Consider the following 43,912-nt stretch of genomic DNA (forward strand, 5'->3'; position numbering starts at 1 on the left):
GTGTGCAAGTGACGGTTCCTTCACCTCGTTTTTGCTCCGACGCATAGCGGTTGTAATGTTCTTACGGGTGGCGTGTCCGAGCGGCCTCAGGAGCCCGCCTCGAAAGCGTGTGTGGGGGTAACTCCACCGTGGGTTCAAATCCCACCGCCACCGCCAGAGATGCGGAAGACCCCCTCCGGGATCAGCGACGAAGTCGCCCCGGAGGGGGTCTTCCGCATCTCAGAATGAGCACGGGGGATTTGGGAGGAGGCAGGCGGCAGCGAGCGAAGCGAGCTCCCGCCCCGCCGACGGAGTCCCACCGCCACATGACGCACACGTGACACGCACTTGACCCACCCTCGACGCGTCGCTGACGCCACACCGGCCGCACCTGCGACCCACCACCTGCCGTACTCAAGACGACGCACCGCCAGCGTCATCGACCGGAGTTGCGACGCAATATTCTTGCGGCTGCAGCAGCTCCACCACACTTGATCACATGTCCAGCTACGATGGCAGCGCTGAACAACCAGGCAGCACGCAACCCACACCTGTGGGGGAGCACACACTCCCACCGAACGGGTAAAATTCTCTACACGAAAGCGTGAACTCTTCACCCTCGCCCGCTTGCATCGTCCTAGTTATCGACCGTCAGTGCCAGGCGAAGCACGCCCGCAGAACAAAAAGAGCACAGACGGTGTATAAAGTGTTCAAGGAGCGAACGTGGGTTCCCTCCTGTGCAACATGGGTTTTCTGCAAACCCTGAACCTGCCTGAAGGAGCTCCGATGCCGTCGCCCGTCAGAGATCGCATGATCTCCGGTGCCCTCGACCTGCTCGCCCGCCGTGGCCTGCAGGCCACCTCGTTCGCAGAGGTGACGCAGGCGACGCAGACGCCGCGCGGCTCGATCTATCACCACTTCCCCGGCGGCAAGCAGGAACTCGTTCTCGCCGCCATCGACCTCAACGCCCAGCAGTGGCTCGACGTCATGGCGTCGGTCGAACGTCGTTCGCCTGAACAGGTCGTCAGCGAACTGCTCGGCCGCCTGCGCGCCTACCTCGACGAGACGAAGTTCGAGGCCGGCTCGGCCGTCGGCGCGGTCACCGTCGCTGCCGAGAACCCGACGCAGCTCGAACACTGCCGTGCAGCGTTCGACGCGTTCAAGGGTGGCCTCGCGAAGGCCCTGACCGACTGCAGCGTCACCACTGCCGCAGCGCGCGAGTACGCGAGCCTGCTCACGAGCTCGATGATCGGCATGACGATGACGGCCCGCGCAGCTCGCGGTTACGACGGTTTCGACGCGAGCGCCCGCCAGCTCGTCGACAGCGCGCGTCGCCTGCCGCGCAGCTGACCTGACGCCTCCTCGCCGGGATCACCCACCTGCGACGGCGCGACGACGTCGCGTCGTACCCACCGCGCGCTCGCGTCCACGACGATGGACCCATGACCTCGCACGAGCCTTTCGACGAGCACGCCTCCCGACCCGACGGCACCGATTCGCGGCTGAGTGGCGCCGCCGCAGAACCGGCAGGCCGGCGGGCGGGCAGGGGCAGCGTAGGCGACGAACGATCCGATCTGAACCTGTCCGTCACGGCCGTCGTGCTCGCCGGCGGCACGTCGCGGCGCTTCGGCGGCGCTCACGACGACAAGCTGGACGTATCGCTCGGCGCCCGCAGCGTGCTCGATTCGACGCTGGCCTCGCTCCCGACACCATGGCCCGTCATCGTCGTCGGTCCGCCGCGCGCGATCAGTCGCGAGCAGGTCACCTGGGTGCAGGAGGATCCGCCCCTGGGCGGCCCGGTCGCTGCCCTGGCGCGGGCGCTCGACGTCAGCACCGGCGAGTGGATCGCCCTCGTCGCCGGCGACACGCCCCGGGGCGGCCATGCCCTGCCCGCCCTCCTCGACGCGGCGTTGACGATGCGGGCGACCAGCACGTCCTGCCACGACGGAGCTGTCGCCGTCGTCGATGGCCGTCGTCAGCCGCTTCTCGCGGTGTATCGCGCCGATGCCCTGGCCGCGGCCTGCCGGGCGATCGGGAACCCTGCCGGCGCGTCGATGCGTGCGGTGCTTGCATCCCTCGCTCTCGCTGAGACCCCCGTCGACCCGGGCGACGCCCGCGACGTCGACACCGTCGACGATCTGGCGTTTCATCGTGCGCGGGGTGCGTCGTAGGGTCGAGGAATGAAGGCAATCACGCTGTCCGAATTCGGTGACGAGAACGTCATGACCCTCGCCGAGGTGCCCGATCTGCCCGCGCCCGAGGGCGACTCGGTACGCATCAAGGTCGCCGCTGCGGGCGTCAACCGCGCGGACCTGCTGCAGCGTCAGGGGCACTATCCGCCGCCTGCCGGAGAATCCGACGTCCTCGGCCTCGAGGTCTCCGGCACGATCGACGCGCTCGGGCCCGACGTCGTCGGCTGGCGCGTTGGTGACGAGGTGTGTGCGCTGCTCGCGGGCGGCGGCTACGCCGAGTACGTCGACGTCCGCGCCGGCCAGGTGCTGCCCGTGCCGCGCGGCGTCGATCTCGTGACGGCCGCCGCGTTGCCGGAGGTGGCCGCGACGGTGTGGTCGAACGTCGTCTTCACCGCTGACCTGCAGCCCGGTGATCTGCTGCTCGTGCACGGCGGCAGCAGCGGAATCGGCACGATGGCGATCCAGTTGGCGACGGCGCTCGGCGCGCGCGTCGCCGTCACCGCCGGTTCGGCCGAGAAGCTCGCCGCATGCAAGGCGCTCGGCGCACAGATCCTCATCAACTACCGCGAGGAGGACTTCGTCGACGCCGTCGCGGCCGAGGGTGGCGCCAACGTCATCCTCGACGTCATGGGCGCCAAGTACCTGAGCCGCAACATCGACGCTCTCGCGCCCAACGGCCGGCTCGTCATCATCGGCATGCAGGGCGGGACGAAGGCCGAGCTCGACCTCGCGAAACTGCTCGCCAAGCGCGCCCAGGTGACGGCGACGTCGCTGCGTTCGCGCCCGCTCGCGGAGAAGGCCGCGATCGTGCGCGAGGTGCGCGACACGGTGTGGCCGCTCATCGAATCGGGCGCCGTGCGGCCTATCGTCCACGCCACCTACCCGCTCGCGCAGGCAGCGGACGCACACCGCGAACTCGCTGCGTCGGGGCACATCGGCAAGGTGCTGCTGACGCTCTGAGCGCGGTGACGCTCTGCAACGGGGTAAGCGGAGTGACTGGGCGGCCGGGTGTGAGGTGCGCCGGACCGGCGCACCTCTGGGAGCTGCGATCTTGCATGGCAGGGTTGCGGGCCTCTACGCAGGACGTTCGGGGCTGCGATCCCGCATGGCAGGGTTTCAGCCCCGACCTGCGCATGCGGAACCCCGTGGGGCATGCGTCGACGCCTTCCTCCTCCCCTCGCTGACCTCCACACCCGACGCCCCGCCACCCGCCGATGCGCACCCCGACGCCCCATCGCCCGCCGGCCCCAAGCCTCGACGCGCTACGACGCCCCCGGCACATGCCGCGCGGCACGCCTCACCCGACACGCCCGACACACCCACCGGCGCGTCATTCCCCACAGCACCCACATACCCGGTATACACGTACATACCGGGTATGCATACTGCGTATGCGGTAAGGGAACGGGAGCGTGACGTGCGCCGTCGACACATCGTCGGCGGCGCACGTCAGGCCTCACGAGGGGAAATGAACGATGACGCAACCAGCCCTCGAGCTCGACGGCGTGAGCAAGGTGCACCCCTCACCCGCGGGTGACGTGCACGCGTTGAAGGACGTCAGCCTCGCGCTGTACCCGGGCGAACTCGTGGCCGTCATGGGCCCCAGCGGTTCGGGCAAGTCGACGCTGCTCAACATGGCAGGGGGCCTCGACGCGCCGACGAGCGGCGATGTGCGCATCGGCGGTGCGAGCATCGTCGGCGTCGGCCAGAAGGAGATGGCGAGTCTGCGCCGACGCAGCGTCGGGTTCGTCTTCCAGGACCTCAACCTCGTCCCGGCGCTGACGGCGGCCGAGAACGCCTCGCTCCCCCTCGAACTCGACGGCATGGGCCTGCGCGCCGCCCGCGCGGCCGGCCTCGAGGCGCTCGACGCCGTCGGCCTGGCCGACCTCGCCGACCGCTACCCCGAGGAGATGTCTGGCGGCCAACAGCAGCGCGTCGCGATCGCGCGCTCCCTCGTCGGCGAGCGCCGCGTCGTGCTCGCCGACGAACCGACGGGCGCGCTCGACTCAGTCACGGGTGAGGAGGTGCTCATGGTGCTGCGTCAGCGCTGCGACGCGGGCGCCGCCGTCCTGCTCGTCACGCATGACTCGCGGCACGCGTCGTGGGCCGACCGCATCGTCAACCTGCGTGACGGCGCCGTCGTCGGCATCGTGGGCGACGAACCCGCGCCGTTCGGGGAGAGCGCCGTCACTCGCTCGCACGGTGCGACGAGTGTGACAGCAGCAACGACGCAGGGCCGGGCATGATCACCGCGTCCGACCACCTGTCGCGGGTGCAGGAGCTCGCCGTCGTCAGCGTGCACACGTGGGCGCAGGGCTCGCCCCCGTCGCACGTGACGACGAAACCGGCCGAATCGCGGCTCGACGCGACGCACGGGCCGGTGCTCGAGGGCGTGTTCCTGTCGACGCCGGCGCTCGTCGTCCTGCTCGTCGGCATCATCGGCGTCGCGCTCGTCATGGCGATGCGGACGGCCGGCGCGACGCGTGCGTCGCGTCCGGTGATCTCGCACCCGGCCGCACCTGCGGGTCGTGGGTCGCGCAACTCATTGGTGTCTGACGCCTCGCGCGCAGGGGGTCGTTGAGATGGCCTCCCACCTTGCCGGATGGCGGCTTCCGCTGCGCCTCGCGTGGCGCGACATCATGCGTTACAAGGGCCGCTCGGCACTCGCTGCGCTGCTCATCCTGCTGCCCGTCATGGCACTGGCGACGATGCTCGCCTTCATCTCGACGTTCGATATCAGCCCTGACGAAGAACGCGCCCGCGCCATGGAAGGGCTCGGTGGCCTCGTCACGGTGTCCGCCGAGAAACCGGGCGCGCCGATGCCGGCGGCCGGACGCGCCATCACGACATCGAAGCCTCCGACGGCTGCGGAGGTGAGCGAACAGGCGGGCGTTGCCGCGCTCGAGGCCCACCAGGAAGGTTTCGTGTTCGCCGCCACGCAGGAGACGACTTCGGGTGGGTTCACCTCGACGTGGGGCACCGTCATGCTGACCGACCCCACCTCGCCCCTGCTCGCACGCAAGGCCACTCTCGTCTCGGGGCGCCTGCCGTCGAAGCCGGGTGAGGTCGCCGTCACCGAATACGGCAAGAAGATGGGGTTGCCGACCGGCGGGCCGATGCAGGCGCGTTCGGATTTCGGAAATCCGTCCGACAGCAAGACGGTGAACCTCACCGTCGTCGGCACCGTGACGACGCCGTTCGCGGACGTCGCCGCCGTCGGGCCGGTGCCGACGGGGTACAAGCCGAGCTCGTCACCGGGGTTCCTCCTCGACGACACGCGCACGTTCTCGGCCGCTGACGTCGAGCAGTGGCACCGATTCGGCCTCGACCTGACGACCCGCGACAACGTGTCCGCGCAGGCGAGCGCCTATGACGTGAATACGACGGGCGATTCGAGCATGGCCTTCGCCATCGCCGTCGCGACGATGGCCTTCGTCGCCGTGACGGCACTGCTCGCCGGCCCGGCGTTCGCGGCCGGCGCGACGCGTCAGCGTCGCAGCCTCGGGCTCGTCGCGGCGAACGGCGGCACCCGCGCCGTCCTGCGCCGCATCGTCCTGGCCAACGCGATGATCCTCGGTGCGCTGACCGCGCTCGTCAGTGCCGTCCTCGGCACCGCGCTCGGTGTCGTCGCCGCGAAGATCGCCTGCCGGCAGGTGACGACCCTCGATGCGCCCACCGACATCCGATTCAGCTGGATCGTCGGCCTCGTCGTCGTCTCGACGCTCGCCGCGCTCATCGCCGCGTGGGTGCCCGCGCGGGCTGCGGGTCGTACCAACCTTCTGCAGGCCCTGCGCGGGCAGGTGTCGGCGCGTGTCGTCAAGCGTCGACTGCCGACGATCGGCGTCATCGCCGTCGCGGCCGGCACGCTGTGCCTGTTCTTCGCGACGCAGCGAGGGGGCGACGGGTCGTCGATGAGTGAGGAGGGGCAGACCGCCCTTGCGTACATCGGCGTGCCGCTGTTCTTCGGCGGCGCGGTGCTCGCGGTGCCGTACGTGCTCATGGTGGCCGGCAAGCTCGCCGGTCACCTGCCCCTGACGCCGCGCCTCGCGGTGCGTGAGGTCAGCCGTCAGCGCACGCGGGCGACGGCGTCGATCGGCGCGGTGCTCGCCACCGTCGCCGTGTGCACGGGCGTCAGCGTCTACGGCGCGAGCGAGGACGCGTACCTCGCCAAGACGTACACCCCGTCGATGCCGATGGGTGAGGCGGCGTTCGTCTCGAGCTCTCCCGGCTCGCGGACCAGTGAGGCGGACGACAACACAGCCATCGCGGCGATCCGCAAGATCGTCCCCGGCGCCGCGGGTGCGTGGACAGTGGGCGCCGGAGACTTCATGCCCCGCTATCTCGCAGGGAAGTGCCCGGCGAAGGGCTCCGGTCAGGACGCCGCCGCCGCGGCCGTCAGCGTGCTCGGCGTCGACGACGCCGGCATGAAGCTCATGGGCCTCGATGCCGCGACGCGAGATGCTCTGAAGCGAGGTGAGTTCCTCCACGTCGGGCCATCGACGAACGACAGCCTGGGCGTGGCGGGATGGGGCCCCCAGTCGAGCGCCACGACGATCACCGACGGCAAGGTCACGCTGGCCGCGGTGCAGTGGAAGAACGCCGAGCTGCCGGAGGCGACCGTCGCATCCTGCTCGCCCCTGACGGTGCCGGCACGCCCCGTGTCGTTCGACGCCGCGTTCAATCTCGCAGGTTCGACGCCGAACTCGCTCATCGCGGCGCGCGAAACGCTCGCGAAGCACCACATGACGGCCCATCTCGCAGCGATCACCGTCGCGCCCGAGGGTGGGGTGAGCAAGAAGCTCGAAGGTCAGCTCAAGGCCGCCTCCCCGATCGACATGCCGTTGATGGTGGAGCGGGGCTACTCGAGCCCGATCCTCGTCATCCTCGGCATCATGACGGCGGCGCTCGCGTTCGTCGTCCTGCTCACGACGATCGTGTCGACGCTGCTCAACGACGCCGAATCGCAGGCCGATGCCGCGACGCTCGCGACCGTCGGGGCGCCCACGGGGATGCGGCGGCGCATCGTCGGCGCGCACGCGGCGGCGATCGGCGTCATCGGTGCGCTCATCGGCATCGCCGTCGGCATCGCGCCGGGGCTCATCCTGGCGCGGGCCTCGACGAACCACATGATGGACGAGCGGACGCACCAGCTCAGCGGCGGCACGTACGCGATCCCATGGTGGTCGCTCGCGATCATGCTCATCGCGGTGCCACTCGTCGCAGCGCTCGTGTCGATGCTGTTCGCACGCCGCAAGCCGGTGCTGACGAGGCGCGAGCGGTGAGCGTCATGCACGACTCGCGCCGGGTTCGGCGGGTTCGGCGGGTTCGGCGGGTGGGCGCGCCGCGTCGTACCGTTGAACGTTCATCGTTCACCGCGACGACGCGAAGGGGGCTGACGTGAGCGTTCGTAACGGCCTGCTCGCGCTGCTCGCGTCGCAGGAGATGTACGGCGCGCAGCTGCGCTCCGAGTTCGAGGCGCGCACGGGCGGGCAGTGGCCCCTCAACATCGGCCAGGTCTACACGACGCTCGGGCGCCTCGAGCGCGACGGCCTCGTCGAGGGCGCGGGCGCGGCCGACGACGAGGGCCGCATTCCGTATCGCCTCACCGAGACGGGGCGCGGTGAAGTGGATTCGTGGTGGGCCCAGGCCGTCCCGCGCGACGTGACGCCACGCAACGAACTCGCCATCAAGTTGGCGCTCGCCGTCACGATGCCAGGGGTCGACGTGCGTGCGCTCGTCTCGACGCAACGCACCGCGACGATGCGGCACCTACGCGAGCTCAACCGGTCGAAACCGCGCCGCACACCGGGCGCGCCGAGCGCTCCGACGCCCGACGAGCTCGTCCTCGAATCGCTCATCTTCGCCGACGAGGCCGAGCTGCGCTGGCTCGACTACGTCGAGGAGCGGCTGGCTCGCGGCTGACGTCGTGCGCGGTCCACATGGATCGCGAGGTGGGAGCGCCTGGCGCGGGGTTGACGTCGAGGTGCTTCGTCGCGCGCGCCTCAGTGCTGACGCGGTAGCTCGCGCCAGGTGCCGGTTCGCACCGCCTGTGCGAGGTCGCCCCGACGCGCTCGGGCGGCGCTGAACGTGGGGCACCGCTCCTCGTGAAGCACCCGGCCACGTCGACTCACACAGACGGCCCAGGGGCGACGAAACACGAAACGGGTCAATGCCAGCAGCGGAACCAGGAGCAACAGCAGAGCCAGCTCGCCGATGAGGTAGACCAGGACGACGATGAACGGGACGAGCACGATGGCGAAGATCACCGCCGAGATCAGGTCATCACCGCCGGGGGATGCACTGAGGAGCTGCCCGGCCCACCGGTGAGCCCGGGGGCTCCACGGCAGCCACCGGCAACGCACCGCATAGGCGCGCGGTTTCGTGCCCGCTGCCGCGGGTTCCTTGACTCTCATGTTCTGTCCCTGAATTCATGCACACGACGCCATGCCACTGCCGCGGCGACGAGCACCCGTGTACATGTGGAGGCGAAAGGCCCAGGTTTCCGGGGTTGTCGGTGGCCAGGTTCACAATAGAGGCATGCCCCGCCTCACGATGATGCTCGCGCCGCCGCAGGTGCGTCGCGCTGCCCGTCGTCGCGGGGTGACGAAGGCGCGCCTCGCGGACGAGCTGCAGACGTTCGTCGAGGTCAAGCCCGCGCCGGGGCGCTGGAAGACGGCGGCACACATCACGACGTGCGTGACGCTGACGGTGCTGGCGTTGTCGTTCGTCCTCGGCCCACAGCTCGGTCTGCTCGGGTTGACGGGCACGTTCTTGTGCACCGTCAGCGTCAAGCGGACGTGGCGTCACCGCGTCACCATCCTCGCGTGCATGACGCTCGCGTACGTCGCGGCGTTGACGATCGGGGTGAGCGTCGCAGGACATGCGGTGCTCACGACGGTCGCGCTGACGGCGATCGCCGGCGTCAGTGTGCTTCTGTACCACGCGCTCGTCGGCGACCCGCCTGGCCCTGTCTTTCTGACGATCGGCCCGGCCATCGGCACGTATCTGCCTACGGTCGGCGTGCCCGGCAGCCGGTTCCTGCTGGCAGCAGGCTGTGGCGCCGTGATGTCGAGCGTGCTGAGCCTCGCGCTGCAGTACCCGCAGCGTCACGAACCGGAGGATCAAGCCGTCGACGAGGCGCAGGAGGCGTGTGACGCGTACTTCGAGTCAGACCCGGACGGCGATTTCGTCGAGACGGGCCGCCTGCGGGACACGGCGTACGCGTCGATCTTCTCCGCGGCGTGGGCGTTGAGCGCGGCGACAGGCCGCCGTCACCCCGACCCGCACTGGCGCGAGCTGACGAAGCGCCTGCGCCGGTTGCACATCGAAGTCGTCCAGCGCACCGCCGCGACGCGACTGCCCGGGGCCGTGATCGCCGTCCCCGTCATGGCGCAGGCGCGCTACCTCGGACGCCCACCGCGGCGCTACCTGCTGCGCTGGGGGTTGTCGCGCTCGTCCTTGCCTGCGCTGATCGCGCGGCGCGCCGCGCTCGCGGTGCTGCTGACGTGCGTGCTCGCGTACGCGCTCGGCGTCACGCATCCGTACTGGGCGGTCATGACGACGGCGCTCCTCATCTCCCTCGGCGGCGACCGGCTGACCTTGACGCATCGAGCGGCGCACCGCTTCGTCGGCACCGTCATCGGTGTCGGGTTGTTCTTCCTCGTCAGCCTCACGCATCCCAGCGGGTGGTGGGTCATCGTCGTCGCGCTGACGTGCGTGTACCTGCTGCAGTGGACGGTCGTGCGCAACTACGCGCTCGGGTCGATGTTCATCACGCCGATGGCGCTGCTCGTGGCGTCGGCGGGCACGGCGCACAAGCCGATCGGTGAGTTGATGCTCGATCGCATCTTCGAGACGGCCCTGTCGTGCGTCATCTGCCTGTTCGTGCTGTGGGCGTTCGGGCGTCGTCTGCCCGTGCTGCTCGTGCGTCGTCAGTTCCGTCGCGCCCTGCGCGCCCTCGAGCGGGTGCTGCTGCTCCTGGCCGACGGTGAGCACAACTCCGAGCGGGGCGTCAGCGCGCGGCGCGACCTCGTCTTCGAGCAGCTCGAGGCCGCGCACGTCCTGCAGATAGCACAGCGCGACCTGCCGCGCGTGCTCGGGTCGTGGAGCGAGCTCGAGGCGAGCCTCGGTTCGGCCACGTACGTGACCCTCGCGGCGTGCTGGACGCACGATCCGCTCGCTCACCTCGACGCCGACGCGATGGCGTCACGCCTCGCGCGCCTCATCCACGACCTGCCGCCCGTCTCGACGCAGCTCGTCGACGCGACGACCATCGCCGCGAGCGTCGACGACCTACTCGACGTCGGGGGGCACGGCACCGCGCCGCGCCCGTAGCGGTGTCGTCGCGACCGCCGAGGTGGCACTCCCCCACGTCCCGGCCCACCCACGCCATGAGTGAGAACATCCTGCGCGGCGTTGAGCAGAGCAACCGTGGCACCCGCCGACTGCCGTATCCACCAGCCGCCGAGCCCGCCAGCTGCCGACCACCGACCACCGAGACCGCCGACCGCCGACCACCCCCGACCACCGACCGCTGATTACCGACTGATGGTCACTGGCTGATGGCCGCCAGCTGCCAGCGGCACCTGTTGTCACCCCCCTGCGATGAGCGGCCGGGGCTGTCATTCCGCCTGAGCAGTGCCGTCACTGGAGCGTGAAACGCCACTGACAACAGCGTCGTATATCTCATCGATCGTGCGCGGCATCGCCCCGATGACAGGACGCCGGCGAGCGCCTGGGCCTTCGCCGCCGGCGTCGCCGGGCCCCGCGTCCCCGGCGGTGTCACCAGGCCCCGCGTCGCCGCCAACGACCTCGTTGACGGCCTCGACGGCGCCCCCGTCGATCGCCCCGTCGGCGCCCCCGTCGCGCGACGTCTGCGGTCCGGCACACGTCACGCCTGCGCGCGCCAACATCTGCGCCTGCCAGGGAGCGCGCAGCGCCGCGGCATGCAGGGCGGGCTCGTCGCTGAGCACACGATGCGCGGCGTCCTGACGCAGGTGCCCGTCGTGCAGCAGCGCGAGGTCGTCGGCCCACTCCCACGCGAACGCGAGGTCATGCGTCGACAGGGCGATCGTCGTACCGCGTTCCTCGAGCGACGTGAGGCTCGCGAGCAGCGCCTCGACGCCGGCCGGGTCGAGACCGGCCGTCGGCTCGTCGAGCAGCAAGTACGCGGGGCGCATCGCGACGGCACCCGCGATGGCCACGCGTTTCTGCTGCCCGAACGACAGTTGATGAACCGGCCGATCCGCGAGGTCGCTGATCCCGAGGACGTCGAGCGTCTCCTCGACGCGTCGCCGCACCTCGTCGGGCGGCAGCCCGAGGTTGGTCGGGCCGAACGAGACGTCCGCGAAGACGTCCGCCGAGAACAACTGATCCGCCGGATCCTGAAGCACGAGCTGCACGAGCTGTCGATGACGCTCCAGCCCGCGCCGCGAACGCTGCAACGCCACCCCGTCGACGACGACGTCCCCTGACGTCGCCGCAACCGACCCGGCCACGGCGCGCAACAGCGTCGTCTTGCCTGCGCCGTTCGCGCCGACGAACGCGAGCCGCCGCCCCGGCTGCACGTCGAGGTCGACGCCGTCGAGTACGGCGTCCCGACCGCGATACCCCACGCGCAGATCCCTGACACTCAACCCACGGGTACCAGTTGCCTCCCGGCCGCCGGGCTCAGCCACACGTGACTCACTATCTCGAGCGACGCCGTTCGGCCCAGCTTGCCTGTTCTGCAGCCACCTGTTCATCGCGACATCACCGCCCACGTGATGAGGGCGCTGACGACGAGCACGACACCACACAGCGACCGCCACGACGCCTGCCGCGCGGGCGTCGTGACGATGAGGTCGCCCGTGTATCCACGTCCGGCGAGCCCCGCTTCGAGGCGCTGGGCGCGCGTCCAGGCCCGGACGAGCACCCCCGCGAGCAGCGTCCCAGTGCTCGCGAGCGCCGCGCGGCGCGTCGCGTATCCGAGGCGCGCCGTCTGACTCTCCCGGATCGTGCCGACCGAGTCGAGCAGCGTGAAGATCATCCGATACACGACGCCCGCGATCTCGACGAGAAACGCCGGCACCCCGACGCGCCGCAGCCCGCCGAGGACGTCCGTCATCGGCGTCGTCAGCGCGAGCACGAGGACGGCAGCCGCCCCCGCCGCTGCACGCGCCCCCGTCAGAACGGCTCGATCGAGCGACGATCGCCCGATCGACAACGGCCCCGCCTGCCACAGCGCGTCATCGGGCGCGGGGCCGATCGACACGAGCACGCCCACGAGGCCGATGACGACGAACACCGCCGGCAGCGCCCACACACGCAGCACGAGCCCGGGCGCGACGCGCGCACCCACCGTGACGGCGACGAACGCGACGACGACGACGGCCAGGTCGACGCGCACGTCCCGCGCCACCATCGCCACGGCGAGAAGACCGAGCGCCAGCGCAGCCTTCTCGCTGACGGCATGTGAGCGCCACGCGCTGCTCCACGCCGCCTCGTCGATCGCGAGATGAGCCACGCTCAGGCGATCCGCGAACCGTCGGGCGCGTTCGTGACGAGACCCGTCGCAGCGTCATCACCCGGGGCAGCACGACTTGACGCAACACCGTTACCCGCACTCGCGACACCCGACGCCGCGTCGCGGTTCTTGCGACGCTCGCGGAACGTGCCGAGGACGAAGCCGAGGAAGCCCGCACCGAGCGCGGCCTGCATCGCGAACAGCCCCGATTCGACCTCGCCACCGGGCTGCGTCCAGAACGGCTCGAACCACGGCTTGTAGTCGGGGTCGGACTTCTCGATGGTTTCGGTGGCCGCAGCGTCCGTGCCACCGAAGTCGCCACTGCGCGTGCCCATGACGAGCGCCAGGACGAAGATCGCCGCCGCGAGCACGACGAGGAGGACGTTCGTCAGTCGACGGTCACGCACGGCTCGCCTCCTTTGCCTCGACGTCGGCCGAGACCGCGACACCCGCATCGAGCCCACGATCGCGTCCGAATCCGAGACCGGCGAGCTCCGGGCCGGCCCAGGAGCGCAGCGCGTTCATGAGCAGCACACCGACGAGGCCCTCGACGATGGCGAGCGGAATCTGCGTCACCGCGAACAGCCCGAGAAACCGCGACCATGCGCCGACGAAACCCGTCGCGCGGTCGGGGAAGGCGAGGGCGAGCTGCGTCGCCGTCGTCACGTACGTCATGAGGTCGGAGACGGCGACGGCGCAGAACACGGCGACCGACAGCGGCGCGCGACGCATCAGCCTATAGACGCCGTACCCGGCCCACGGCCCGACGACGGCCATCGACATGACGTTCGCGCCGAGCGTCGTCAGCCCGCCGTGCGCGAGCAGCAAGGCTTGGAACAGCAGCACGATCGTGCCCAGCGCCGCCATGACAGGCGGGCGGAAGATGATGGCGCCCTCGCCGGTGCCCGTCGGATGCGACGAACTCCCGGTGACGGACGGCAACTTGATGGCCGACAGCACGAACGAATACGCCCCGACTCCGCCGAGCAGCAGCTTCGACTCCGGATGCTTCTCGATCGTGCGCTTGATCTCGCGCGCTCCGTGGATGACGAAGGGGGCCGCTACCGCGCTCCAGGCGGCAGCGTGAACAGGGGGCAAGAACCCCTCAGCGATATGCATGAGTGCACCTTCCCGGGATGACGCGTCCCGCTCGATGGCGTCACCCCGAGTTCCTGACTCACGGAAATCCCGTTCACAGTGGCGCGACCGTGCCGGATTCTCACCGGCTTCCTCGTCCTGGGTGACGCGCGCTGCCCACCCTAGCGAACCGCCCGCCCGCCGTGGGCACCCGGGACGCAGCAGCTCCCGCAACGGGGATCACACCTTCGTCGTGCCCGGCCCGCCACCTCTGACGGCCCCTAGTGCCACCGCCCCACGGCCAGGCTTCCCCCCGGCTCTCCCCCACGCCCGCGCTGCGGCACCGCACCACGTCGACATCGCGACGTCAACACCACGCCAGATCGCCCGCGAGCTTTCATGGCCGACGCACAGGATCTCGACATCACCCACCCACACGCGATCGCGAACGTGGGGGACGTGGAGAACACGACGGTGACACGAGCCCTGACGGTGGCAGGCGGCGTCCTCGCAGCCTGGATCCCGGTGCTCTACCTGCGCCTGGACGCGCAGCGCGTCGACCCTGCGAGCCTCGCAGCATGGGTGGGGCTCGACGTGAGCGAACTCCTCGCCCTCACCGCACTCGTTCTCGCCGCCGGTCGACGCGCCGCGGCCACCTGGCTCATCGGGCTCGTCGCCGCGACGCTGTTCGTCCTCGACGCCGTCACGGACATCGCGAACGCGACCACGACGAGTTCGCTCGCCACCGCGGTCGCCATGGCGCTCGCCGCCGAGATCCCCATCGCTCTCGGATGCCTACGCCTCGCCCTGATGCATGACGCGCCGGCCACGACGACGCAGCTGGCTCACGTCAGAGCCTGACCAACGCCGCGCGAGAACAGACGCCAGCTCGAACCCCCGTCCCCAACCGCGATTCGCGTCCCCATCTGCGAATCCCGTCCCCAACGACTCGCCGACCTCACACCTACCGTCGAGACGCCCAAGCCACGAGGCGACGCCACCGTGAGACGCCGCAACCATGAGACGACGAACGCCGGCCGGATGCTGGTCGCATCCGGCCGGCGTCATGTTCGCCTACACCCGATTCCTCGCGACGTCTCCGTCGACGCGATCAGGCGCCGAGGCCAGCACTACGACGAGGCGCCGACATCAACCCTGCGTCGGCGCCGCATCGAGCGTGCGCAGGCGCCCGTCGACCATCTCGTGCAGCGAGTCGACCGCGTCGAGGGTGTGCAGGTCGTGCGTCACCATGATGGTCGCGGCCTGGTGCTCGTGCGTCACCTTGCCGAGCAGTTCGACGACGGCGGTGCCGCGCTCGGTGTCGAGCGACGCGGTCGGTTCGTCGACGAGCAGCAGCTTCGGCTCGTTCATCAGCGCACGGGCGATGCCGACACGCTGACGCTGACCGCCGGAGAGCGCTGCGGGGCGGCGGTCGAAAACCTTCTCCAACCCGACGGCGGCGAGCAGTTCCTCGGCCCTCGATGCGGTGTCCTTGCCGTGACGCCCGGCGATGCGCGCAACGATCTCGAGCTGCTCCACGGACGTCAGCGACGCGATGAGGTTGCTCTGCTGGAACACGAACCCGATCGACGCGAGGCGCACGGCCGCGGCGTCCTTGTGCGAGAGCCCCGAGACGACCTTGCCGTCGATCGTCACGACACCGGAGTCGGGCGTCTGCAGCAGACCGGCGACGGCGAGCAGCGACGACTTGCCGGAACCCGACGGGCCCGTCACCGCGGCGAACTCGCCCGCAGCGACGTGCAGCGACACGTCGTTGACGGCCGTGATGCGCCCCGAGGCGCCGTCGGGGAAGGTCAGCGTGGCGTTCTTGACGTCGAGGCTCATCGGGCTGCTCCTGGCGCGGTGGTGGGGACGAGGGTGGCGTCGAGGCTCATCGCGCGGCCTTCGACACGAGGTACGGGTGCATGACGACGAAGGCTCATCGCGCGGCCCCCAGTGCGGTGTTGGGGTCGACGGTCACGATGCGGCGCACGCTGACGAGCGCGCCGAGCAGACCGAGGACGAACAGCAGCGCCAGCGGGACGAGCGTGGTGGTGAGGCTGAGGACGAACGGCACCGTGCCCTGCGCGAAGTAGCCGAGGACGGTCGCGACGATCGTGCCGAGGCCGCCACCGACGAGCAGCAGGATGGCGGCCTGACCCATGGCGTCACGCACGAGGTAGCCGGTGTGCGCGCCCATCGCCTTGAGGACGGCGAGGTCGGGCGTGCGCTGGATCGTCCAGACGGTGAAGAACGCGCCGACGACGAGGGCGGAGACGAGCATGAGCATGACGCGCATGAGCGTCAGCGAGCCGTTCTCGGCCTGGTAGGCGCTGATCGTGCCGAGCGACGTCTTCGGGTCCTGCACGTCGAGGCCGGTCGCCGAGGTGAGCGCGTCCTTCGAGAACCCGCTGCCCGTCTTGACGAGCGCGACGGTGCCCGAGCCCTGGCCGAGCAGGCCGGCGGCCTTCGCGTCGCTCTCGGTCATCCACACGACGGGCTGGTGCTGGTACGACGCGTCGTCGCTCAGCTTCTCGACGCGAACGCTCTTGTTGTTGAACGAGATCGACTCGCCCTCCTTGAGCGCGGCGTCCTTCGTGATCGTCTTGCCGACGACGACGGAGCCGTTCTTCACCCCCTTCGGCGCGGCGAACGAACCGTCCGGGACGGCGAAGACGGCGACCGCCGACGGCACACCGGAGACACTCGCGCGGCCCTGCGTGATCGTCAGGGGCGAGGCGTCGGTGACGCCCTTGACCGACTTGATCTGGTCGATGTCCTTCGACTCGACGTGGGAGCTGTCATACCCGACCTTCTGCCCCTTCGCAGGGGCCGAGAAACCGATCTGGTCGACACCGTGCGAGGGCAACGTGTCGATGGCCGACACGCTCTCCTTCCCGAGGCCGGCCGCGAGGCCGGTCAGCATGACGACGAGCAGCGTGATCAGGGCGATGACGCCGCCGATGAGGGCGAAACGCCCCTTGGCGTACGCAAGGTCTCGAGTTGCGAGGAACATCAACCTCTTCTTTCGGCACAGGTTCTCCAGGTTTTCTCCATTCCAGCGCGATTCACCCCCTGCGCGCATCACCCAGGCAGTGGGAGAACGCATCAACCGTTCGGTTGACGTCCGTGCGCGTCCGACGCATCCACGCGGCACAATGGGCGGCGATGAGTGCTACCGACCCCACCACCGACTCCGAGCGCACCATCCGCATCATGCAGGCCGCGATGCACGTCCTGTTCGTCGTGCTGCTCGTCGTTGGGGTGATCCGGGCGCTCGCAGGAGACGCCCCACCGTTCGCCGTCATCGCCGCGACGGTCGTGTTCACCGGCGTCTACCTGAGCGGCCTCGTCGTCGAACGCCGCGCGCGCCGCGCCCAGTCGCTGCGCGCCGCCCTGGATTCGCACACCGGCCAGGTGTGGATCGTCGCGCTGACGCTCGCGTGGTGCCTGACGCTCGCCGTCGCGCCTGACTTCGCGTGGGTGGCGTTCGCGCTGTACTTCCTCGTCCTGCACGTCGCGATCCGGCCCATCGCCGCCGCCCTCGTGCCCCTCGTCCTCGTCGCGAGCGTCGCCGCCCTCGTCTCACGCCCCGACGGACGCAACGTCGGCACCGTCATCGGCCCGATCATGGGAATGATCGTCGCGCTCGGCATCTCGTGGGTGTACGCCCAGCTGCGCGCGGAGAACACGCGCCGCCGCGAACTCGTCACCCAGCTCGTCGCCGCGCAGGACGACGTGCTCGCGACGCAGGAGACGCTCGCCCTCGCCCAGCACCGCGCGGGCGTGCTCGCCGAGCGCGAGCGCCTCGCGCACGACATCCATGACACCCTCGCGCAGGGCTTCTCCAGCATCGTGTTGCTGTCGCGCGCGGGCCTCGCCCGTAACCAGCACGCCCGCACCCAGCCAGCGAGCGCCCAGGCCACCCGCGACAGCGCCGCGCACGCCGGCGACGAGATGGTGCGCCTGCTCGAGCAGATCGAGTCGACGGCCGCGCAGGGCCTCGCCGACTCGCGCGAGGTCGTCCATGCCCTGACGCCGAGCGACCTCGTCGCCGCGCCGTTGTCCGGCGCTCTCGAACGCCTCACCGCGCGCCTGACGGAGCACACCGGCATCCGCGCCGACACGACCTGCGACGGCGAACCGCGCCCACTGCCGGCCCCAGTCGATGTCGCGCTGCTGCGCATCGCGCAGAGCGCCCTCGCCAACGTGCGCACCCACAGCAAAGCGCAGCGCGTCGGCGTGACACTCAGCTACCGACCCGACGAGGTCGGCCTCGAAGTCATCGACGACGGCGTGGGTTTCACCGGCGCCGACGGCGAACGCGCGCCCCTGGGCGGCAGCGGATTCGGCCTGCGCGCCATGCGTGAACGCCTCGACGCACTCGGCGGCCACCTCGAGATCGAATCCCAGCCCGGCGAGGGCGCCGCCCTCATCGCGACCATCCCCACCAGCGGCCCCTACACGGCGGTGAGGCAGGAGAACACCGAGCCCGCCCCCGCCCTGGCGGCCGGAGTCGAACCGCACGTGACACCCTCGACGGAAAGCAGCCTCCGATGACGAGCGTCATCCTCACCGACGACCATCCCGTCGTGCGCGCGGGCCTACGAGCGCTGCTCGACGCGTCGGGCATCGACGTCCTCGACGAGGCCGGCAGCGGCGAGGAGGCCCTGCGCGTGCTCGACCGCCTCGCCGAGCAGGGGGTGCGCCCCGACGTCGTCCTCATGGATCTGCAGATGGGGCCCGGCCTCGACGGCGTCGCGGCGACGCGCGCCATCCGCGCCCGCGACGACGCGCCCCGCGTCCTCATCCTCACGACCTACGACACGGACGCCGACATCGTGCGCGGCGTCGAGGCCGGCGCGTCCGGCTACCTGCTCAAGGACGCACCGCCCGCCGACCTCGTCGAGGCCGTGCACCGCGCCTCACGCGGCGAGACGGTGCTCGCGCCCGCCGTCGCGGCGCGCCTCGTCAACCGGTTGTCCTCGCCCGCACCGACGCTGACGGCCCGCGAACTCGACGTGCTCGACGCCGTCGCCGGCGGCGCGACGAACAAGGAGATCGCGAAGCACCTCTTCGTCTCCGAGGCGACCGTCAAGACGCACCTCGTGCACATCAACGAAAAACTGGGCGCCACCTCGCGCACCGAAGCGGTGGCACTCGCACGACGCGCCGGGCTGCTGCGCTGAGAAGCGCGCAGGGCTGAACCCTCAGTCGCCGCGCCCGACGACACGCCCCACGCTTGATGGCTGCCGCGCGAGGCGCACGGCGCGCTGGATGCGGCGCGTCGACTTGTCGGGGTGCGGTAGTTCGTCGAGCGCGAACCATCCGGATTCGAGGGCTTCGCTCGCCACCTCGACCTCGGGGCGCTCGTCGCACACGACGCGGAAGATGACGTCGACGTGCCGGATCTCCGGGTCGAAATCAGTGGCCATGACGCTGCCCGGTTCGATGTCGAGGCCCGTCTCCTCACGCACCTCACGCACGACGGCGTCCTGCGGTTGTTCGCCGGCGTCGATGAGGCCGCCCGGCAGCGACCATCCGCTGCGGTGCGCCTGACGCAGCGCAAGCACGCGCCCGTCGTGCTCGATGATGGCGACGGCGCCGGCGCTGAACGTCGGCTGCATGGCGTGCACGATGCGGTGGCTGAGCCCGGCGGGCAGCATCCGGTAGACGCGCAGCGCGGCCATCCGCAGCGCTCCGGGACGCTCGGCGTTCACATGGCCTCCTTGGCGCGGCGTTCGAGCTGACGTTCGTCGACGGCGTCGAGATCCTCGCCGCCGTGTTCCTCGAGATGGTAGCTGCGCATCACCTTGACCATGTTGTTGACGACGGCGATGAGCGGCACGGCCGTGAACGCGCCGAACGCCCCGCCGAGCAGCGTGCCGGCGCTCACGCCGATGAGGATGACGACGGGGTGCAGGTCGACGAACCGTCCGAGGATGAGGGGGTTGACGAGGTTGCCGAGCAGCTGCACGAGCACCGTGAGGATCGCGACGAGCACGAGCGCGGTGACGAGCCCGTTGCCGACGAACGCGACGGCGAACATGAGCGCCGCGGCGAGCAGCACCCCGACGAGCGGGATGAGCGAGCCGAGGAAGATGACGACGGTCAGCGGGACGGCGAGGGGCACGTCCGCGAACCAGAGGACGGGCAGCATCGCCGCCGCGTTGAGCAGGGCGAGCAGCACGAGCGAGCGCATGTAGACGACGAGGGTGCGCCACGCCGCCGCGCCCGCGAGGTCGACGTGGTTGTGCGCGCCACGCGGCAGCAGCCGCACGATCCAACGCCAGATGGAGCCATCGTCGGCGAGCAGGAACAACGCGCAGAACAGCGTGAGCAGCAGCGCCGACAGCCCGCCCGTGACGATGCCGACGTGCGCCGCCGCCCAGCCGACGATGTCGGCCGTGTGGTTGCTCAGCGTCGTTCCGAGGTCGGTCGTGTAGCGGCTCGCCGAGGTTTCGTCGATCTTCAGCGGCCCGTCGACGAGCCAGTGCCGCGCGCCCTGCTCGGCGAGCGTCAGCTGTCGGGCGAACTCGCCGCTGGAGTCGTCGATCTGCGCCACGACGAACGCGATCAGCCCCGCAGCCGAACCGACACCGACGAAGAACGCGATGACCGCGGATGTCGTGCGCCCCACGCCGCGCCGCACCAGCCACGACACGATCGGAGCGAGGAGCGCCGCGAACATCACCCCGGTGACGAAGGAGACGGTGACGACGCCGAGACGCGTGACGCCCCAGAAGAACGCGAGCACCCCGACGGCGATGGCGAGCAGGCACACCGACCACCACGCGGCCACCCGCACGCCGTACGGCACGGCCTCACGCGCCGACTCCACCTTCTGCTGTTCCATGGCCCAAGAGTGTCACGCGGTGGGGCGGGCGCGACGCAGCGTCACACCGGCGAGCGCTTCGGGCCTCACGAGGGTCGCCCCGGCGTGCGTCCAGAACTGTTCGATCTCGGCGTGCAGGCGCGACGACGGGTCGCTCGCGCGTGCTGACAGGTGCAGCCCGAGGACGGGCGCACTGAGCATGCGCGCCACGACGCCCGTGTCGACCCCGGCATTGAGGCACCCCGCAGCGGCAACCTCGTCGAGCATGTCGCGGGTCGTCTCCTGCCACACCCCGAACGACGCCGGACGCCCCGCGCCGTAGGTCTCGCGCTCGATCGCGAGCCGAGCCGTCGCCTGGAAGATCGGGTCGTCGGCGAGCCCGTCACAGGTGAGGTAGCCGTAGTCGACGAGGCGTTGCACCGGCGAGCCCGCCAGGGCGGCGACGGCGTCGCGCAGCCACGTCGTGTGCGCGGCGAGGACGGCGTCGGCGACCTCTTCCTTCGTGTCGAAGTGGAAGTACAGCGCGCGCTTCGTCACGCCCGAGCGCGTCATGATGTCGGCGATGGTCGCGCCGGCGAAACCGTGCTCGGCGAACGCCTCGGCGGCGCCCGTCAGGATGCGAGAGCGCGTCTCGTGCGCACGCGCCTGGGTGATTTTCCGCTGCGCCACCGAGCCACCCCCTCATGGTCGTCTCGTATTTCGGCCTGCGGATTCAATCACGAATTGTTATGTCGTCCGTCATGCCACTCGGGAGGCGGCCACCCCGGCCGCTCGCCCGGAGAACAGGCATCCTCCGAGGAACGTGCCCTCGAGCGCGTTGAAGCCGTGGACGCCTCCCCCACCGAAGCCGGCGGCCTCACCGGCGGCGAACAGCCCCGGCACGACGCGGCCGCGAGCGTCGAGCACGCGCGAGTCGAGGTCGGTCTGGATGCCGCCGAGACTCTTGCGCGTCAGCACGTGCAGCTTGATGCCGACGAGCGGGCCCTGCCTCTCGTCGAGCACGCGGTGCGACGCCGACACGCGCGCCAGCCGGTCGCCGAGGTAGCGGCGCGCGTTGTGGATCGCCATGACCTGCACGTCCTTGCCGTAGGCGTTGTCGACCTGCGCGTCACGCTCCTCGATCTGCCGACGCACGTGTGCCGCATCGAGCAGCGGCTCGTCCGTCAACTCGTTCATCTTCGCGACGAGCTCTTCGAGCGTCTCGGCGACGACGAAGTCCTCGCCGTGCTCGACGAAGTCGGCGACCGCTCGCGGCGCACCCTTCGCCAGCCGCGCCCGCACGACCTCGCGGCGGCTCCCGGACGTCAGGTCGAGGTTCTGCTCCGAGCCGGAGAGGGCGAACTCCTTCTCCAGCATCGGTTGGGTGACGATGAACCACGAGTGGTCGTACGCGCGGATCGCCGGGTCGCTGCGCAGGTGACGCAGCGTGCCGCGCGTGTCGAAACCGGGCAGGCACGGCATCGGCATGCGACGTCCGATCGCGTCGAACCACAGCGGCGACGGGCCGGGCAGGATGCGGATGGCGTGCTGCGGCCACACCGGGTTCCAGTTTCGGATGCCTTCGGTGTAGTGCCACATCCGATCACGGTTGACGAGGCGCGCGCCCGCGTCCGCGGCGATCTCGAGCATGCGCCCGTCGACGTAGGCGGGCACCCCCGTCAGCATCGAACGCGGCGCCTCGCCGAGATCCGCCGGCCACCAGCGCCGCACGAGGTCGTGGTTGCCACCGATGCCACCGCTCGCGACGATGACCGACGGCGCCGTGAACTCGAACCCGCCGACGACGTCGCGGTTCGACGCGACACCGCGCTCCGCGTCGTCGGGAGCGAGGACGCTGCCGCGCACGCCGGTGACGGCGCGAGCACCACCGTCGGCAGGGGTCTCGACGATGAATTCGTCGACGCGATGACGGTGCGCGAACGTCAGCAGGCCCCGGGCCTCGGCATCGAGCGCCTTCTCGACGAAGGGGCCGCTCACGCCCGTGCCGGTGCCCCACGCGATGTGGAAGCGGGGCACCGAGTTGCCGTGACCCCCGGCGCGACCGTCGCCTCGCTCGGCCCACCCGACCATTGGCGTGAGCTCGATTCCGTTCTCGCGCAACCACTCCCGCTTGCCGCCGGCCGCCCACTCGACGTAGGCGCGCGCCCAGCGCTTTCCCCAGACGTCCTCACCGAGGGGCTCACCGGACGCGTTCGCCTCACCCTCGAGGCGGTCCCACTGGGCGCTGCCGCACCAGTCCTGCCACGCGAGCTCGAGGCTGTCGCGCACCCGCAGGCGGCGCTGCTCGGGCGAGTCGACGAGGAACAACCCACCGAACGACCAGTGCGCCTGAGCGCCCAGATTGGCGCGATTCTCCTGCTCGACGACGACGACGCGGCGCCCCCGCGACGTTAGTTCGGCCGCCGCCACGAGACCTGCCAGCCCCGCGCCCACGACGATCGCGTCGAAACTCTTCCCGTCCATGCCCACCTCCAAAGTCTCGTCGCACGCACTGTCTCGGGACGACGCGTCACGTCGCGGCCTGTATCGAACGCCAGGGTTCGATGTGATGCCGATCACTGTACTCACGGGTTTTCGGGCGCATCGACGAACGACGAAAAGGCGCTGCGCGGCCGTCCGATGTGCTGACGTTCTCAGCCCGTCAGAAGGCGCAATGGGTAGCATCGGACGTTATGACCTCACGGACCGCAGCGGCGCGCCCCGACGAGACGCCCGCGGCCGGAGCGTCATCGCTCGGGGCCGACTCGTCCGGGCACCAGGCGACTACGGCGTCGTCCCCGCTCGCCGCGTTCTGGCGCGAGCTCAGCACGTTCGGCATCATCGGCGTGCTCAACATCTTCATCGACATGGGCCTGTACAACTGGCTGCGCGCCGGCCCGCTCGACGGCAAGGTGACGACCGCGAAGATCATCTCGGGCGCCGTGGCCACCGTGTTCGCATGGGTCGGCAACCGGTACTGGACGTTCCGTCACCGCGAGAACCGTCCGCTGCACCACGAGGTCGTGTTGTTCTTCGCCGTCAACGGTGTCGCACTCGCCGCCACCTCGGCCTGGGTCGCGTTCGCGCACTACGTGCTGGGGGCCCGCGGCGCGTTGTGGGAGAACGTGCACGCCCTCATCGGCATCGGAATCGGCACCATCCTGCGCTTCGTCGCCTACCGGACGATCGTGTTCGGCGCCGCCGCAGAGGATCCGAAAGCCTGACGCGCAGGAGCGGGATCAGGGGGCTGAGCGCCGTGCGCCCACCCGGGACACGAGGTGCCCGACCACATCACCCTCGAACGCTAGGACCGTCGCGCCCGTACCCGCGACAGGAGGTGCCCGGCCTGTTCGCGCCGCAGTTCGAGACCCCAGCCGGCGACGGCGAGCAGCGCCTCGCTGATGATGTTGCCCGACATCTTCGACGTGCCGAGTTCGCGCTCGCTGAATCGGATCGGGTGCTCGACGATGCGCGCCCCGGCCCGGATCGAGCGCCACGTCAGGTCGATCTGGAAGCCGTAACCGGCTGACGTCACGCTCGCGAGGTCGATCTGGCGCAGCAGCGTCGCGCGGTAGACGCGGAACCCGGCCGTCGCGTCATGGACTCGGGTGCCGAGCATCGCCTGGACGTAGACGTTGGCGCCGCGGCTGAGGATCTCGCGGTTCTTCGGCCAGTTGACGACGGAGCCGCCCTTGATCCAGCGGGAGCCGATGACGAGGTCGGCGCCGGCCGCGAGCGCGAGCATCGCAGGCAGTTCCTCGGCCGGGTGCGAACCGTCCGCGTCGATCTCGACGAGCGCGTCGTAGCCGCGCTCCAGACCCCACGCGAAACCGGCGAGGTAGGCCTTGCCGAGGCCCTCCTTGCCGCGACGGTGCATGACGTGCACGTGGGCGTCGGCCGCCGCCATCTCATCGGCGAGCTGCCCTGTCCCGTCGGGCGAGTTGTCGTCGAGGACGAGGATGTCGGCGTCGGGGACGGCACTCCGGATGCGCTCGACGATGACCGGCAGGTTCTCCCGCTCGTCGTACGTCGGCACGAGAACGAGCACTCGCTCGATCGGTGCGCGATCCGCTGCGTCGACCACCAAAGACCTCCCCACGAGCGCCAGGCGGGCGCCAGGCTGTGCATACCCTATCGGTGGCGACGGACAATGGAGCAATGAACCCAGCACGAATCGCGGTCGCCGGGCATCCGCAGGCCCTCGTGCGACGCACACCCCCCGGCCGGGCCGCATGAGCGCCGACATGAACATGGGCACCGTCGCCGAGGCCGTCACGACGCTCTACGGCGGCGACCCGGCCGACTTCGTCGCGGTGCGCAAGGAACTCGCCGCAGCCGCACGTACCGCCGGTGAGCGCGATGCTGCCCGTGAGATCGCCGCGCTCCGCAAGCCCACCGCCGCGGCCGCGGCCGTCAACCACCTCGACGACGGCGCCATCAGCGACGTCCTCGCCCTCGGCGAACAGATGCGTGCCGCGCAGACCTCGCTCGACGCGGCCACGCTCAAGGAGTTGTCGGCCCGACGGCAGGAACTGCTGCAGCAGATCGTCACGCGGCACGACCTGAACGGCTCGCTCGCCGAGGCCGTGCGCGCCACGCTGCTCGCGGCGATCGCGGACCGGCAGGCAGCCGACGCCGTGGCGACCCGCGCACTCGTGCGACCACTGAGCTACAGCGGGTGGGGCGACGTCGACCTCACCGACGCCGTCGCGCACCGCGACGCGCCTGCGCGCCCCGCGCTGCGACTCGTCGCCGGCGGTACGCCTGCCCAAGACCGAATCCGCGGTGCTGCGGCCGCGACATCAGCCCCATCCGCTTCCTCCTCCGCGGATGGAGCCTCCCCGCAGGTCGCCGACACCCAGAGCCGGCGGGATGAGGACGAGCAGGAGAAAGCCGAACGTGGGGCCGCCGAGCGCGAGAGCGCCCAGAGGCGGCGGGCCGAGCAGGAGCAGCGCGAGAAGGCAGCGCTGGCCGAGATGGATGCCCGCATCGCGCGGTTGCGAGTCCGCGTCGAGGCGGCGCAGAAGGCCTACGACGCAGCGAGAGCGGCCCGCGACTCGGCGCGGGCCGCTCTCGAAGAGGCGTTGCTCAGGCGCTCTTCGATGCCTGGGGGAACATCGTCGAGCAGTAGCTCGTGAGGTCCTCGACGGCGCTGTTGTACGACGTCGTGTCGACCGTCTTCGCCGGCTTCTCCGCCTTCTTCAACGCATCGACCTGAGCCGCAGCTGCGTCGGCCTTCTTCTTGAACGACGAATCACCGGACTGCTTCCCGTCCGAGCGCAGCGAATCCGCGAGCGAACCCATCGTCTTCGTCGCCTTCTGCAGGTCGGCGTCCTTGTGAGAGTCGACGGCGTCGTTCCACGCCGCGTTCGCCGAGACGACCTGGCTGTTCGACGAGATGCAGGCCTTGCGCAGCGCAAGTGTCGCGCCGGGCTTGCCGGAGGCCGAACTCGACTGGCTGACCTGCACGCTCGGGTCGTCGCCGCTGTTGCCGCAGGCACCGAGCGTGAGCGTCAGACCGGCGCAGGCACCGAGCACCGACAGCGTGCGGGCGGGTCGAAGAGTGAAGGTCACTGGGTCCTCTCAGGAAGGTCGGGGTGGGTCACGATGACGGACGATCGACTCCACCGTGACACATTCGTGACCTTGGCGGCCAGTCAGCACGCGGTGACACCCGCCACGCACAGTGCCATCCACCAGCGACCAGAACCAGCGCGCGCGAGGCGATCCTGAGCGAGCGGTGGTAAACACCATGCACGGCGCCGGCAATCGGCGGCCCGAGCCGGGCGTCGGGCTCGGGCCGTCTTGCTCGTCAGGACGCTGCCGCCCCCACGATGCAGCGTGCGACCCACCCCGCGGCCTCGTAGATCGGCACGTGGCCGAGGCCGGGGCCTTCGAGGAACGCCCAGGCCGGGTGACGAGCGGCGATGCGACGCGCCGCGGAGACGGGCACGAGGCGATCGCGCTCGCCGTGCACGAGCGTGACGGGCACCCGCAACTCACTCAGCACGCGACGGTAGCGCGGGCTTCCAGCAGCCACGACGAGCGAGTTGGCGGCCCGCACGAGCCCGGGCACGGAGTCCTGGTTCTCGGCCAGAGCACGGACCTCCTCGACGGAGCGTCGCATCACCCACTTCGGCACGCGATGCGGGTCGGCGACGACCGTCAGGACGCCCTCGACGCCCATGCGGTCGATGCCGCGGCGCGCGGCGTAACGCGGGATGACGCGTCGCGCCGCGGGTGGACACATGTAGAGGGAGAAGGTGACGAGCACGGACCAGTGCGGCCGATCCTGCGGGTGCAGCGGCAGCACGGGGTCGACGAGCACGAGACGCGACACGAGCTCAGGGTGCTTCGCGGTCATCATCGCGACGATCATCCCGCCCATCGAGTTGCCGACGAGGACGACGTCGCTCAGACCGAGCTGACGCAGGTACGCCGCGAGCAGATCGACGTTGTCGGAGACGGCTGAGCGGTTCGACCCACTCGTGCGGCCGAACCCTGCGAGGTCGAGCGCCAGCACGCGACCGTGCTCGGTGAGGAACGGCCACAACGGCTCCCAGTTGGCGAGGCTGCCGCCGAGACCATGGACGAGCACATACGTCGGGCGACCAGTCGGCGCGGCTTCGGGGTGGGGCTCAGCGTCGGCGGCACCAGGGTCGGCCGCAGCGTCAGCCGCGGCGTGCTCCCGTTGCTCGCCGGCGAGCGACGCGTTCACGCCCGGGACGTCGACACCCCCGTCACTCGAGGCGTTGTCGGGCTGATCATCAGGCCCGCTGTCGCGGTGGAAGACCTCGACGCGATCGTCCCCGATGTCGATGACGACGCTCGTGATCGGTGGCAGCTTCGGCTCCGGCAGGTCCGCGTTCGCCAGCGACACATTTGCGTGGCTCGACGATGCGCCCTCAGACGCCGGCGATTCGTCAATGTCTGCCCTCTCGGCGAGGCGCGAGGTGTCGACGAACGAGGTGCCGGACGTGCCGTAAGGTGCGGGCTCGCGTGGCGTCTCCGTCATCGTTCGAGGTGCTCGGCGAACGTCGGCGCCTGCGAGCCGAGGACGGGCGTGTAGGGGCGGATCGTGCGTTCGACGACGATGCCCTCGAGCAAGAACGGGTCGCGGTCGAGGCGCTCGGCGACATCCTCACGCGTCGGCGCGGCGATGACGAGCAGCGCACCGTCGGGCTCGGCGAGGGGGCCGGACAGCAGCATGCCCTCGACCTGCGAGAGGTAGGTGCGGTGCTCGTGGCGGTGGGCGTCGCGGGCGGCGACGTCGTCGGAATACGTGTAGGTGACAGCGAAGATGGCCATGATCTCTCCTACGCCACGCGCCGGTCGGCGGGCAAGTCGGGGTTGGTGCCCGAGAGTAGCCCCAGACGCGGCGGCGCGCCCATAGGATCATCCCAACGAGGCAGGGAGGGAACTCGGCGTGAGCGAGAGTTGGCAGCTGGGAAGCCGCTACACGCTCGAGCGGCAGATCGGCTCGGGCGCGATGGGGCAGGTGTGGGTCGGGCATGACGTCGACGGCCACACCCTGGCCTTCAAACTGCTGCGCCCCGAACTCGCCGACGACCCCGGCGTCGTCGCGCGCTTCCTGCAGGAACGCAACCTCCTCGTCGGCCTGCGCAGCCCGTACGTCATCCGCGTGCACGACCTCGTCGTCGAGGGCCCGCGCCTCGCGATCGTCATGGACTACGTCGCCGGCGACTCCCTGCGCGCCCTCCTGCAACGGCGCGGCAACCTGCCCCCGCACGATGTCGCGACGCTCGGCGCCCAGATCGCACAGGGCCTCGCCGCCGTCCACGGCGCGGGTGTGTTGCACCGCGACCTCAAGCCCGAGAACGTCCTGCTCGCCGACGACCCTGACGCGATGTCGAGGGCTACGACCGAGACCGTCTTGCCCGCCGCCGCATCGACGCCGACGTCCACCGACGCGCTGGGCACTCTCGTGCCGAAGCTCGCCGACTTCGGGGTGGCCTCCCTCGTCACGCAGACGGGGCAGGTGGCGACGGCGAACGTCATCGGCACGCCGCAGTACCTCGCCCCCGAACTCGGCGACGGGCAACCGAGCGGACGTGCGGGCGACCTGTACGCGCTCGGCGTCACGCTGTACGAGATGGCGTGCGGCGCGGTGCCGTTCCACGCGGACTCGCCCGTCGCGTTGCTGCGCCTGCACGCCGATCACGCGCCGACGCGCCCCGACGGCATCCCCGATGCCCTGTGGGTGCTCATCGCCGAGTTGCTCGCGAAGAACCCGCACGAACGCCCGGACGATGCCGCAGCCGTGGCACAGCGCCTGTGGGCCATGGCGCCGCAGTTCGCCGGCGCCCCAGCCGCGCCCGTGCTCAGCGCACCGCCGCGGACGTCACGGATCGTCGCCGCAGGGGCGTCGGAAAGCGCCTCGCCCATCGGATCGCCCGTGCCCATGTCAGGCGCCGCCGCGGCGGTGGCGGCGCCGCCTGCGGCCACAGGTGGGGCGGTCGGCGCGGTTGGCGTGGCCGGCCCGGGTGGGGCGAATCCCGCCGATCACCTGGGCACAGCGTCGACGACGAGCGACACTCCGAGCGGGGGGCAGCACCGGCGCAGCGTCTGGCTGGCGGTGACGCTCGTCGCCGGTCTCGCTCTCATCGCGCTCGTCGCGTGGCTGCTGCTGCGCGACTCCTCCTCGTCGCATCGCGCAGCTCCGGCGCCGTCATCGTCCACGTCCAGTCGTTCGGCGCAGCCACGAGACGTCCCCCTGTCGGGCGCGCTGTCGGGCGGGGCGCGCACGGCGAGCGTACGCGTCGGCGGATCCTCGTACGACGACGCCGTCACACCGCTGCTCACCGACCGTCAGGCGTGCACCGCCGCTGCACAGTTCACCCTCGATCGTCGCTACGACGAGGTGACGTTCACCGTCGGCGCCACCGACGCCCAGCCCGGGGGGACGAACATGCAGCCGGAGGGCACGACGACCGTGACCGTCCGCGTCGACGGCAGCGCCAAGCAGACCGTCGCCCTCGGCGGCAAGCAGGCCAAGACACTGCGCGTGCCCGTCAGCGGTGCCCGGACGTTGAGCGTCGACACCGACTCGATCGGCTGCTCGCCCGCGCTCGACACCGCCCCGGTCGCCCTCGTCGCCGGCACCCTGCGCACATCCTGACGCCCAGGGCGCCCTGCTGGCCCCACGCCCTGAAAATACCCCCGGCGCCACCCACTCACTCAGGCCCCGCCCACCTGCGATTTTCGTCCACATTCGCGATCCACGTCCACACTCGCGAATCTCGTCCACATGCGACCCGAACCAACTGCGTGACGAGCCGCCCCCTACGGCTCGTCACGCAGCAGACCTCGGTGGGCCACCGATTCGGCGTCAACCGGTCAGCGCATCAGCTCCGGCGCGACGTGGCCGAAGCGGTGCAGTGTGCGCGAGATGGCCTGTTCGCGCAGGAACGTCAGCAGTTCCCGGCGTCCCGTCGACAGCACCTCACCGAACAGCGGCGTGATGCTCGCGCCCTGGTCCTCGCCGGGCGCCGACGCGAGCGCGGCAGCCGTCTCGCCGTCGGCGTCCGCGCCGACCATGCGGATGCGCAACGGCTCACCGTCACGCGTGCGCTCACGGCACCACGTGACGAACTGCGCCGAGCTCCCGACCGACCCCATGCGGTTCAGCCAGACGAGTGCCTGACGTCCCTCGCCCGTCGCCGCCAGGCGTGTGAGCGCCGGCTGCAGCGCGACATCCCACGACAGGTACACGCTCGAACCGACGAGGTGTGCTCCGAGCACGAGTCGCGCCGCCTCGGCGAGCGTGCGATCCGCGACGGCGTCAGCGTCGCCGTGCGCCGCCGTCTCGCCGAGCTCGGCGCGCACGACGACCTGCGGCTGCGGGCGGTAGCGGAAGACGTTCGACTCGGCGCGCAGCGACGACGGGTCGGCCTCGATGCCGAGCTCCTCGCGCCACGCGAACGCGTCGGAACGCAGCGCCGCATGCAGCCACTCGCGGTCGGCTTCGTTTCGCGCCAGCGGCGACAGGATCTCGAGCAGGTCGCGCACCCGCGGCATGATCGGCGCGCCCTGACGCGCGACGCCGTCAGGCACCCACGTGCCGAACTGCGCGACGTAGTTCGGCCCGCCCGCCTTCGCGCCGGGGCCCATGACGGATTCCTTCCACCCGCCGAAGCTCTGACGCTGCACGATCGCGCCCGTGATGTGACGGTTGACGTAACAGTTGCCCGCTTCGACGTGCTCCTGCCAATACGTGATCTCGTCCTCGTCGAGGCTGTGGATGCCAGCGGTGAGGCCGAACTGCGTCGCGTTCTGCAGTTCGAGCGCCTCCTCGAGCGTGTCGGCGTGCATGAGGCCGAGGACGGGGCCGAAGACCTCGGTCATGTGGAAGAACGAGCCGGGCTTCACGCCGTCCTTGAGGCCGGGGCTCCACAGGCGGCCGGTGTCGTCGAGCTGCTTCGGCTCGACGAGCCACGTCTCACCCGGTTCGAGCGTCGTCAGCGCCTTGAGCAGCTTGCCCGACGGCGGCTCGATGACGGGGCCCATCGTCGTGCCGAGGTCGCTCGGCCAGCCGACGCGCAGCGACTTCACGGCGTCGACGAGCTGCTCACGGAACCGCTTCGACGTCGCGACCGAGCCGACGAGGATGCCGAGCGAGGCAGCCGAGCACTTCTGCCCGGCGTGCCCGAACGCCGACTTCATGAGGTCGGCGGCGGCGAGGTCGAGGTCGGCGGCGGGCGTGACGACGAGTGCGTTCTTGCCGCTCGTCTCACCGAACACGCGCGGCCCACCGGCGTGACGCGCGCGCCACCCGGCGAACAGGCGACCCGTCTCGATCGAGCCGGTGAGGATGACGGTGTCGACGTCGTCGTGCGCGACGAGCGCACGACCGTTGTCGTCCTCCTCGACGCGGACGACCTGCGCGGCGTCGCGCGGGATGCCCGCGGCCCACAGGGCCTCCATCGCGACCTCGACGCAGCCGACCGTCTGCGGTGCCGGCTTGATGACGACGGCCGATCCGCTCGCGAGCGCCGCGAGCACCGAACCGATCGGGATGGCGACGGGGAAGTTCCACGGCGGAGTGACGAGCGTGAGTCGGTGAGGCTCGAATCGCGCTCCGTCAGAAGCCATTCCGGTGACCAACTCTTCGCAGCGGTCGGCGTAGTAGCGCGCGAAATCGATCGCCTCGGAGATCTCCGGGTCGACCTGGTCGATCGTCTTGCCCCCCTCGGCGGCGGCGACGGTGACGAGATCACCGCGACGCTTCTCGATCTCCCGCGCCGCCTCACGCAGCAGCGCGGCACGCTCGGCGTTGGAACGTCCGGCCCACCCGGCCTGCGCCGCGACGCCGCGCGCGACGACGTCGTCGACCATCTCACGCGACGTGAGCTGCGGCGACGTCAGCGGCGCCGGCTGACGCGTGACGGCCTCCCGCGCCCAATCGCGCACCGCGGGCAGCGCCGGGTCGGAGTCGGCCGTGTTCTCGAAGAAGTCTCCGATCGGCGCGCGCTCGGGCGAGCGTCGCGGGCCGACGGGCGTCGAGGCGATCGCGTCGATCGACTCACGGAAGCGTCGCTCCTGGTCCTGCATCGCCGACAGCGCACCGGTGCCGACGAGGCCGTCACGCACGTACTTGTGACGCTCGGCCGCACCCTCGTCGTGGCTGAACATGGCGTGCAGGAAGTTCTGCTCCGCCGCGTTCTCCTCGAGGCGACGGATGAGGTAGGAGACGGCGACGTCGAAGTCCTCGCGCTTCACGACGGGCGTGTAGAGCAGGACGGTGCCGACGTCGGCCTTCACCGCGCGGGCCTGCGACGGCGCCATGCCCTGCAGCATCTCGACGTCGAGGTGCTCGCTCACGCCACGCTTCTCGGCGAGCAGGTGCGCCATCGCGACGTCGTACAGGTTGTGCGAGGCGACACCGAGGCGGCACACCTCCATCGCGTCGGCGCGCGTCGCGCGCTCGATGAAGCGCAGGTAGTTCGCGTCGACGTCCTCCTTCGACGTGTACGGCGCCTGCTTCCAGTCGTGCAGTTCGGCCTCGACGCGCTCCATCGCGAGGTTCGCGCCCTTGACGAGACGCACCTTGATGCCCGCGCCACCGTTGGCCTTGCGCTCCTTCGCGAACGCGATGAGACGCTCGAGCGCCGGCACCGCGTCCGGCAGGTAGGCCTGCAGGACGATGCCCGCCTCGAGGTCGTGGAACTCCGGCTCCGACAGCAGGCGCGTGAACAGCTCGATCGTCAGGTCGAGGTCGCGGTACTCCTCCATGTCGAGGTTGACGAACTTCTTCTTGATGTCGCCGCGGTTGACGTTCGCGGCGCCCCCACCCGGCTGGCCTGCGTCGGCGTTGGCGTCACCGGTGTTCGACGATGGCGACGACGCGTCGCTCGCCGTGCCGTTCGCGACGCGGTAGATCGGACGCAGCCGCTCGAGGGCGCGCTCGACGGTGCCCTCGGCGTCCCACGTCGAGATCTGCGAGACGAGGCAGCTGACCTTGATCGAGACGTAGTCGACGTCGTCGCGCGCGAGCAGCTTGCGCGTCTCCTCGGTGCGACGCGCGGCCTCGGCCTCACCGAGGACGGCCTCGCCGAGCAAATTGATGTTGAGGCGGAAGCCGTCGGCGTGCGCCTTGACGAGGTGCTTCGCGAGCGTCGGGTCGCTCGCGTCGACGACGAGGTGGCCGACGAGCTGACGCAGACGCGTGCGCGCCGCGGGCACGACGACGGGCGGCATCGTCGTCGCGAGGCGGGAACCGAGGCCGAGCAGCTTCGCGTCGAGCTTGCCCATGAACCCGGTCGCCTCGTTCGACGACAGGCGCGCGAGCTCGCGCGCGGCGGCCGTGTTGTCCTCGGGGCGCGCGACGCGGTCGACGAACTTCACCGCGAGGTCGAGGCCCTTCTCGTCACGCAGCAGCGCGCCGAGCTGGTCGCTCGTGCGCTTCTCGGCCTTCGTCTGGCCGGCCTCGGTCGCGTCGCTCCAACGGTTCGCGAGGGCGACGGCGTCCTCGACGAGGTCGTGCAGTTCGGCGAACGTCGCAGCGTCGTCGGACGGGGTGGTGTCGACGGTGGTGGCGCCCGGGGTGTGGGGTCCGTCAGTGATCTGGCTCATACCACCAGTCAAACCCCTCCTGACCGCTAAAGTCTTGCCCGCCTGCCGCAGCCTCGCCGCGGGTATCGGCCAGAACGGCTCGTCGTGACGGTTCGTGTCGCCGGCGGGACGGGAAGACCCAGGGACCTGTGGGGCTGGCGAGGTCTGTGGGCCTGGCGGTGCCGACACGCCCGCTACCCTTCCCTCATGACGACGGCACCGACGCTCGACGCCCTACGTGGCGCGCTCGGACCCGCCGTCCTCGAAATGGTCGATCACCTGCCGGGCACGATGTTCTGCGTCAAGGGTGCGGACGGTCGCTACCTCGCCGTCAACCCGACGTTCGTCGAGCGCACGAACAAGCGCTCGCGCGGTGACGTCGTCGGGCGTCGCGCGGCCGAACTGTTCGTGCCGGAGCTCGCCGAGCGCTACGAGGAGCAGGACGCGCGTGTCCTGTCGTCCGGCAAGCCGCTGTTCAACGAGCTCGAGCTGATCCGCGCCTCGGGCGGGCCGTTTCGTTGGCACATCACGGCGAAGGTGCCGCTGCGCGACGAGGCGGGGCGTGTCGTCGGCATCGCCAGCATGTCGCAGGACGTCGGCGAGGCCGCCGAGGACGACCCGGCGATGACGTCGCTCGGCGCCGTGCGCGCCTACATCGACGCGCACCTCGACCAGCCGGTGACGTCGCAGGATCTCGCCCGCGTCGCGGGATGCTCCGTCGACACGCTGGAGCGACGCTCGCGCCGCGTGTTCGGACGTTCGCCGCGCCAACTCGTCCTGTCATCACGCATCGACGCCGCGCGAGAGATGCTCACCGCCAAAGAGCTGACGCTGGCGCAGATCGCCGACCGCTGCGGCTACTCCGACCAGGCCGCGTTCAACCGCACGTTCACGCGCCTCGTCGGCATGCCCCCGGGACGTTATCGCCGCGAGCGCAGCACCCAGGGCTGACGTGACCCGACCCGATCCGACCTGATCCCGAGCCCCACCCCAGCCAACGGCCGGCACCGCCCGCGCGCCGACAGCATCCCGATTCTGCGATCTTCGTACACATTCACCGTTCATCGCTCCGACCCCGGCCGTCACCGCCGCGACTCGTCTTGATCCGCGGCCCGCGACGCCCCATGGGGCGTCCTCGCGAAATAGCGTGGACCTGCATGCCCTTCGAACCCGACGAAAGGACGCCTCTCATGGCCGACATCGCCACCGCCGACCTCTATGACGAGCTCGGCGACGCGCTCGACTCGTGCTCCACCCAGTTCACTCAATACGGCGGACGCGCGCGGTTCAACGGCACGATCGTGACGATCAAGTGCTTCCGCGACAACCAGATCGTCAAGGAGACACTCAACTCGCCGGGCGCGGGCAAGGTGCTCGTCGTCGACGGCGACGGCAACGTCGAGAGCGCCCTGATGGGCGACATGATCGCCGAGGCCGCCGTCGCGAACGGGTGGGAGGGCGTCATCATCAACGGCGCCATCCGTGACAGCGCCGCCGTCGCGAAACTCGACCTCGGCACCAAGGCTCTCGGCACGAACCCGCGCAAGTCGGCGAAGGACGGCAAGGGCGAGAAGGATGTTCCGGTGACGTTTGGGGGCGCCACGTTCACGCCCGGCGACCATCTGTGGAGCGACGAGGACGGCATCGTCGTCACGTCCGCGGAACACGCCTCCACCTTCCTGTCCTGACGGGCCCGACAAGCCCGACCTGATGCCGCTCTCGACGCAGCCCGCATGGCAGGCCTGCCTCGCAGGTCCGGCCGACGTCGATGCCACCCGCGCACCGCGTCGTCCGCGTGCCGCGCCGGGCCGCGCCGGGCCACCACATGCCGCGACGCGATCGAACGCCCCGAGAGAGTGGCGAGGGGCCACCTGCTCGCCTACCGTTACGCCCATGAGTTCAACTGTCGCGTGCATCGGTTTTACCGACCCCGCTGCCCTGGCCGCCCTGGCGCGCGACAAGGGTGCGCCGGCGCACGAGTTGTCGAGCACGACGCGTTGGGTCGACTCGAGTGGCGCGATGCTGTTGCTCGACCGCACGGCGCAGTACGCGCGCCCTGGTTTCGACACGCCGGTGCGCACTCCGTACCGCGGCATCACGCCGCTCGAGAACGGTCTGGCGCAGGTGACGCTGACGGACGTCTCGGGTTTCGAGCTCGACCCGTTCACGGTCGTGCCGAACAACCGGTACACGGTCGGTTGGGCCGCGGTGGGGCGCGTCGCGCTCGTCGCGATGGGTGTCGACACCGAGTTCTTCGCGACGGTCGAGGATTTCTTCGACTCGCCCCGCAGTGCGATGCCCGGAGTCGAAGGTGAGCCGCCGGCCGAGGTCAAGCAGTTCGGTCTGCCGTGGCCGCCGCCGATGGAGATCGAGACGTTCCTGCCCGCCACGTCGAGCGATTCGCCTCTCGCGACGTTGAGCGGCACCGTCCAGTTCGCCGAGATCCGCACGAACTCCGTCACGGGCCACGAGTTCCTCGTCTCCCGGATCGCGACGGTGTGCGGCGAGATCGACCTGTGCACGCCCGTCCCCCTCGACGGCGTGCCGGCACCGGGGTCGGTGACGGTCGGTCAGGTCGAGCTGCTCGCCGGTTTCCCGGCGCACGGTCTCGACGACCCGTCGGCCGCGTACGACTCCCCCGAACGCGTCGGCCCGACGTTCCGTGACGGAGACCCGAACTCCCCCGACGACGTCATGCCGATGGATGCCCCCGATCTGCCCGACGGCCTCGTCCTCGGCGAGGACGGCGTCGTGCGCACCACCGAGGAGCACGCAGCGTGGAAGGGCGGCGACCCCGAGGCCGGGTTGCGCCCGAAGCCGGTCCCCACGCCCTCCACGCGCGAGGAATCCTCCACCGAGGACGCCCTCGACGCCCGACGCGAACTGCCCGCCGAGCCTGACGTGGTCGAGCCCGGCGCCGACGAAGCGAGCGAGTCGATGGGTGTTTCTCAGACCAGAGAACCCAAGAACGCCGCTGTCGCGAGCGCTGACACCACTGACACCCCCGACGCGACTGATACGCCCGGTGCGCCGTCACGCGCGGCGGACCAAACGCCCACCTCCGGTGCCGCACGCACCGACGTCCCTGGCACGTCGACCGAGACGCCGAACCAACCGCCGGCCTCCGGTGCGGCGACCCCCCAGACGCCCGAAGCAACCGCCGCCAGCGCCTCCGACGACGACAGCGCCCCGCGCCCGGGCGAGACGCGTCGTGAGTGGCGGGCTCGCACCGGTCGCTGACGGCGCGCAGGTCAGCCGGCGGGGCGGTCACCCACCGTACGGGCTGCCGTCGCGGTTGGGCTCCAGCACGGACAGCGCGTCGAGCTCGCCGGCCCATCCCTGCGGGCCGGCGTCGCCTGACTGCTCCGAACACTTGAAAACCTTCCAAAATCTTGGCTAGACCTGGCGCATGAGCGACTATCCAGAACGCCACGCCTTGGGCAGGATCGATGTCATCAACCTCGAGGATCTTCCCGCGCTCAGCCGCGATGTTCCCCTCGACCTGCCGAGCATCCAAGCCGGGTGGCCCGACTTCGAGCACGCCTTCGACTCCCTGAGGGGACGACGCATGATGGGCCTCGTCTACGGCGGATCGCACATCTACCGCATGTGCTCGATTCGGTTGGATCGCGACGCCGCAAATTCGCTGGGTCTGGACGAGACGACGATCCCGGGTGGCGCCTACCTTCGGCTGCGCCTACGAGGTGAAGCGCCGGAGGTCTACGGGCACATCGGCGAGGCGTTCGACGTCCTCTTCGGCTCGGCAGATCACGACTCGTCCCGTCCGCAGATCGAGAGTTATCGACGTGAAGGCGAGGTCGACTGCCTCCTCCCGATCCTGGCGTAGTTGACGAGGGTCCCCCACCACAGACCGATTTACGTCATGTCGCTGATGGCCATCCCATCACCGAGGACGGTGGCATGGCGCCATGAGGGGATGACTTTGCGATCTGCGAGGGTGAACGTTCGTCATCTCGTCAAGCCTGCTGGATGTTGTGTCATGAACGCGCGCCATTTCACGCGTTGATGACACAAGATCGCGCCGGGGTCGGCGAGCGCCGAGCACCCCGTCAGCCACGCCCTCGCCGCTGCCACACCGAACCCGCCAGTTCGCCCACAGAGACGAAGGTCCCAGAGCTGCTCACCCCGGCGGCGGAAGCTTTTGTCAGTTGTGAGAGGCACAATGTCTGAGTGAACTCCGCTCTGCCACCGCGCCCTGCCCGCTCGTCAGGCACCCCGCGCCGCGGCCCGCTGCTCAAGCGCGCCGCGTGGCGCGCTGCCGAGGTGTTCACGACGCCGGCGCCGCCGCAGGAGTTCGCGCGCCTGTTCAACCCACTCGTCTCGAGCCGTCAGCTGCGCGGCGTCGTCACCGCCGTGCGCCATGAGACGGCGAACTCGGCCACGATCGAGTTCGCACCCGGCGGCACGTGGGACGCGCACAAGGCCGGCCAGTACGCGCGCATCGGCGTCGAGATCGACGGGGTGCGCAACTGGCGCTCGTACTCCCTCGTCACCGCCGAGGGCCACGACCCGGCGATCACCGTCACCGCAGTCGGGCGCGTCTCGAGCCACCTCGTGCACCACACCGAGCCCGGCGACGTGCTGTTCCTCGCGCCGCCGCAGGGCGACTTCCTCCTGCCCACCGGCCCGCGCCCCCTGCTCATGCTGACGGCGGGCAGCGGCCTCACGCCCGTCATGTCGATGCTGCGCACCCTGCTGCCGCAGCGGCGCGACGCGGACGTCGTCGTCATCCACTCCTCGCGCAACCCCGACGAGACGCTGTTCCTCGACGAACTCACGCAGATGAACGACGCACACCACAGCCTGACGCTCGTGCACCGCTTCACCGAGCACGAAGGCCGCCTCGACCTCGCGACTACCCACGACCTCGACACGCTCTGCCCCGACTGGCGCAGCCGCAAGACGTACGTCTGCGGGCCGCAGGAGATGCTCGACGACGCCGAACGTCTCTGGCACAGCGAGGATCTGCCGCACGAGCTGAGCGTCGAACGCTTCGCCCCGACCCTGTTCGCCGACCCCGACGCGCGCGGCGGCGTCGTCACGTTCGAGAAGTCCGACAAGGAGGCGAGCGCCGAGGGCAACACGACGCTGCTCGAGGTCGGCGAGGACGCAGGCGTCCTGCTTCCGTCCGGGTGCCGCATGGGCATCTGCCGTACCTGCCTGACGCCGCTCGTCAGCGGCACCGTGCGCAATCTGTCGTCGGGCGAACTGTGCTCCGACGAGGGCGAACTCATCCAGACCTGCATCAGCGCCGCCGTGGGCCCGGTCCACCTCGACGCGTGAGTAGCGATGACGTCACCATGACCACCCACGGCGCATTCCGCCGACCCGACGCGCCCGCCCTGAGCGCACGATCCCGCTGCGTCGTCAGCCCCTCGACGCCCCGTCACGCCGCGCTGACCGGACGCGCGGCCACCTCACGTCCTCTTTCCCAATCCGGCGAGAACGAACCCGACCAGGAGTTCAGCTCATGACATCCGTCCTCAACGCCCTCAAGCCCGGCGCCGCCGATTCGAAGACGGCCCGCGCGGCCGCGAAGCCCGACAAGCGCACCGGCGTCCTGCCGACGCACGGCCACCTCGCCGTGCGCCCGCCGACGGCCGCGCACCTCAGTGACGACGACGTCGAACGCCTCGGCGCCGAACTCGACGCGATCCGTGACGAGGTGCTCGCCGAGCGCGGCGCGAAGGACGCTGCGTACGTCAAGCGCATGGTGAAGATCCAGCGTGCGACGGAACTCGCGGGCCGCGTCTGCATGATCGGCAGCCGCTCGAAGATCGCGTGGAGCGCCGGCGTCGGCCTCATCGCGCTCGGCAAGGTGCTCGACAACATGGAGCTCGGCCACAACGTCCTGCACGGCCAGTGGGATTGGATGCGCGACCCCGACATCCACTCGACGACGTGGGAGTGGGATTTCGTCGCGCCCGCCCGCGGCTGGCAGCACACGCACAACGACCTGCACCACACGTGGACGAACGTCATCGGCAAGGACCGCGACGTGGGCTACAACATCCTGCGCGTCAGCGACGACCAGCCGTGGAAGCCGCGCGACCTCGCGAACCCGCTCGTCAACCTCGTGCTCGCGCCGATGTTCGAATGGGGCATCGCGAGCTACGACATCGAGTGGGATCAGTACAAGGCCGGGTACAAGTCGCGCGAGGCCGTCATGGCCGACATCGCGGCGCTGCGCGACAAGGCCATCGCGATGGTCTCCAAGGACTACGTCGCGACGCCGCTCGCTGCGGCTACCGTTGGCGCGCTCGTCGGCAAGGCCCTCGGACGACCGACGAACTTCCGTTCGACGGCGCTGCGCGCGCTCGGCGGCACCGTCGCGGCGAACGCGCTGCGCAACGTCTGGGCGCACGCCGTCATCTTCTGCGGTCACTTCCCCGACGGCGTCGACACCTTCGACGAACGCATGATCGACGGCGAGACGCGCGGCGACTGGTACATCCGGCAGATGCTCGGCTCGGCGAACATCTCCGGCACCCGCACGTTCCACACGCTGACGGGCCACCTCAGCCACCAGATCGAGCACCACCTCTTCCCCGACCTGCCGAGCAACCGCTACATCGAGGTCGCCCCCAAGGTGCGCGAGATCTGCGAACGCTATGGCCTGCCGTACAACACGGGACGATTCGGGCGTCAGCTCGGCTCGACGTGGAAGAACATCTGCGTCCTCGCAGTCCCGACACGTGACGAATGGGCCGCCTACCGCGCCGGTTGATCGCCTCTGCCCCTCGACGAACCCGCACGTCCTGTCTCGACGGGAGTGCGGGTTCGCACGCTCCGTCGGACGGGCGTGTGAGCGCGCGGGAGCACCCAACCCGCACGTTGCCGTCGCAACTGGGCGCGATAGTTCGCGTATCCGCTGAGCGCACAGCTCGCCGAGTCGCCGCCACCCTGTGAAGTAGCTCATAATGGGCTGTGCATGCCCGATCTGCTCGAGACCGAGCCTCGCGGGCCTTCATCGAAAGGTGACTCACGTGTCACTCACCTCCCGCGTCGCCGCCGGTTTCGGCACCGCGCTCGTCGCTGTCTCGTTCGCCGCTCCGGCCCTCGCCGAGCAGCCTGCCCCGAAGCCGACGATGCCCGCCACCATCGAGCAGCTGGCTGCCAAGCTGCCGCCGTTCCCCGGCGAGAACGCCACGGACGCGCAGATCGAGGCGTGGTTCCAGCAGGCGTCGAAGGCCCTCGGCCTGCCGCCCTTCCCGGGTGAGAACGCCACGGACGCGCAGGCGTACACGTACGTCAAGGCCGTCGTGAAGCTGCTCGGCCTGCCGGCACTGCCCGCGATGGACGCCTCCGACGCCGAGTACGACGCGTGGGCCGGCAAGGTCGCCACGATGTTCGGCCTGCCGAAGCCGCCGTCGGCCAACGCGTCCGAAGCACAGTGGGACGCCTGGTTCACCACGCTCATGGGCATGTCCGGCATGCCGCAGATGCCGGGCGGGATGCCGCACAAGCCGGGCGCGTCCCACGCCTCGTCGAAGCCGGCCGGCCCCGTCGTCCAGACCGACCGCGTCGCGCCGTCGTCGAACACCGGCGCGCTGACGGGCGCTGCCGCGCTCGCGTTCGCTGCGGCGGGTGTGACGCTCGTCATGCGTCGCCGAGCATCGCGCTGACGCAACGCTTTTCCCGGGTGACGCCCGTCGAGCCACGGCTCGGCGGGCGTCGCGCGTTTGCGGCGGGCCGGGGCTCGGTCATTAGACAGGTGGAGAACCCGCACGGAGCAACACCACTTCGTGCCCGCTCACACTTTCCGAGGAGACGCCACATGTCGCACTCGACCATGAACATCCGTCACCGCGCCGCCGCCCTGGCCGGCGCAGTCGCCATCGTCGGCACCGCAGGAGCCGGCCTCGCGAGCACCGCTTCCGCAGCGACCGGCTCGGGCGCGCAGAGCACGCTCGCCGCCATCAAGTTCTGCGAGGGCTCGAACAACTACCAGGCGCAGAACCCGTCGTCGACCGCCTCGGGCGCCTACCAGTTCCTCGACACGACGTGGCAGGGTCTCTCCGCCGCCAAGGGCTACTCGAAGGCCAAGTACGCGCCCGCGTCGGTGCAGGACGCCGCAGCCCTCGAGTTGTACAACCAGGCCGGCACCTCCCCCTGGGCCGCCAGCTCCAGCTGCTGGGCCACGTAAGACCTCTCGGCACGATGTGTCGTGCCGGTGACGCCCCCGTCAGGGTTTGTCCTGACGGGGGCGTCGTGCTGCCCGGGCAGGCCGGGGGTGGGGCCCGTCAGGACGCGCGTCGCACGACACCGTCGAGCTGAGCGGCTGAGTCGACGATGCGGTAGCCGACGCCACGCACCGTCGTGATGTCGTGGCGACCGAACGGGCGGTCGAGCTTGCGCCGCAGATGGCTGACGACCTGGTCGACGAGGTTCGACGTCGCCGCATCGAGCCCGCCCCAGACATCGTCGACGATGCGCGCGCGTGACACCACGTGCCCCGCGTTGCGCATGAGCAGTTCGAGGACGGCGTACTCGCGGGCGGTGAGGTCGATCGCCACCTCACCCCCTTGCGCGCCGCTCACCACGTCGCGGGTGGTGGCCCCGCCCGGCTCGGCAAGGGCGCCACCGATGCTGGCGTGATCGCTGCCGGCGTCACCCGTGGTGGCGTCGTCGAGCGTCCTGACGGCGACGCGCGCCGCTCGATCCAGACGGAGGGTCCCGACGCGCAGTTCGTCCTCGACGAGGTGCGGGGCCCTGCGCGTCAGAGCTCGCAGACGCGCGGCGACCTCGGCGAACGGCACGGGTGAGGTGACGACATCGTCGGCGCCCGCGTCGAGCACGTCGACGAGGTCGGCCGATTCGCTGCGGCGAGCCATGACGAGGATCGGCGCGCGCTCGCCGTCGCCGCGCAGGGCGGTGACGACGGGGACGTCGTGCGTGCCGGGTCGGGCGCTGCAGATGACGATGACGTCGGGTTCCGCCTCGCTCGCCAACCACAGCGCCTCGCCGCGCTGAGAGGCCGCCTGCACGACGTACCCCTCCTGCGCGAGCGCCGGCTGCAGACGTGCCGACGTGCGGCCGGATTCGTCGACGATGAGTGCCTTCATGACGGCGACGCTAAGAACCTCGCCTTTGATTTCGATAAGAACGCCGGCCGTCACGCGCCCTCTCTGAGGCACCGACGGACCCTCGCCCGGCGGCTCGCCGCGACGCGGTGCTTCTGTCGAAAAATGTTGCCCCACAAGCGATCAGAGCCGCCCGCCGTCGACAGGATGCGATGACGGCACGCCTCACAGCAGGCTCACAACGTTTCGTCGCCGTCAGAGTCGCGTCAGCCGCCCGCAACGAAGCGTCGGCACGGTGGATGACGTCAACAGACCGACGAGAGGAACAGTCATGACCCACTTCGACGCCACCACCGACCCGATCCGTTCGCACGACATCACGGACGCCGCACCCAAGCAGAAGCGCAAACGCGCCATGACGTTCGCGAGCGGAATCGCGCTCGTCGGCGTCGCCGGTGCGGGCCTGGCCTCCACCGCGAGCGCCGCGACGTCGACGTCCTCGTCGTCCGCGTCATCGGTGCTCGCCAAGATCAAGTCCTGTGAGAGCGGCGGCAACTACCAGGCCGTCAACGCCTCGAGTGGCGCCTCGGGCGCCTACCAGTTCTTGAACTCGACGTGGAAGGGCCTGTCGGCCGCCGCCGGCTACACGACGGCCGCCTCGGCGCCCGCGTCGGTGCAGGACGCCGCCGCCCTCGAGCTCTACAACCAGGCCGGGACGTCGCCCTGGGCCGCCTCGAGCAGCTGCTGGTCGAGCATGACGAGCGCGCCCACGACGAGCACCTCCAGCTCGTCGACGAGCACCTCGCCGAGCACGAGCGCCACGTCGGGCACGACGACGTCCACGAGCACGAAGGCGTCGAGCGCGTCCAGCTCGACGGGCAACAGCTCGAGCACGACGACGAGCGTGTCCAACTCGAAGAGCAGCACCGCGAGCACGAAGGCGGCGCACCCGGGCAAGGCGAAGGCGCACGGCAAGCCCGCCCTGAAGCGCCCTGGGTCTGATGGAGACTCGCGCTATTTGATTCCGATCAGCAGATTGCTGTCGTTGGGGACAGCATAGAACGCGTTCTCGAACTCGGCGGGTGGGACGTCTCCGAGGTATCCGTGGAGGCGCTGCGTGTTGTGCCAGTGCACCCAGCCGAGCGTCGCGAGCTCCAGATCCTCCACCGGCTTACACGGTCCCGAGCGGGTGGGCCCGCGAACCAACTCGGCCTTGTAGTAGCCGTTCACC

At 70.3% G+C, this 43,912-nt stretch carries 41 protein-coding genes, 1 tRNA gene and 1 riboswitch; of the genes, 24 read left to right on the forward strand and 18 right to left on the reverse strand.

The window, feature by feature from the left end; all coding sequences use genetic code 11:
• The first annotated feature begins 66 nt into the window (after positions 1-66).
• From J4Z35_RS02395 to J4Z35_RS02430, 8 genes are all read left to right on the forward strand, one after another.
• Positions 67-156, forward strand: a tRNA-Ser gene (locus J4Z35_RS02395).
• 609 nt (positions 157-765) lie between these two features.
• Entirely contained in the window at positions 766-1,329 is a 564-nt protein-coding gene (locus J4Z35_RS02400; RefSeq protein ID WP_074040920.1) for a TetR/AcrR family transcriptional regulator, read from the forward strand.
• Positions 1,330-1,421: 92 nt separating this feature from the next.
• The gene (locus J4Z35_RS02405) at positions 1,422-2,150 is read left to right on the forward strand and encodes an NTP transferase domain-containing protein (RefSeq protein ID WP_083603979.1); all 729 of its coding nucleotides are present in this window, start codon (positions 1,422-1,424) and stop codon (positions 2,148-2,150) included.
• Positions 2,151-2,159: 9 nt separating this feature from the next.
• The gene (locus tag J4Z35_RS02410) at positions 2,160-3,131 is read left to right on the forward strand and encodes an NAD(P)H-quinone oxidoreductase (protein ID WP_074040921.1); all 972 of its coding nucleotides are present in this window, start codon (positions 2,160-2,162) and stop codon (positions 3,129-3,131) included.
• Between the two features lie 515 nt (positions 3,132-3,646).
• A complete protein-coding gene (locus J4Z35_RS02415) occupies positions 3,647-4,417 on the forward strand; it encodes an ABC transporter ATP-binding protein (protein ID WP_074041267.1) in 771 nt (256 codons plus the stop codon).
• Positions 4,414-4,752, forward strand: coding sequence for a hypothetical protein (locus tag J4Z35_RS02420; RefSeq protein ID WP_074041268.1), 339 nt, complete (start codon positions 4,414-4,416; stop codon positions 4,750-4,752). Before J4Z35_RS02415 ends, J4Z35_RS02420 begins: the two co-directional genes overlap by 4 nt.
• Position 4,753: 1 nt before the next feature.
• Entirely contained in the window at positions 4,754-7,453 is a 2,700-nt protein-coding gene (locus J4Z35_RS02425) for an ABC transporter permease (RefSeq protein ID WP_074041269.1), read from the forward strand.
• A 115-nt stretch (positions 7,454-7,568) separates the two neighbouring features.
• Entirely contained in the window at positions 7,569-8,093 is a 525-nt protein-coding gene (locus J4Z35_RS02430) for a PadR family transcriptional regulator (protein WP_062256187.1), read from the forward strand.
• A gap of 80 nt (positions 8,094-8,173) precedes the next feature.
• Here J4Z35_RS02430 and J4Z35_RS02435 read toward each other — a convergent pair whose 3' ends face one another.
• Positions 8,174-8,584: a hypothetical protein gene (locus J4Z35_RS02435; protein WP_143181311.1), complete on the reverse strand. Its 411-nt coding sequence runs from the start codon at positions 8,582-8,584 to the stop codon at positions 8,174-8,176.
• A 124-nt stretch (positions 8,585-8,708) separates the two neighbouring features.
• Here J4Z35_RS02435 and J4Z35_RS02440 point away from each other — a divergent pair, with 124 nt between their 5' ends.
• Positions 8,709-10,505, forward strand: a complete 1,797-nt coding sequence (locus J4Z35_RS02440) for an FUSC family protein (RefSeq protein WP_006943489.1) — start codon at positions 8,709-8,711, stop codon at positions 10,503-10,505.
• A 287-nt stretch (positions 10,506-10,792) separates the two neighbouring features.
• Here the strand turns inward: J4Z35_RS02440 and J4Z35_RS02445 are convergent, their stop codons facing one another.
• The 4 genes from J4Z35_RS02445 to J4Z35_RS02460 form a co-directional block, all read right to left on the reverse strand.
• The gene (locus J4Z35_RS02445) at positions 10,793-11,785 is read right to left on the reverse strand and encodes an ABC transporter ATP-binding protein (RefSeq protein WP_074041270.1); all 993 of its coding nucleotides are present in this window, start codon (positions 11,783-11,785) and stop codon (positions 10,793-10,795) included.
• Positions 11,786-11,910: 125 nt separating this feature from the next.
• Positions 11,911-12,675, reverse strand: a complete 765-nt coding sequence (gene cbiQ, locus J4Z35_RS02450) for a cobalt ECF transporter T component CbiQ (protein WP_074041271.1) — start codon at positions 12,673-12,675, stop codon at positions 11,911-11,913.
• 2 nt (positions 12,676-12,677) lie between these two features.
• Positions 12,678-13,082 carry an energy-coupling factor ABC transporter substrate-binding protein gene (locus J4Z35_RS02455; protein WP_074041272.1) on the reverse strand — a complete coding sequence of 135 codons (405 nt, stop codon included), beginning with the start codon at positions 13,080-13,082 and terminating at the stop codon, positions 12,678-12,680.
• Positions 13,075-13,794 carry an energy-coupling factor ABC transporter permease gene (locus tag J4Z35_RS02460; RefSeq protein ID WP_074041273.1) on the reverse strand — a complete coding sequence of 240 codons (720 nt, stop codon included), beginning with the start codon at positions 13,792-13,794 and terminating at the stop codon, positions 13,075-13,077. The genes J4Z35_RS02455 and J4Z35_RS02460 overlap by 8 nt, the downstream gene beginning before the upstream one ends.
• Before the next feature lie 47 nt (positions 13,795-13,841).
• A riboswitch (cobalamin riboswitch) is annotated at positions 13,842-13,910 on the reverse strand.
• Between the two features lie 241 nt (positions 13,911-14,151).
• Between J4Z35_RS02460 and J4Z35_RS02465 the strand changes: the two genes are divergently transcribed.
• Positions 14,152-14,613: a hypothetical protein gene (locus J4Z35_RS02465; RefSeq protein ID WP_074041119.1), complete on the forward strand. Its 462-nt coding sequence runs from the start codon at positions 14,152-14,154 to the stop codon at positions 14,611-14,613.
• A 288-nt stretch (positions 14,614-14,901) separates the two neighbouring features.
• Here the strand turns inward: J4Z35_RS02465 and J4Z35_RS02470 are convergent, their stop codons facing one another.
• Both J4Z35_RS02470 and J4Z35_RS02475 read right to left on the reverse strand, forming a co-directional pair.
• Positions 14,902-15,597 (reverse strand): ABC transporter ATP-binding protein, encoded by a 696-nt coding sequence (locus J4Z35_RS02470; RefSeq protein ID WP_074041120.1) that lies wholly within the window; start codon positions 15,595-15,597, stop codon positions 14,902-14,904.
• A gap of 94 nt (positions 15,598-15,691) precedes the next feature.
• Positions 15,692-16,768 carry an ABC transporter permease gene (locus J4Z35_RS02475; protein ID WP_074041121.1) on the reverse strand — a complete coding sequence of 359 codons (1,077 nt, stop codon included), beginning with the start codon at positions 16,766-16,768 and terminating at the stop codon, positions 15,692-15,694.
• Positions 16,769-16,920: 152 nt separating this feature from the next.
• Between J4Z35_RS02475 and J4Z35_RS02480 the strand changes: the two genes are divergently transcribed.
• Complete coding sequence (locus J4Z35_RS02480) at positions 16,921-18,312, forward strand: sensor histidine kinase (RefSeq protein ID WP_083604029.1); 1,392 nt, start codon at positions 16,921-16,923, stop codon at positions 18,310-18,312.
• Positions 18,309-18,941 carry a response regulator transcription factor gene (locus J4Z35_RS02485; RefSeq protein WP_074041123.1) on the forward strand — a complete coding sequence of 211 codons (633 nt, stop codon included), beginning with the start codon at positions 18,309-18,311 and terminating at the stop codon, positions 18,939-18,941. The genes J4Z35_RS02480 and J4Z35_RS02485 overlap by 4 nt, the downstream gene beginning before the upstream one ends.
• A 21-nt stretch (positions 18,942-18,962) precedes the next feature.
• Here J4Z35_RS02485 and J4Z35_RS02490 read toward each other — a convergent pair whose 3' ends face one another.
• The 4 genes from J4Z35_RS02490 to J4Z35_RS02505 form a co-directional block, all read right to left on the reverse strand.
• Positions 18,963-19,472, reverse strand: a complete 510-nt coding sequence (locus J4Z35_RS02490; RefSeq protein WP_006943456.1) for an NUDIX domain-containing protein — start codon at positions 19,470-19,472, stop codon at positions 18,963-18,965.
• Positions 19,469-20,608 (reverse strand): AI-2E family transporter, encoded by a 1,140-nt coding sequence (locus J4Z35_RS02495; RefSeq protein WP_074041124.1) that lies wholly within the window; start codon positions 20,606-20,608, stop codon positions 19,469-19,471. Before J4Z35_RS02495 ends, J4Z35_RS02490 begins: the two co-directional genes overlap by 4 nt.
• A gap of 12 nt (positions 20,609-20,620) precedes the next feature.
• On the reverse strand, positions 20,621-21,256 hold the full coding sequence (locus J4Z35_RS02500) for a ScbR family autoregulator-binding transcription factor (protein WP_051806221.1): 636 nt from the start codon (positions 21,254-21,256) through the stop codon (positions 20,621-20,623).
• A 69-nt stretch (positions 21,257-21,325) separates the two neighbouring features.
• Positions 21,326-23,050, reverse strand: coding sequence for an FAD-binding dehydrogenase (locus J4Z35_RS02505; RefSeq protein ID WP_038569691.1), 1,725 nt, complete (start codon positions 23,048-23,050; stop codon positions 21,326-21,328).
• A 209-nt stretch (positions 23,051-23,259) separates the two neighbouring features.
• Between J4Z35_RS02505 and J4Z35_RS02510 the strand changes: the two genes are divergently transcribed.
• Entirely contained in the window at positions 23,260-23,790 is a 531-nt protein-coding gene (locus J4Z35_RS02510) for a GtrA family protein (RefSeq protein WP_006943451.1), read from the forward strand.
• A gap of 80 nt (positions 23,791-23,870) precedes the next feature.
• Here J4Z35_RS02510 and J4Z35_RS02515 read toward each other — a convergent pair whose 3' ends face one another.
• Positions 23,871-24,650, reverse strand: coding sequence for a polyprenol monophosphomannose synthase (locus J4Z35_RS02515; protein ID WP_038569692.1), 780 nt, complete (start codon positions 24,648-24,650; stop codon positions 23,871-23,873).
• 160 nt (positions 24,651-24,810) lie between these two features.
• Here J4Z35_RS02515 and J4Z35_RS02520 point away from each other — a divergent pair, with 160 nt between their 5' ends.
• Positions 24,811-25,704, forward strand: coding sequence for a hypothetical protein (locus J4Z35_RS02520; protein WP_171969886.1), 894 nt, complete (start codon positions 24,811-24,813; stop codon positions 25,702-25,704).
• Here J4Z35_RS02520 and J4Z35_RS02525 read toward each other — a convergent pair.
• The 3 genes from J4Z35_RS02525 to J4Z35_RS02535 form a co-directional block, all read right to left on the reverse strand.
• The gene (locus J4Z35_RS02525; RefSeq protein ID WP_006943448.1) at positions 25,655-26,140 is read right to left on the reverse strand and encodes a hypothetical protein; all 486 of its coding nucleotides are present in this window, start codon (positions 26,138-26,140) and stop codon (positions 25,655-25,657) included. The genes J4Z35_RS02520 and J4Z35_RS02525 overlap by 50 nt on opposite strands.
• A gap of 238 nt (positions 26,141-26,378) precedes the next feature.
• Positions 26,379-27,581 carry an alpha/beta hydrolase gene (locus tag J4Z35_RS02530; protein WP_083604026.1) on the reverse strand — a complete coding sequence of 401 codons (1,203 nt, stop codon included), beginning with the start codon at positions 27,579-27,581 and terminating at the stop codon, positions 26,379-26,381.
• On the reverse strand, positions 27,578-27,874 hold the full coding sequence (locus tag J4Z35_RS02535) for a YciI family protein (protein WP_074041125.1): 297 nt from the start codon (positions 27,872-27,874) through the stop codon (positions 27,578-27,580). Before J4Z35_RS02535 ends, J4Z35_RS02530 begins: the two co-directional genes overlap by 4 nt.
• Positions 27,875-27,992: 118 nt before the next feature.
• Here J4Z35_RS02535 and J4Z35_RS02540 point away from each other — a divergent pair, with 118 nt between their 5' ends.
• Positions 27,993-29,705 carry a serine/threonine-protein kinase gene (locus tag J4Z35_RS02540; protein ID WP_074041126.1) on the forward strand — a complete coding sequence of 571 codons (1,713 nt, stop codon included), beginning with the start codon at positions 27,993-27,995 and terminating at the stop codon, positions 29,703-29,705.
• A gap of 218 nt (positions 29,706-29,923) precedes the next feature.
• Here the strand turns inward: J4Z35_RS02540 and J4Z35_RS02545 are convergent, their stop codons facing one another.
• Positions 29,924-33,658 (reverse strand): proline dehydrogenase family protein, encoded by a 3,735-nt coding sequence (locus J4Z35_RS02545; protein ID WP_074041127.1) that lies wholly within the window; start codon positions 33,656-33,658, stop codon positions 29,924-29,926.
• A 186-nt stretch (positions 33,659-33,844) separates the two neighbouring features.
• On the opposite strand from J4Z35_RS02545, the gene J4Z35_RS02550 reads away from it, so the two are divergent.
• The 8 genes from J4Z35_RS02550 (at position 33,845) to J4Z35_RS14670 (ending at position 41,804) form a co-directional block, all read left to right on the forward strand.
• The gene (locus tag J4Z35_RS02550) at positions 33,845-34,588 is read left to right on the forward strand and encodes an AraC family transcriptional regulator (protein WP_062256320.1); all 744 of its coding nucleotides are present in this window, start codon (positions 33,845-33,847) and stop codon (positions 34,586-34,588) included.
• A 239-nt stretch (positions 34,589-34,827) separates the two neighbouring features.
• A complete protein-coding gene (rraA, locus tag J4Z35_RS02555) occupies positions 34,828-35,325 on the forward strand; it encodes a ribonuclease E activity regulator RraA (protein ID WP_074041128.1) in 498 nt (165 codons plus the stop codon).
• A 205-nt stretch (positions 35,326-35,530) separates the two neighbouring features.
• The gene (locus J4Z35_RS02560; protein WP_074041129.1) at positions 35,531-36,877 is read left to right on the forward strand and encodes a hypothetical protein; all 1,347 of its coding nucleotides are present in this window, start codon (positions 35,531-35,533) and stop codon (positions 36,875-36,877) included.
• A gap of 169 nt (positions 36,878-37,046) precedes the next feature.
• A complete protein-coding gene (locus J4Z35_RS02565; RefSeq protein ID WP_074041130.1) occupies positions 37,047-37,484 on the forward strand; it encodes an AraC family transcriptional regulator in 438 nt (145 codons plus the stop codon).
• Between the two features lie 344 nt (positions 37,485-37,828).
• Complete coding sequence (locus J4Z35_RS02570; RefSeq protein WP_083604027.1) at positions 37,829-38,941, forward strand: ferredoxin reductase; 1,113 nt, start codon at positions 37,829-37,831, stop codon at positions 38,939-38,941.
• A 187-nt stretch (positions 38,942-39,128) separates the two neighbouring features.
• Positions 39,129-40,385, forward strand: a complete 1,257-nt coding sequence (locus J4Z35_RS02575; RefSeq protein ID WP_074041131.1) for an acyl-CoA desaturase — start codon at positions 39,129-39,131, stop codon at positions 40,383-40,385.
• 259 nt (positions 40,386-40,644) lie between these two features.
• On the forward strand, positions 40,645-41,283 hold the full coding sequence (locus tag J4Z35_RS02580) for a hypothetical protein (protein ID WP_074041132.1): 639 nt from the start codon (positions 40,645-40,647) through the stop codon (positions 41,281-41,283).
• A 152-nt stretch (positions 41,284-41,435) separates the two neighbouring features.
• Entirely contained in the window at positions 41,436-41,804 is a 369-nt protein-coding gene (locus J4Z35_RS14670) for a transglycosylase family protein (RefSeq protein WP_083604028.1), read from the forward strand.
• Positions 41,805-41,901: 97 nt separating this feature from the next.
• Here the strand turns inward: J4Z35_RS14670 and J4Z35_RS02590 are convergent, their stop codons facing one another.
• The gene (locus J4Z35_RS02590; protein ID WP_074041133.1) at positions 41,902-42,723 is read right to left on the reverse strand and encodes a response regulator transcription factor; all 822 of its coding nucleotides are present in this window, start codon (positions 42,721-42,723) and stop codon (positions 41,902-41,904) included.
• Positions 42,724-43,012: 289 nt separating this feature from the next.
• On the opposite strand from J4Z35_RS02590, the gene J4Z35_RS02595 reads away from it, so the two are divergent.
• A complete protein-coding gene (locus J4Z35_RS02595) occupies positions 43,013-43,741 on the forward strand; it encodes a transglycosylase family protein (RefSeq protein WP_074041134.1) in 729 nt (242 codons plus the stop codon).
• On the opposite strand, the gene J4Z35_RS02600 is transcribed toward J4Z35_RS02595, so the two are convergent.
• On the reverse strand, positions 43,696-43,912 hold a 217-nt coding region (locus J4Z35_RS02600), incomplete at its 5' end, for an IS3 family transposase (protein ID WP_208065336.1). The genes J4Z35_RS02595 and J4Z35_RS02600 overlap by 46 nt on opposite strands.

This window comes from Dermacoccus sp. NHGro5 (assembly GCF_017565385.1).
GTDB classification, from domain to species: Bacteria; Actinomycetota; Actinomycetes; order Actinomycetales; family Dermatophilaceae; genus Dermacoccus; species Dermacoccus nishinomiyaensis.

What these genes read in the sequence shown, in the direction of transcription:
- J4Z35_RS02485 (WP_074041123.1), top strand. Translation starts at nt 18,309, where the DNA reads ATGACGAGCGTCATCCTCACCGACGACCATCCCGTCGTGCGCGCGGGC.
- J4Z35_RS02510 (WP_006943451.1), top strand. Translation starts at nt 23,260, where the DNA reads ATGACCTCACGGACCGCAGCGGCGCGCCCCGACGAGACGCCCGCGGCC.
- J4Z35_RS02440 (WP_006943489.1), top strand. Translation starts at nt 8,709, where the DNA reads ATGCCCCGCCTCACGATGATGCTCGCGCCGCCGCAGGTGCGTCGCGCT.
- J4Z35_RS02535 (WP_074041125.1), bottom strand. Translation starts at nt 27,874, where the DNA reads ATGGCCATCTTCGCTGTCACCTACACGTATTCCGACGACGTCGCCGCC.
- J4Z35_RS14670 (WP_083604028.1), top strand. Translation starts at nt 41,436, where the DNA reads ATGTCGCACTCGACCATGAACATCCGTCACCGCGCCGCCGCCCTGGCC.
- J4Z35_RS02550 (WP_062256320.1), top strand. Translation starts at nt 33,845, where the DNA reads ATGACGACGGCACCGACGCTCGACGCCCTACGTGGCGCGCTCGGACCC.
- J4Z35_RS02405 (WP_083603979.1), top strand. Translation starts at nt 1,422, where the DNA reads ATGACCTCGCACGAGCCTTTCGACGAGCACGCCTCCCGACCCGACGGC.
- J4Z35_RS02475 (WP_074041121.1), bottom strand. Translation starts at nt 16,768, where the DNA reads ATGTTCCTCGCAACTCGAGACCTTGCGTACGCCAAGGGGCGTTTCGCC.
- J4Z35_RS02420 (WP_074041268.1), top strand. Translation starts at nt 4,414, where the DNA reads ATGATCACCGCGTCCGACCACCTGTCGCGGGTGCAGGAGCTCGCCGTC.
- J4Z35_RS02425 (WP_074041269.1), top strand. Translation starts at nt 4,754, where the DNA reads ATGGCCTCCCACCTTGCCGGATGGCGGCTTCCGCTGCGCCTCGCGTGG.
- J4Z35_RS02465 (WP_074041119.1), top strand. Translation starts at nt 14,152, where the DNA reads ATGGCCGACGCACAGGATCTCGACATCACCCACCCACACGCGATCGCG.
- J4Z35_RS02410 (WP_074040921.1), top strand. Translation starts at nt 2,160, where the DNA reads ATGAAGGCAATCACGCTGTCCGAATTCGGTGACGAGAACGTCATGACC.
- J4Z35_RS02435 (WP_143181311.1), bottom strand. Translation starts at nt 8,584, where the DNA reads ATGAGAGTCAAGGAACCCGCGGCAGCGGGCACGAAACCGCGCGCCTAT.
- J4Z35_RS02565 (WP_074041130.1), top strand. Translation starts at nt 37,047, where the DNA reads ATGAGCGACTATCCAGAACGCCACGCCTTGGGCAGGATCGATGTCATC.
- J4Z35_RS02595 (WP_074041134.1), top strand. Translation starts at nt 43,013, where the DNA reads ATGACCCACTTCGACGCCACCACCGACCCGATCCGTTCGCACGACATC.
- J4Z35_RS02480 (WP_083604029.1), top strand. Translation starts at nt 16,921, where the DNA reads ATGAGTGCTACCGACCCCACCACCGACTCCGAGCGCACCATCCGCATC.
- J4Z35_RS02505 (WP_038569691.1), bottom strand. Translation starts at nt 23,050, where the DNA reads ATGGACGGGAAGAGTTTCGACGCGATCGTCGTGGGCGCGGGGCTGGCA.
- J4Z35_RS02460 (WP_074041273.1), bottom strand. Translation starts at nt 13,794, where the DNA reads ATGCATATCGCTGAGGGGTTCTTGCCCCCTGTTCACGCTGCCGCCTGG.
- J4Z35_RS02545 (WP_074041127.1), bottom strand. Translation starts at nt 33,658, where the DNA reads ATGAGCCAGATCACTGACGGACCCCACACCCCGGGCGCCACCACCGTC.
- J4Z35_RS02590 (WP_074041133.1), bottom strand. Translation starts at nt 42,723, where the DNA reads ATGAAGGCACTCATCGTCGACGAATCCGGCCGCACGTCGGCACGTCTG.
- J4Z35_RS02575 (WP_074041131.1), top strand. Translation starts at nt 39,129, where the DNA reads ATGACATCCGTCCTCAACGCCCTCAAGCCCGGCGCCGCCGATTCGAAG.
- J4Z35_RS02560 (WP_074041129.1), top strand. Translation starts at nt 35,531, where the DNA reads ATGAGTTCAACTGTCGCGTGCATCGGTTTTACCGACCCCGCTGCCCTG.
- rraA (WP_074041128.1), top strand. Translation starts at nt 34,828, where the DNA reads ATGGCCGACATCGCCACCGCCGACCTCTATGACGAGCTCGGCGACGCG.
- J4Z35_RS02470 (WP_074041120.1), bottom strand. Translation starts at nt 15,597, where the DNA reads ATGAGCCTCGACGTCAAGAACGCCACGCTGACCTTCCCCGACGGCGCC.
- J4Z35_RS02530 (WP_083604026.1), bottom strand. Translation starts at nt 27,581, where the DNA reads ATGACGGAGACGCCACGCGAGCCCGCACCTTACGGCACGTCCGGCACC.
- J4Z35_RS02495 (WP_074041124.1), bottom strand. Translation starts at nt 20,608, where the DNA reads ATGGAACAGCAGAAGGTGGAGTCGGCGCGTGAGGCCGTGCCGTACGGC.
- J4Z35_RS02520 (WP_171969886.1), top strand. Translation starts at nt 24,811, where the DNA reads ATGAACATGGGCACCGTCGCCGAGGCCGTCACGACGCTCTACGGCGGC.
- J4Z35_RS02415 (WP_074041267.1), top strand. Translation starts at nt 3,647, where the DNA reads ATGACGCAACCAGCCCTCGAGCTCGACGGCGTGAGCAAGGTGCACCCC.
- J4Z35_RS02400 (WP_074040920.1), top strand. Translation starts at nt 766, where the DNA reads ATGCCGTCGCCCGTCAGAGATCGCATGATCTCCGGTGCCCTCGACCTG.